54 protein-coding genes (2 of these 54 cut by a window edge) are annotated in these 55916 nt (G+C 65.0%); 29 read left to right on the top strand and 25 right to left on the bottom strand.

Annotation, left to right across the window (positions count from 1 at the left end; genetic code table 11):
* Positions 1-30 carry the beginning of a hypothetical protein gene (locus ACVWYQ_RS09025; protein WP_271545094.1) on the bottom strand. The gene continues 366 nt to the left of window position 1, outside the view, so only the first 30 of its 396 coding nucleotides appear in the window; its start codon is at positions 28-30; the stop codon falls past the left edge of the window.
* Between the two features lie 230 nt (positions 31-260).
* Positions 261-680, bottom strand: coding sequence for a His-rich protein BRANT (locus ACVWYQ_RS09030; RefSeq protein ID WP_404540211.1), 420 nt, complete (start codon positions 678-680; stop codon positions 261-263).
* A 250-nt stretch (positions 681-930) separates the two neighbouring features.
* On the opposite strand from ACVWYQ_RS09030, the gene ACVWYQ_RS09035 reads away from it, so the two are divergent.
* Together ACVWYQ_RS09035 and ACVWYQ_RS09040 are read left to right on the top strand one after the other, a co-directional pair.
* A complete protein-coding gene (locus ACVWYQ_RS09035; protein WP_157280611.1) occupies positions 931-1473 on the top strand; it encodes a tetratricopeptide repeat protein in 543 nt (180 codons plus the stop codon).
* 122 nt (positions 1474-1595) lie between these two features.
* Positions 1596-2984 (top strand): serine hydrolase domain-containing protein, encoded by a 1389-nt coding sequence (locus ACVWYQ_RS09040; RefSeq protein WP_404540207.1) that lies wholly within the window; start codon positions 1596-1598, stop codon positions 2982-2984.
* Here the strand turns inward: ACVWYQ_RS09040 and ACVWYQ_RS09045 are convergent.
* Positions 2971-4536 carry a S10 family peptidase gene (locus tag ACVWYQ_RS09045; protein WP_404540204.1) on the bottom strand — a complete coding sequence of 522 codons (1566 nt, stop codon included), beginning with the start codon at positions 4534-4536 and terminating at the stop codon, positions 2971-2973. The genes ACVWYQ_RS09040 and ACVWYQ_RS09045 overlap by 14 nt on opposite strands.
* Positions 4537-4788: 252 nt before the next feature.
* Between ACVWYQ_RS09045 and ACVWYQ_RS09050 the strand changes: the two genes are divergently transcribed.
* The 3 genes from ACVWYQ_RS09050 (at position 4789) to ACVWYQ_RS09060 (ending at position 6813) form a co-directional block, all read left to right on the top strand.
* Positions 4789-5568 (top strand): NAD kinase, encoded by a 780-nt coding sequence (locus tag ACVWYQ_RS09050; protein WP_036010536.1) that lies wholly within the window; start codon positions 4789-4791, stop codon positions 5566-5568.
* 92 nt (positions 5569-5660) lie between these two features.
* Positions 5661-6206: a response regulator gene (locus ACVWYQ_RS09055; protein ID WP_011088265.1), complete on the top strand. Its 546-nt coding sequence runs from the start codon at positions 5661-5663 to the stop codon at positions 6204-6206.
* 28 nt (positions 6207-6234) lie between these two features.
* Positions 6235-6813 (top strand): Hpt domain-containing protein, encoded by a 579-nt coding sequence (locus ACVWYQ_RS09060; protein WP_271544643.1) that lies wholly within the window; start codon positions 6235-6237, stop codon positions 6811-6813.
* A 138-nt stretch (positions 6814-6951) separates the two neighbouring features.
* Here ACVWYQ_RS09060 and ACVWYQ_RS09065 read toward each other — a convergent pair whose 3' ends face one another.
* The 5 genes from ACVWYQ_RS09065 to folE all read right to left on the bottom strand — a co-directional run bounded on the left by ACVWYQ_RS09065 (position 6952) and on the right by folE (position 10812).
* Entirely contained in the window at positions 6952-8127 is a 1176-nt protein-coding gene (locus tag ACVWYQ_RS09065) for a DUF2336 domain-containing protein (protein ID WP_275511197.1), read from the bottom strand.
* A gap of 11 nt (positions 8128-8138) precedes the next feature.
* Complete coding sequence (locus ACVWYQ_RS09070; protein WP_275511198.1) at positions 8139-8351, bottom strand: hypothetical protein; 213 nt, start codon at positions 8349-8351, stop codon at positions 8139-8141.
* A gap of 62 nt (positions 8352-8413) precedes the next feature.
* Positions 8414-9433, bottom strand: coding sequence for a transglycosylase SLT domain-containing protein (locus ACVWYQ_RS09075; protein ID WP_404540198.1), 1020 nt, complete (start codon positions 9431-9433; stop codon positions 8414-8416).
* Between the two features lie 236 nt (positions 9434-9669).
* Positions 9670-10092, bottom strand: a complete 423-nt coding sequence (gene hisI, locus ACVWYQ_RS09080) for a phosphoribosyl-AMP cyclohydrolase (RefSeq protein WP_271544651.1) — start codon at positions 10090-10092, stop codon at positions 9670-9672.
* 27 nt (positions 10093-10119) lie between these two features.
* Positions 10120-10812 (bottom strand): GTP cyclohydrolase I FolE, encoded by a 693-nt coding sequence (gene folE, locus ACVWYQ_RS09085; protein ID WP_036010520.1) that lies wholly within the window; start codon positions 10810-10812, stop codon positions 10120-10122.
* Between the two features lie 252 nt (positions 10813-11064).
* On the opposite strand from folE, the gene ACVWYQ_RS09090 reads away from it, so the two are divergent.
* Positions 11065-11520, top strand: a complete 456-nt coding sequence (locus ACVWYQ_RS09090; RefSeq protein WP_036044037.1) for an iron-sulfur cluster assembly scaffold protein — start codon at positions 11065-11067, stop codon at positions 11518-11520.
* A gap of 106 nt (positions 11521-11626) precedes the next feature.
* On the opposite strand, the gene ACVWYQ_RS09095 is transcribed toward ACVWYQ_RS09090, so the two are convergent.
* Positions 11627-12523: a COG3904 family protein gene (locus ACVWYQ_RS09095; protein WP_275499012.1), complete on the bottom strand. Its 897-nt coding sequence runs from the start codon at positions 12521-12523 to the stop codon at positions 11627-11629.
* Between the two features lie 253 nt (positions 12524-12776).
* Here ACVWYQ_RS09095 and yidD point away from each other — a divergent pair, with 253 nt between their 5' ends.
* Complete coding sequence (gene yidD / locus ACVWYQ_RS09100; protein WP_271544655.1) at positions 12777-13115, top strand: membrane protein insertion efficiency factor YidD; 339 nt, start codon at positions 12777-12779, stop codon at positions 13113-13115.
* A gap of 89 nt (positions 13116-13204) precedes the next feature.
* Complete coding sequence (locus tag ACVWYQ_RS09105) at positions 13205-13411, top strand: hypothetical protein (RefSeq protein WP_036044035.1); 207 nt, start codon at positions 13205-13207, stop codon at positions 13409-13411.
* Here the strand turns inward: ACVWYQ_RS09105 and ACVWYQ_RS09110 are convergent, their stop codons facing one another.
* Both ACVWYQ_RS09110 and ACVWYQ_RS09115 read right to left on the bottom strand, forming a co-directional pair.
* A complete protein-coding gene (locus tag ACVWYQ_RS09110; RefSeq protein WP_404540190.1) occupies positions 13412-14626 on the bottom strand; it encodes a hypothetical protein in 1215 nt (404 codons plus the stop codon).
* A gap of 2 nt (positions 14627-14628) precedes the next feature.
* The gene (locus ACVWYQ_RS09115; protein ID WP_404540187.1) at positions 14629-15996 is read right to left on the bottom strand and encodes an APC family permease; all 1368 of its coding nucleotides are present in this window, start codon (positions 15994-15996) and stop codon (positions 14629-14631) included.
* Positions 15997-16370: 374 nt separating this feature from the next.
* Between ACVWYQ_RS09115 and ACVWYQ_RS09120 the strand changes: the two genes are divergently transcribed.
* Positions 16371-17693, top strand: a complete 1323-nt coding sequence (locus tag ACVWYQ_RS09120; protein ID WP_456725579.1) for an alpha/beta hydrolase — start codon at positions 16371-16373, stop codon at positions 17691-17693.
* 37 nt (positions 17694-17730) lie between these two features.
* On the opposite strand, the gene ACVWYQ_RS09125 is transcribed toward ACVWYQ_RS09120, so the two are convergent.
* Both ACVWYQ_RS09125 and ACVWYQ_RS09130 read right to left on the bottom strand, forming a co-directional pair.
* Positions 17731-18096, bottom strand: coding sequence for a hypothetical protein (locus ACVWYQ_RS09125; RefSeq protein ID WP_157280621.1), 366 nt, complete (start codon positions 18094-18096; stop codon positions 17731-17733).
* Positions 18097-18185: 89 nt separating this feature from the next.
* Positions 18186-19361 (bottom strand): MFS transporter, encoded by a 1176-nt coding sequence (locus ACVWYQ_RS09130; protein ID WP_456725580.1) that lies wholly within the window; start codon positions 19359-19361, stop codon positions 18186-18188.
* Positions 19362-19548: 187 nt separating this feature from the next.
* Between ACVWYQ_RS09130 and thrS the strand changes: the two genes are divergently transcribed.
* The 3 genes from thrS (at position 19549) to ACVWYQ_RS09145 (ending at position 23578) form a co-directional block, all read left to right on the top strand.
* Positions 19549-21591 (top strand): threonine--tRNA ligase, encoded by a 2043-nt coding sequence (gene thrS, locus ACVWYQ_RS09135; RefSeq protein WP_404651141.1) that lies wholly within the window; start codon positions 19549-19551, stop codon positions 21589-21591.
* A 92-nt stretch (positions 21592-21683) separates the two neighbouring features.
* Entirely contained in the window at positions 21684-22247 is a 564-nt protein-coding gene (locus ACVWYQ_RS09140) for a nitroreductase family protein (protein WP_271544669.1), read from the top strand.
* Positions 22248-22309: 62 nt separating this feature from the next.
* Positions 22310-23578 carry a serine hydrolase domain-containing protein gene (locus ACVWYQ_RS09145; protein ID WP_404651139.1) on the top strand — a complete coding sequence of 423 codons (1269 nt, stop codon included), beginning with the start codon at positions 22310-22312 and terminating at the stop codon, positions 23576-23578.
* On the opposite strand, the gene ACVWYQ_RS09150 is transcribed toward ACVWYQ_RS09145, so the two are convergent.
* The 3 genes from ACVWYQ_RS09150 to ACVWYQ_RS09160 form a co-directional block, all read right to left on the bottom strand.
* A complete protein-coding gene (locus tag ACVWYQ_RS09150; protein ID WP_456725581.1) occupies positions 23564-26026 on the bottom strand; it encodes a putative bifunctional diguanylate cyclase/phosphodiesterase in 2463 nt (820 codons plus the stop codon). The genes ACVWYQ_RS09145 and ACVWYQ_RS09150 overlap by 15 nt on opposite strands.
* Positions 26027-27052: 1026 nt before the next feature.
* Positions 27053-27292, bottom strand: a complete 240-nt coding sequence (locus tag ACVWYQ_RS09155) for a hypothetical protein (RefSeq protein ID WP_244941448.1) — start codon at positions 27290-27292, stop codon at positions 27053-27055.
* A 318-nt stretch (positions 27293-27610) separates the two neighbouring features.
* The gene (locus ACVWYQ_RS09160) at positions 27611-28684 is read right to left on the bottom strand and encodes a hypothetical protein (protein WP_271544676.1); all 1074 of its coding nucleotides are present in this window, start codon (positions 28682-28684) and stop codon (positions 27611-27613) included.
* Between the two features lie 247 nt (positions 28685-28931).
* On the opposite strand from ACVWYQ_RS09160, the gene ACVWYQ_RS09165 reads away from it, so the two are divergent.
* Positions 28932-30005 carry a patatin-like phospholipase family protein gene (locus tag ACVWYQ_RS09165; RefSeq protein ID WP_036015237.1) on the top strand — a complete coding sequence of 358 codons (1074 nt, stop codon included), beginning with the start codon at positions 28932-28934 and terminating at the stop codon, positions 30003-30005.
* Here the strand turns inward: ACVWYQ_RS09165 and ACVWYQ_RS09170 are convergent, their stop codons facing one another.
* A complete protein-coding gene (locus tag ACVWYQ_RS09170; protein WP_225124846.1) occupies positions 30006-30434 on the bottom strand; it encodes a CBS domain-containing protein in 429 nt (142 codons plus the stop codon).
* 188 nt (positions 30435-30622) lie between these two features.
* Positions 30623-31441, bottom strand: a complete 819-nt coding sequence (locus ACVWYQ_RS09175; RefSeq protein WP_157280629.1) for a rhomboid family intramembrane serine protease — start codon at positions 31439-31441, stop codon at positions 30623-30625.
* A 310-nt stretch (positions 31442-31751) separates the two neighbouring features.
* On the opposite strand from ACVWYQ_RS09175, the gene ACVWYQ_RS09180 reads away from it, so the two are divergent.
* From ACVWYQ_RS09180 to ACVWYQ_RS09195, 4 genes are all read left to right on the top strand, one after another.
* On the top strand, positions 31752-32054 hold the full coding sequence (locus tag ACVWYQ_RS09180) for a GIY-YIG nuclease family protein (RefSeq protein ID WP_271544679.1): 303 nt from the start codon (positions 31752-31754) through the stop codon (positions 32052-32054).
* Between the two features lie 599 nt (positions 32055-32653).
* Positions 32654-33208: a PAS domain-containing protein gene (locus tag ACVWYQ_RS09185; protein ID WP_404540165.1), complete on the top strand. Its 555-nt coding sequence runs from the start codon at positions 32654-32656 to the stop codon at positions 33206-33208.
* A 135-nt stretch (positions 33209-33343) separates the two neighbouring features.
* Positions 33344-34477, top strand: a complete 1134-nt coding sequence (locus ACVWYQ_RS09190; protein ID WP_456727132.1) for a DJ-1/PfpI family protein — start codon at positions 33344-33346, stop codon at positions 34475-34477.
* Positions 34478-34552: 75 nt separating this feature from the next.
* Positions 34553-35059, top strand: a complete 507-nt coding sequence (locus ACVWYQ_RS09195; protein WP_271544683.1) for a GNAT family N-acetyltransferase — start codon at positions 34553-34555, stop codon at positions 35057-35059.
* Positions 35060-35445: 386 nt separating this feature from the next.
* Here ACVWYQ_RS09195 and ACVWYQ_RS09200 read toward each other — a convergent pair whose 3' ends face one another.
* Together ACVWYQ_RS09200 and ACVWYQ_RS09205 are read right to left on the bottom strand one after the other, a co-directional pair.
* A complete protein-coding gene (locus ACVWYQ_RS09200) occupies positions 35446-35910 on the bottom strand; it encodes a phasin (RefSeq protein WP_456725582.1) in 465 nt (154 codons plus the stop codon).
* Between the two features lie 334 nt (positions 35911-36244).
* A complete protein-coding gene (locus tag ACVWYQ_RS09205) occupies positions 36245-38173 on the bottom strand; it encodes a DEAD/DEAH box helicase (RefSeq protein ID WP_404540162.1) in 1929 nt (642 codons plus the stop codon).
* 272 nt (positions 38174-38445) lie between these two features.
* Here ACVWYQ_RS09205 and ACVWYQ_RS09210 point away from each other — a divergent pair, with 272 nt between their 5' ends.
* Positions 38446-39186: a metallophosphoesterase family protein gene (locus ACVWYQ_RS09210; protein ID WP_271545097.1), complete on the top strand. Its 741-nt coding sequence runs from the start codon at positions 38446-38448 to the stop codon at positions 39184-39186.
* A 6-nt stretch (positions 39187-39192) separates the two neighbouring features.
* Here the strand turns inward: ACVWYQ_RS09210 and ACVWYQ_RS09215 are convergent, their stop codons facing one another.
* A complete protein-coding gene (locus ACVWYQ_RS09215; protein ID WP_404540159.1) occupies positions 39193-39615 on the bottom strand; it encodes a VOC family protein in 423 nt (140 codons plus the stop codon).
* A 25-nt stretch (positions 39616-39640) separates the two neighbouring features.
* Positions 39641-40792 (bottom strand): zinc-binding dehydrogenase, encoded by a 1152-nt coding sequence (locus ACVWYQ_RS09220; protein WP_456725583.1) that lies wholly within the window; start codon positions 40790-40792, stop codon positions 39641-39643.
* 196 nt (positions 40793-40988) lie between these two features.
* On the opposite strand from ACVWYQ_RS09220, the gene ACVWYQ_RS09225 reads away from it, so the two are divergent.
* The 5 genes from ACVWYQ_RS09225 (at position 40989) to ACVWYQ_RS09245 (ending at position 46314) form a co-directional block, all read left to right on the top strand.
* Complete coding sequence (locus ACVWYQ_RS09225; protein WP_456725584.1) at positions 40989-41927, top strand: acyl-CoA desaturase; 939 nt, start codon at positions 40989-40991, stop codon at positions 41925-41927.
* A gap of 267 nt (positions 41928-42194) precedes the next feature.
* Positions 42195-43436, top strand: coding sequence for an MFS transporter (locus ACVWYQ_RS09230; protein WP_404540151.1), 1242 nt, complete (start codon positions 42195-42197; stop codon positions 43434-43436).
* Positions 43437-43513: 77 nt separating this feature from the next.
* Positions 43514-44680: an MFS transporter gene (locus tag ACVWYQ_RS09235; protein WP_404540148.1), complete on the top strand. Its 1167-nt coding sequence runs from the start codon at positions 43514-43516 to the stop codon at positions 44678-44680.
* A gap of 68 nt (positions 44681-44748) precedes the next feature.
* A complete protein-coding gene (locus tag ACVWYQ_RS09240) occupies positions 44749-45360 on the top strand; it encodes a PilZ domain-containing protein (RefSeq protein WP_026312634.1) in 612 nt (203 codons plus the stop codon).
* A gap of 330 nt (positions 45361-45690) precedes the next feature.
* Positions 45691-46314, top strand: a complete 624-nt coding sequence (locus tag ACVWYQ_RS09245; RefSeq protein ID WP_271544701.1) for a transglutaminase-like cysteine peptidase — start codon at positions 45691-45693, stop codon at positions 46312-46314.
* A 120-nt stretch (positions 46315-46434) separates the two neighbouring features.
* Here the strand turns inward: ACVWYQ_RS09245 and ACVWYQ_RS09250 are convergent, their stop codons facing one another.
* Both ACVWYQ_RS09250 and ACVWYQ_RS09255 read right to left on the bottom strand, forming a co-directional pair.
* A complete protein-coding gene (locus ACVWYQ_RS09250; RefSeq protein WP_404540144.1) occupies positions 46435-48195 on the bottom strand; it encodes a CYTH and CHAD domain-containing protein in 1761 nt (586 codons plus the stop codon).
* Between the two features lie 179 nt (positions 48196-48374).
* Complete coding sequence (locus ACVWYQ_RS09255) at positions 48375-49922, bottom strand: FAD-dependent oxidoreductase (RefSeq protein WP_404540141.1); 1548 nt, start codon at positions 49920-49922, stop codon at positions 48375-48377.
* A gap of 127 nt (positions 49923-50049) precedes the next feature.
* Between ACVWYQ_RS09255 and ACVWYQ_RS09260 the strand changes: the two genes are divergently transcribed.
* The 3 genes from ACVWYQ_RS09260 to ACVWYQ_RS09270 all read left to right on the top strand — a co-directional run bounded on the left by ACVWYQ_RS09260 (position 50050) and on the right by ACVWYQ_RS09270 (position 52280).
* Positions 50050-50277 (top strand): hypothetical protein, encoded by a 228-nt coding sequence (locus ACVWYQ_RS09260; RefSeq protein ID WP_456725585.1) that lies wholly within the window; start codon positions 50050-50052, stop codon positions 50275-50277.
* 105 nt (positions 50278-50382) lie between these two features.
* Positions 50383-51198, top strand: coding sequence for a helix-turn-helix domain-containing protein (locus ACVWYQ_RS09265; RefSeq protein ID WP_157280639.1), 816 nt, complete (start codon positions 50383-50385; stop codon positions 51196-51198).
* A 104-nt stretch (positions 51199-51302) separates the two neighbouring features.
* Complete coding sequence (locus ACVWYQ_RS09270) at positions 51303-52280, top strand: Bug family tripartite tricarboxylate transporter substrate binding protein (protein WP_271544704.1); 978 nt, start codon at positions 51303-51305, stop codon at positions 52278-52280.
* Between the two features lie 40 nt (positions 52281-52320).
* On the opposite strand, the gene ACVWYQ_RS09275 is transcribed toward ACVWYQ_RS09270, so the two are convergent.
* Positions 52321-53028: a GntR family transcriptional regulator gene (locus ACVWYQ_RS09275; RefSeq protein WP_404540137.1), complete on the bottom strand. Its 708-nt coding sequence runs from the start codon at positions 53026-53028 to the stop codon at positions 52321-52323.
* A gap of 257 nt (positions 53029-53285) precedes the next feature.
* Here ACVWYQ_RS09275 and ACVWYQ_RS09280 point away from each other — a divergent pair, with 257 nt between their 5' ends.
* The 3 genes in view from ACVWYQ_RS09280 to ACVWYQ_RS09290 are tightly spaced (at most 41 nt apart) and all read left to right on the top strand, a layout consistent with a single transcriptional unit that may run on beyond the window.
* Positions 53286-54272 (top strand): ABC transporter ATP-binding protein, encoded by a 987-nt coding sequence (locus ACVWYQ_RS09280; protein ID WP_456725586.1) that lies wholly within the window; start codon positions 53286-53288, stop codon positions 54270-54272.
* A 41-nt stretch (positions 54273-54313) separates the two neighbouring features.
* On the top strand, positions 54314-55603 hold the full coding sequence (locus ACVWYQ_RS09285; protein WP_036029687.1) for an ABC transporter substrate-binding protein: 1290 nt from the start codon (positions 54314-54316) through the stop codon (positions 55601-55603).
* Positions 55604-55608: 5 nt separating this feature from the next.
* Positions 55609-55916, top strand: the 5' portion of a protein-coding gene (locus ACVWYQ_RS09290) for an ABC transporter permease (protein ID WP_157280642.1). 646 nt of this gene lie beyond the right edge of the window; only the first 308 of its 954 coding nucleotides appear in the window; its start codon is at positions 55609-55611; the stop codon falls past the right edge of the window.

Genomic DNA, 55916 nt, shown 5'->3' on the forward strand with positions numbered 1-55916 from the left:
CGCCGCAAGCACCAGCGGCAACGCCAGGATCACCGCACATCTCGCCAATCGCCCCACAGGCCCCGCTCTCCGCTCGAACAGATCAGGAGACGTTCTAGCCCCAAGCCTGGATGAAGGGAATTCGCTTGCAGCGCTTAAAACAGCGCACCGGCCAGCCGCCGACATCTCGGGCTTCCGCCCGAGGTGTGGCAACGGGCCAGGCCTGACGTCCGCGCGCGGCGGCGGGCAATGCCAGGGATGCCGCCGCGCGCGATCAGTCGTCAGTTGCGCTTGTCAGACGTCGCGGGCTTGGTCACATCCGGCTGCGCCTTCTGCGACTCCTTGGCCGTGACCTGCTTGTCGTGATGGCGATGCTTGCTCACGCTCTTGTGCTGGTCGGTGGTGACCGCGGCATTGGCGTCCATTGCCTTCGACTTGCCATCCACCTTGGCGTCCGTCTTGACATCGGAAGCCTTCGCGTCCGTCGTCTTCACGTCCGTCTTGGCGTCCGTCTTGGCGTCGGTCTTGGCGTCGGCCTTGACGCCGGCTTCCGGTTTTGCGGCAGTGGTCGCCGCCTTGGTCTGGCTCTGGTCGGCCTTGATCACCGGCGCGGCTGTGGTGGTCTTGCCGGCCTCGGCGGCGAACGCCGGGGCTGCGATCACGGAGGTTGCGAGCAAGGCTGCAGAAATGGTCTTCAACATGGTGGTCTCCTCTTGGAAGATCATCCAGGCGGCGCCCTCTCGCCCGCCCATCGATCGTGGGGAGGAGCCTAGGCGCGGGGCACTGAACCCAGTCTGAAGCCCTCAGCGGGCTTCCGTTCATCTCGATGACACGTTTGTCATCCACGGCCGGGCGAATAGATCGTGCGACGCGGGAATGTTTTTGCCCGAGAGGTGTTCCGGTCTTCGGGCAATCGTGTAGGATCGCCACGTTCCATACCGGAGAACTTAGATGCGCAAACTCTCAATGCTCGTTGTGCCGGGACTCGTCGCCGTGACGCTGGCGGCCGCGCCGGTGCTGTCAAGCGCGTACGCCGCGGGCGGCGACGACCCTTCGTCGCCGCCGAAATCGGACACCTCGACCAAGAAGGGCAAGAAGAAGAGCTCTTCCGTCAGCGACCCCAAGTTCCTCGCGGCCTACCGCACCGCCTATGCCGCGATCTACGACAAGCACGATTACAGGGGCGCGATCGACCAGCTGAAATCGCTCAAGCGCAACGACGTCGCCGACGTCGCCAACCTGATCGGCTACTCCTATCGCAAGCTCGGCGACTACCAGTCGTCGAAGGCCTATTATGAGCTGGCGCTGAAGGACGATCCGAACCACGTCCGCACCTGGCAATATTACGGCCTCTGGCAGCTCGAGCAGGGCAACCGCGAGCAGGCGCAATACCACCTCGACAAGATCGCCTCGCTCGCCGGCACCGGCAGCTCGGAATATCGCTCGCTGGCCGAAGCGCTCGACAAGCCGACCGGCGCGACGCTCGTCTACTGAAGGCACCTACTGAAGGCATCGCATCTTCGAACGACGCGAACGGGCACAACCTTTCAGGTTGTGCCCGTTCTGCTTTCTCGGCTAGCCTTTCGCACCGACCTCCCTCGCAAACCGGTAGCGCAATGGACACGTGGCTGCGATCCGCGATCGACTACATCGGCTCCTGGATCGAATACCAGCTGACGACGATCCAGCAGCCGGGCGTCATCGTGGCTTTCGCTCATCGCGGCGAGGTCGTCGCCGAGCATGCGTTCGGCCTCGCCAATCTCGACACCGGCGAGAAGCTCACCCCGCGCCATCGCTTCCGCATCGCCTCGCACTCCAAGAGCTTCACCTCGGCCGGCATCATGAAGCTGCGCGAGCAGGGCAAGCTCCGGCTCGACGACCATGTCGGCCGATATGTCGGCGGCCTCGATCCGCGCGTCGCCGAGACGACCATCGCGCAAGTGCTGTCGCACAGCGCGGGGCTGACGCGCGACGGCGCCGATTCCGGCCAGTTCATCGACAGCCGCCCCTATCTCGATGCCAAGGAGCTGCTTGAAGAATTGAAGCTGCCGACCGCGATCGACCCCGGCACACGCTTCAAATATTCCAATCACGGCTTTGGCCTGCTCGGCCTCGTGATCGAGGCTGTTGCGAAGGAGCCCTACTCCGTCTGGATCAAGCGCGAGATCATTGCGCCGGCCGGCCTGCGCGAGACCGAGCCGGACGCACCGCTTCCCAAGGGCGCAGCCTTCGCGCGCGGCCACACGCGAAGAGTGCCGTTTGGCGAGCGCTGCGTGATCCCCGGCGACAATCCCGCTCATGCGATGGCATCTGCCGCAGGCTTCGTCGCCACCTCCGCCGACACCGCCCGCTTCTTCGCGCAGCTGGCGCCCAACGCGAAGAAGAGCGTGCTGTCGGTCGCGAGCCGCCGTGAGATGACACGAAATCATTGGCGCATCCCGCAGAGCGTCGAGACCTATTACGGCTTGGGGGTCAATGCCGGCAAGACCGACGGCTGGGACTGGTTCGGCCATGGCGGCGGTTTCCAGGGCTATATCTCGCGGACCTGCTCCATTCCCGCTTGCGAGCTTGCAATCAGCATCCTCAGCAACTCGATCGACGGCGCGGCGCCGTTCTGGATGGACGGCGCGATGCAGATCCTGCGCGTCTTCCAGACCCGCGGCGCCCCCGACCGGCGCGTGCGCGACTGGACCGGGCGCTGGTGGACGATCTGGGGCGCGACCGATCTGGTCCCCGCCGGCAACCGCGTGCTCGTCGCCAACCCGCAGTTCAACAACCCGTTCATGGATGCCGCCGAAATCGAAGTGACCGGCCGCGACACCGGCAAGCTCGCCTGGGCTGCCGGCTATTCCAGCCACGGCGAGCCGGTGCGCCGGATCCGTGACAAGCGCGGCAAGATCAGCGACATCTGGATTGCCGGCGCGAACGTGAAGCCAAAAAAAGTCGTCGCACGCGAGATCGCGCGCCGGTATCCGCCGCGCAAGCGCCGGCCTACTCCCGAATGAGCGCCTCGACCTCGCTTCGGAACGCCTGCCGCGATCCGTCGCGCGAATAGAACATGTGGCCGCCGGGATAGACCACGAACTTCACGCGCTGCGTCACGAAGGCCGGCAGTTGGTCGAGCACCCGCCTCGTTGCGAAATAGGGCGTGGCGAGATCGAACAGGCCGTGCGTGACCAGCACGTTCAGCTTCGCATCGGTGGCGAGGATCTGGCGCAGATCGGAGACCGATTGCGGCGGGTTGATGCCGCGGCCGAAATCCCATTGACCTTCGACGGCACCGTTCAGGACTTCATATGAGCCGCCGGGCCGCCAGTTAAGCTTGCGCGAGAGCACGTCGACCGCGGCGCTCGTCAGCGGTGCCTGGAGCGCATCGCCGGAGGGATCGCCGAAGCGCGAGCTGCTCGAATCCGGATAGGGATCGAAGCCGCGCACCGAGGCATCGTAGCGTCCGGTCACCTTGCCGTTCTTGCGGTCGAATTCGCGGCGGAATTCACCGACGTCGAAGCGGCCGGCGAGGCGGCGGCTCACCGCCTGGTCGATGCCGGTGAGTTCGGCGACCTTGTCGGCCAGACGCGTCGTTGCCTCCTTGTCCGCCTCGCCCCTGACGAGGTCGGTCAGGAATTCGCCGCGCGCGTAAGCCTCGACGTCGGCGAGGTCGGCGCGCTTGACTGAACGTTTGGCTTCGCGCGCCACTGCCACGTAGCTCGGCAGCGTCGCGACATATTGCAGGAGGCTCGTGCCGGTGAACTCGCGGAAATCCAAGAGCGGCGAGACCAGGATCAAGCCCCTGACGCCGACGCCGTGCTGGAGCTGCAACTGGCGCAAGACCTTGGGGCCGCGAATGCCGCCATAGCTTTCGCCGGCGACGTATTTCGGCGACGTCAGCCGCTCGTGCTTTTCGAGCCAGCGGCGGATCACGAGCGCGATCGAGTTGGCGTCACCATCGACGGAGTAGAACGATTTGCGGGCATCCTCGCCGCTCGCCACGAAGCGGCTGTAGCCGGTGCTGACGGGGTCGATGAAGACGAGATCGGTGAAGTCGAGCCAGGTCTCCGCGTTCGGCTTCACCTCGGGCGAGGCCGACGGCGACAGGGCCTCGCCATCGAGCGGCAACCGCCACGGCCCGGCCGCGCCGAACTGAAGCCAGGCGGAGGACGCACCGGGCCCGCCGTTGAACAGGAACGTCACCGGACGCGTGGCGCGCTCGGCACCGTCGAGCTGGTAGGACGTATAGGCGATGTCGGCCAACGGCTCGCCTTTGCCATCGAACACGCGGATCGACCCGGCGGTGGCCGTGAAGTTGAGGGTCCGGCCGGGCAGATCGAGCGTCTGCTTGGTGGTCGAATCCGGCGGCAGACGGTGCGGCTCGGCCGCGGACGACGACGTCTGCGGCGCGCCTTGCGCGCCACCGCCGCGGCCCCCCTTCTGTCCGGCCGGCGCGGCCGCCTCGGAGCGCGGCTGCGGTTCATCCGCATACGCAAAGCCAGCGAACGCGAAAGCCGACACCGCCAACACCAGGCCCGCGCGGCGGAGCGCCGGCAAAGTCGTGACCATGATCGTCCTCCGTGTCCGGCCGTGATCGCCGGGACTCAGAAAGGTAGCGCCAAATTGCGACGGTTTGGGGAATCATTGGCAGTGCGAACCCTGAAGCGGCCGGCCGGGTTCAAATTGCCCGGTTCTGTGCTTAAGTCCGGTTGGACCGTCCCCGTTAGCTTTGGTGGGCGGTCATCCTCGACAATACGGGCCTACCTCGTATAGACGAACCCGGCGGAACCTTCCTCGACCCAGCGGCCCTGCCGAGAAGCCATGACCAAGCCTGCGCGATACGACCGGATCGCCTTCGTCGCCAGCCCGAGCAACGAGGCGCAAGCCGCCTTTGGCCAGCTGACCAGGGACTATGGCAATTGCGATCCCGATGAGGCCGACGTGGTCGTCGCACTCGGCGGCGATGGGCTGATGCTGCAGACGCTGCACCACCATATGCGCACGGGAAAGCCGATCTACGGCATGCACCGCGGCACGGTCGGCTTCCTGATGAACGAGTACTCGACGCATGATCTGCGCCAACGGCTCGAGACGGCGCATGAATCCGAGATCAATCCGCTCCTGATGCGCGCGACCGACGTCAACGACCGCGTTCACCTGCACCACGCCATCAACGAGGTCTACCTGTTCCGCCAGACCTCCCAGGCGGCGCGCTTGCGGATCCTGATCGACGAGCGCGAACGCATGCCGGAGCTGATCGCCGATGGCATTATCGTCGCGACGCCGGCAGGTTCGACGGCCTATAACCTCTCCGCCCAAGGACCCATCCTCCCAATCAACGCCGCCCTGCTGGCATTGACGCCAATCAGCGCCTTCCGGCCGCGGCGCTGGCGCGGCGCCCTCCTGCCCAATACCGCCTATGTCGTCATCGAGGTGCTGGAAGACGACAAGCGCCCCGTCGCCGCGGTCGCCGACCACGAGGAGGTGCGCAGGGTCCGGCGCGTCGAGGTGCTTTCGGACAAGAGCATCTCGATGCGGATGCTGTTCGATCCCGGCCACAGCCTGGAAGAGCGTATCTTGCGGGAGCAGTTCGGCTACTGAGCGTCCTGCCGCCCCACCCCTGGCCGCAACCCTTCGTTAACTCCCGGCACGATATGGTTAACGAAGGTTGACCCGCTTTTGGCCCGGGCGTCATGTTCCGTATCGACTTCAACAAGCTGCGCTTCCTTGTCTGCGACGACAATCCGCACATGCGCCGCATCCTGCGGACGCTGCTGCATTCGTTCGGCGCGCGCGAGGTCTATGAGGCCGAGGACGGCGCCACGGCGCTCGAAATGTACAGCCATTACGTGCCCGACATCGTCATCACCGACTGGGCCATGCCGATCTTCGACGGGCTTGAGCTCGCGCAGATGATCCGGCAGCCGGAATCCAAGGGCAATCCCTACGCACCGATCATCATGCTGACCGGACATTCGGAGAAACGTCGCGTCACGGTCGCGCGCGATGCCGGCGTCACCGAATTTCTGGCCAAGCCGATCTCGGCCAAGGGGCTCTATCAGCGCATCCTCAACGTCGTCGCTAATCCCCGCCCCTTCATCAAGACCAAGACCTATTTCGGCCCCGACCGGCGCCGCAACACCAACTCCGCCTATATGGGCCCGGAGCGACGCGTCGGCGAAAAGCACGAGGTGCTGCAGCAGCCCTCGCTGCTCGACAAGGCCCGCTCCACCATCTAGCGCAACCGCTTCAGACGAGGCAGGCATCATGGCGAAGAACAGCGCAAAGGACATCGAGGTCAAGGCCTTCGCCACGCACCAAGTCATCACGCAGCCCAATCCGCTGCGCAAGGTCCTGCGCCGCGTCGAAGAAAAAGACCTGGACGACCCGGTCGGCCGCGCCGAGCAGGCGCTCGCGCGCCTCTCCGGCGAGTTCAAGGACTGGATGGCGATCGAGGTCCAGCGACTGTCCGCCGCCTGGACTGCCGTGCAGAGGGACGGCTTCACGAAGAAACTGCGCGACGAGCTGTTTCACGCCGCGCATGACATCAAGGGCGATGCGGCGACATTCGGCTTTCCTTCAGCCGCAGGCATCGCCGAAAGCCTGTGCCGCGTCATCGAGCACGCGCCTGACCTGGAAAAGGTGCCGGCCGAGCTGTTCACGCACCACATCAACGCCATTCTCGCCATCGTGCACGAGAACACCAGGCTGGACAGGATCAGCGTCTCGGCCGAGCTCAGCCGCCGCCTGCGCAAGGTCGCCGACGATTATCTTGCCCACGTCAACCGCGACCGCCCCGAGCATCTCGAGGTGATCCTGGCACCGAGCATCGCACCGGCGGAATAAGGCCGAACTCTCTCCTCTCGTCATTGCGAGCGCAGCGAAGCAATCCAGACTGCCCCCGCGGAGGGATTCTGGATTGCTTCGCTGCGCTCGCAATGACGGAGCCTGTCTCTTCCGGCCCGCCTTATCGCGAGCTTCGAACTACGCCGCAATCAGATCGTCATAAACCGGATCGACCACATCATCCGCGACAATCTCGTCGCAGAACAGCCGTGCCTCTTCGCGCGCGGATTCGGTGGCGAAGCGGCGCAGCAGGACCATCAGCGGCTCGGTGGCGCCGCGATCGGACTCGCAATGGGTGAGCACGCGCTCGACCATGCGCCGGCGCAGCCGCACCGCGCCGTCGTCGCTATCGACGAAGCCCTGCTCGTGGCAGGCATCGAGCGCGACCTGGAACGCCGCAAATGTCGCCTCCGGAAGCCCGGCGCGACGGAGCAGCGCGTGCACGCTGTTGCCGCCGCGCTCGTGCAGCAGCGCCGAGACGCGCGCGAGCGGCAGATCGGCGAGCTCGGCGAGTGCCGCATCGAACAAGCCCAGATTGCCGGACAGTAGTGCACGCAGGATCAGGCCCGCGGTCAGCTGGCCGGTGACGCGCAAATGCCGGACCAGGCCCTGCATGTCATCGCCGCGCGAGCGCGCCGCGATGTTCATGGTGGAGCGGTCGCGCGCCTCGATGGTGATGCGGTCGGCGCGGTCGGCGCTCAGCCAGTTCCGCGCCACGACGAATTGCGCCAGCGTCTCGGAGAGCTTTGCCACCAGCGCAGCACGCGTTGCGGCCGGCAGATCCTCCAGCACCAGCATCGCCTCGCGGATCGCGGCGAGATGACCGTGACGCTCGACGATCCGGTCCCAGGAGAACGGGGCGAGCTCGGCATGGGGATTCTCGATCAGCTCCAGCGCGGCAGCTGCGCAGCCGACTTCGGCGATCGCGGCGCACACCGACACCGGCAATGCGATGCGGCGGGCGACTGCGCATTGCACCTCCTCGCCGCCGGTCGCGACGATGTCGACGAGATCGGCGTCGATCAAGAGCGGGGAATGTTCGAGCACCGGCAGCGCGACCGTCGGCTGATCGGCCGACAGCGCCCGCACGATTGCGGCCGGTGCATCGAGGCTGCGGGCAAAAGCTTCGGCCATCGCCTGCCGCACCAGCGGCGAGGCATCGTCGAGCAGCATCAGAAGCGCGCCTTCGGCGGCGATGCGATCGTCTGCAGAAAGGTCGGAGATCAGCCAGGCCCGGGCCAGCGCCCGTGTTGCCTCGGCCCGCTCGCCTGCGGGTGCCGTCCTGATCCAATGAATGAACTGCCGAACAATCATGCTGCTTCGGGCTACACAACAAACGAAAATGATGACGGCTCGTCACCTGCAACACAAAATAAACCACGACGCTTAACAAAGCGTTCACCATAACCGGCTGGTTTCATTGATGATTTGTTAAGGGAACAAAGCCGCTTGGCAGGAGTGCCCCGGACGCAGCGCAACACGCAAGTGATGCGCTGCTGAGCCGGAGCCCAGATGGTCGAGAGCAGTTTTTGTTGCATGGCTCCCGGCTCTGCGCAGCAGCGCTTGCGCGCCGCAGCGCGTCCGGGACACGAGATCTCGGCTAGCTCGAGAACGTGCCGCTGCGATCACTGAAGAGATCGAGCGGTTGCGGCGGCCGCACGTCGGGCGTTGCCGATGCGACCGAGGTGAGCGAGGCACTGTTGCCCCATAGTTTCTGCACCGTGGTCGAGACCGGCTGCGTGGCATCGCCGGGTTGATAGATCGAACGAAACACCGGCGTGCCCGTCGCATTGTCCGCGACATGTGTCGACGAACTCGCGCTGACGGGCGTCACTGTGCGGGCATTCGGGAAGGTCTGGAGATAGGCGGCGTTGTCCACGACAGGCGCAGTGGGCACCACTGCATTGGCACTCGCGACCTGCGTGGTCGAAGGCGTGGCGCCATACATCGCCATCGCGCTGCGGGTTACCTTTGAATTGGCCGCACTGGCATAGCGGCTGTCCAGGACCGAATAGACCTCGGAGACGCTGCGGGCGCGGCCGTCCTTGGCGTAGAAGATCGGGCGGTTGGCCGCCGCCGCGTTGGGAAACAGCCGCGCGCCGACGGCTTGCGGATTGTCCTCGGCATTGGCGATCAATTTCGCCGCGCCGCGGACGCCCATGAAATGGGCCATGTAGAGTTCGCTGTCGCTCGGCCTGCGCCCGAGCAGGCCGGTGAGCTTGAAGCTGTTCGACTGCGTCAGCGCCGCGGCCATGGCGGAAGCGGCTTCGGGATCGTCGCGCAGCTTCATGATCGACCGCTTCTTGACGGGATCGTCGACGGTGTAGGTCCCCGATGACGTCCTGGTGATGGCGTCGGCGTAGCTGCCGTAGCCGAGCTGGGCACCCGCTTCCTTCACCGTGCCGAGCCAGGTCTGGTCGATGAACTGGTAGAGCCCCTGCGCGGACGAGGTGGTGGCGGCGGCCGTCGGATTGAAGTCCGATTCCATCTTGGCCGTGGTCAGCATGTACTGGAAGCTGACGCCGGAGACGTTCGAGGCCTGCTTGATCGCACCGGCGACACGCGCCCGCGACGGATCAAGGCCGGCCGTCTGCGTGGCACTGAAACTGTCGATCGACATGGTGGAGGGCCCGCCCCGCGCGGCGCTGAGCGACGCCGGCAATTCGGCGCCCGTCGTCTCACCGTGGGACAGGTATGGTTAAGGAGGGGTTAATCCCGCCGCCCTGGTCATTCCGGGGCATCGCGAAGCGATGAGCCCGGAATCCATTGAGCTGCCCGTGACGCATTGCGATGGATTCTCAGGTGCGCAATTGCGCACCATAGCTCGCGCTGCGCGCGCCCCGGAATGACAGAGGACTACTTCTTGTAAACGTTGTCGGGATCGAACAGCCGGTCCGCCTCAGTGAAGACCAATCTCGCTCCCCCACCCTCGGCCTCGACCTTGCGGTAGAAGCACGACCGCCGGCCGGTATGGCAGGCCGCGCCGATCTGCTCGACGCGGATCCAGACCGCATCCTGATCGCAATCGGTGCGCATCTCGACCACGCGCTGGGTTTGACCCGACGTCTCACCTTTTCGCCACAAGGCATTGCGCGAGCGGCTGAAGTACCAGGCTTCGCCGGTCGCAATCGTCTTGCGCAACGCCTCTTCGTTCATGTGCGCGACCATGAGCACGTCACCGGTAGCGACGTCGGTGGCGACGACCGTCACGAGGCCAGCGGCATCAAATCTGGGCAGGAAGGCGAGGCCCTCCTCGATCTCATGGGAATGAGCGGACACAGCAACTCTCGCCGGTTTGTCGCGAGGTCAGCGCGTCGTGCCTCGCACCAGGGACAGGAAACGGGCCTGCTCCGCCGGATTGTCGCGGAACATGCCGGTGAAGCGGCTGGTGAAAGTAGAGGCGCCATGCTTGGCGACGCCGCGCACCGACATGCAGGTATGCTCGGCCTCGATCAGCACGGCAACACCGCGAGGCTTGAGGACCTCGTCGATCGCGGCGGCGATCTGCGCGGTCAGGTGCTCCTGGGTCTGGAGCCGGCGGGCGAAAATGTCGGTCAGGCGGGCCAGCTTGGACAGGCCGACGACGCGCTCCACCGGCGTATAGGCGATGTGCGCCTTGCCGTAGAACGGCATCATGTGATGCTCGCATTGCGAGGTGAACTCGATGTCGCGCACCAGGACGAAGTCGTCATAGCCCGCCGTCTCGCCGAAGGTGCGATCGAGCACCTCGGCCGGGCACTGGTGGTAGCCCTGATAGAGCTCGTCGAAAGCCTCGACGACGCGGCGCGGCGTATCGAGCAGGCCCTCGCGCTCGGTGTTCTCGCCGATATAGGCGAGCAGCGTCTTCACTGCCGCTTCCGCCTCGGCGCGCGCGGGGCGCGGCTGGTCGGCGCGGACGGCGGCCGCGAGGAATTCGGCAGGATCAAGCTCGGCCGGGCGGCTCTCGGGCTGCCGGTCGGAGGGCTTGCCCGGGCGGATGGATTTGATTGCAGCGTCCATATCTTCTCCGTTCGACGGCCTAACGGCCGGAGTGTCACCGGCAGACGGGGCGGCAAGCCGCCGGACGCCTGAACAGAACAAGTTTCGGTGCAAAAGTCCCGAGGTCACAACGCCGGCAGCCTAGATCTGGATCACCGCCACCGCATCCCTGGACTGTTTTTCCACCAGTTCCGCCCCTATATAGGACCGTGGGCGGCGCCCGCCAAGGCCGATCCGGCTGGAAGCGGGTGTGGACGCGTTGGACTCCATCACATGCTGAACGACATTTACAACAAGCGGATCATCGAGCTGGCCGGGAATATTCCGCGGCTCGGACGGTTGGCGGACCCCGATGCCTCCGCCACCGCCCATTCCAAGCTGTGCGGCTCGACCGTGAAGGTCGATCTCAAGATGAACGGGGACACCGTCACCGACTTCGCCCATGACGTGAAGGCCTGCGCCTTGGGCCAGGCCTCTTCATCCATCATGGCAAGTCACGTGGTCGGCTCGACTGCGAGCGAACTCCGTGAGTTACGCGAAACCGTTCGCAAGATGCTGAAGGAGAATGGTGCGCCTCCTCAAGGCAAATGGGAGGAGATCAAGTTCCTCGAGCCGGTCCGCGACTACAAGGCGCGCCATGCCTCGACGCTTCTCACCTTCGATGCCGTGGTTGATGCCATCGGCCAGATCGAGGCCAGAACCAAGCAGCCCGCCGCAGCGCAAGGCTGACCCCCTCTTCGTCATTCCGGGCGAACCTGCGTACCTCAGGTACGCACTTGCTTACCAAGGTTCGCGCTGACGCGCGCCCCGGGGATGACTGCCGATATTTAAGAGCTTACTTCGGCGCCGTCGCAGCAGCCGGCGTGGCAACACTACCGGTCGGCACCACGGCTTCCGCCGTCTTGGTCGACTTGGAAGCCTGCTCCGGTTCCGCGCCGAACCTCGCCTGCGTCTTCGGTGCAAGCTCCGCCATTGCCGGCGCCGAGATATCCACGTGCGGGAGCACGTCAGCCACGAGATCGGTCGTAACCAGATTGGTGAGCTTGAGCTCGCCGGCATCGAGCTCGTGCAGGTCCTCCCAGGGCGGGACGCTGAGCGCAAGCGACAGCAGATCCCCGGCGCCACCCATATCGAAGGTGTATTTGGCTAGGCGACCGATGTCGCGCTCCACGATCATCAGGTCCTGTGCGCTATAACTCGCCGCCTTGGCATCGTCGGCGCGGTCGCCCATCCAGATCTGGTGAACCCGGACATGAGCGGCTTCCGGCACGTACCGCTTCTTGCCGGCCAGCAGCAGGAACGCGCACATGGACTCGCAATACGCTTCCGGCGCGACGGCCGGCCGTGTCGACGGCCCGCCGCGGAGGCTCACGCCGACCGTGGTCAAAAGCCCGAGATTGCGGAAGCGCCGGCCGAGCGTGATCGCGTCATTGACGGAGCCGCCGCTGGAATCGAGCACTACGGTGGCGCCGCCGAGCTGGCGGCCCCGCGAAAACTCTTCGAATTCTTTGGGCGTATCGGCGGTGATGATGCCGACCGCACTGATCCAGCCGCGGCAGTTCGGCTCGCAGGCGACCCAGCTGAACTTCATCGGCAGCTTGCGCTCTTCGAGAACAGCGCCTGCGCGGGCCGACGATCCGAATGTCGCGACGGCACCTGCCAGCGCGACCCCACAAACGGCGGTTCCCACCAGCAACCAGCCGCGAAGATTAAGGGAGTTCAGAAGTCTCAATCTGGTTCCTTCCCCAAGCCCCAAGCCCCAAGCCACCAAACATTCCCCGGTAGCGCTATCTGAGTCCATCATACAGGCGTATGTTTCTACACACGGCCGTCATAAAAATGGTATCCGGGCGAATACAGATCGTCCACAGATACTTGCTGCAGTGCTCCCAAAAAACACGCAAAATATGGCGCGGAAACAATAGCTTACGGTTCCCTGCCCCGGAACTATGCAACATCGCGCCTAAGGTCGCAGCAAAGCGCCCATGAAGCATTCAGCCTGCCAGCGCTGTTCCAGTTCGGTCGATGGTGTGCTCCGGCTGCCGCGCAGATTCGGCCGTGGGCTGATCTGGGTGTATCGCCATACGCTGTCGCCTCTGGTCGGGTACAACTGCCGGCATCTGCCGACCTGCTCCGCCTATGGCGATGAGGCGATCGAACGGTTCGGGCTGTGGGCCGGCGGCTGGATGACGCTCGCGCGCCTGCTCCGTTGCCATCCCTTCGGCACGTCCGGCATCGACAATGTGCCCCTCACCGCGCCCAAAGGCGCACGCTGGTATCAGCCCTGGCGCTATGGCCGCTGGCGCGGAGTTAACGCGCCCTGACTTGCGGTGCTCTGAACAGCGCCGCCCTGACCGGAACCTTAGACTTTCCGCCCGCGTTGTTTTGATGCTCCCCACGGGAGGAAACAACAATGCGCTGGAAAATCAGCCCGCATTTTCACGTCAAGCCCGGTCCGAATCTCGATCACAGGGCGCACGATCCAAGAACCATCGACCTGCTCGCCATCATCGCTTTGCTTGCGCTCGTCCTCGGCTCAGGCTGGTATCTTGAGAGAAGCCTTGCGACACAGCCGAGCACGACGACGTTCATCGTGCCGAGCCAGAGCGTGCATTGGTAGTCATCGGAACCAGTAGAACCGTCCCTGTGACGGAGGGATCGACTCCGGCGGTCGTAGCCGCTTCGGGCGCGGCGGCTTTGGCGCCGGCTCGGCGGCCGAAGTGGTCTCTGCAGCCGGTGCGGTCTCGCTGCCCGGCACCTTCACCGCCAGCAGCAAATTCGATTCACGCATGCGCCAGCGATAGCCGACGCCGAAATCGATCGGCTGGGCACGCGTGAACAGCTCGGCGTAGCGCTCCTGGTAGCGGCCGGGGAATTCGTCGATGGGGCCGAGATAGCGGCCGAACGGGAAGAACCTCCATTGCCGCGCATTGTAGTTCGCAAGCGGAATGCCGGAATCGTCCTGGATGATGGTGGCGCTGTTGGCGAGCAACCAGTCGCGTGCGACGGTGAAATTGCCGGAGTGCAACAGGTAGGACGCACTCTTGAGCAGGCTGTTGCCGGGCCCGAGCGTCTCGCAGAATTTCAGGAAGCCCGTGGCACGTGCGCCGGAATTTGAGAGGTCGGTCGCGAAATAATACAGCGTACGCGCTTCCCCGTCGCTGCCGGCAAAGCTGATGCGGACGCCGCGCGTCGCGTTCCGTCCGGGATTGTCGCCGCCGACATGTAGCCCGCCCTTGTCGTCGAGCGCGACCATCTCCACGTTGCGGATGTTCTTGCCGGAGCGGGCGAGAAAGACATAGAGGATCGGCAGGGTGCCGTTCACCTGGTTGGCGCTCAGGTCGACCTTCATCTGCTTGGTGATGAAGAACGAGAAGCTCAGGATCGAGCCAAGCGAGCGTTCGACGTTATAGAGCGCAGCGCCGACCGAACCGCGCGGCAGCCGCGTCAAATCGGGCACCGCGCCGACCGGCTCCAGCGCGCCGAGCACGTAGGTGCTGGCCTTGGAATGGAAGGCGTCGGCGTAGAGGAAATCGGGGCCGCTGAACAAATAGAACATGGTCGGTCGGGGCGCGGCCAGATTGAGGTCGGCCCAGCTGCGGATCTTCGAGAGCTGACGCTGCTCGAGCTGAGCGAAGGCGCCGTCGAAGAATTTGGCGTGACGCTGCCAGGCCGGGTCCCTGGTGAGCGGCACCAGCGGCGAGTCCGCCGAAGGCTGCATGCCCGCAAGGAAGCGCGCCGTGTCATCGAAGGTGACGTCTGCGGCACGCGCGGACGAGACGGCCGTAGCCAGGAGGACGAAAGCAACAGCCGCAATTCTCAGGGGGCGGAGCATGTCTATTCGGGATGCGGTGATGCGGCAGCGACGACGGGCCGCCTGCGGAAAACAGCGTAAATCAAAAGGCCGGAGAGCATGACGAGCATTCCCGACAGCGACTGAAGCGGCCGCTCCGTCAGAAGGTAGTACATCATGAACGCGGTCACGAGCAGAAACACGAGCGGCGTGAACGGGTATCCCCAAGCGCGATAGGGCCGCGGCAGATCGGGATCGGTGATACGCAGCTTGATGACGCCAGCGACCGTGAAGAACGAGCAGAACAACAGCGCGAACTGGATGAAATCGAGCACCGCCTCGAAGCTGCGCGTGAACAGCAGAAGATTGGCGATGGCCAGTTGGAACAGGATGGCATAGGCCGGCGCGCCGCTCACCGACCGTTTGGAGAAAACGCGCAAGGCGGGAATGTCCTCCCCCATCGTCATCATCACGCGCGGGCCGATCCACATCATCGCGCTGATCGAAGAGATCAGACCGAAGCAAATCATGGCGCCGACGATCCGACCGCCGAGACTGCCGAAGATGGCGGTGCCGGCGACACTTGCGACGTCGAGCTGGCCGGCGAGCGCGCTGACCGGCGTCGAATGGAGAAAGACCGCGTTCAGCGCGACATACAGCACGAGCACGATCAGCGTGCCCGCGAGCAGCGCGCGCGGCAGGTTCCGTTGCGGCGTCTTCATCTCGCCGATGATGTAGGTGGCGGCATTCCAGCCCGAGAACGAATACATCACGAAGACGAGCCCGATGGCGAACGGCGCGCTGACGATGTGAGCGATATCGCCGGGCTGCGGCGTGAAGCTGATCGGCTGCGGCACGGCGATGACGAAGCCGGCGACCAGGAAGGCGACGATCAGCACGACCTTGAGGACGGTCGAGATCAACTGGAATGTGGATGAGTGCCTGACGCCGGTCAGTTGCACCAGCGAAACCAGCCACACCACGCCGATGGCGAGCGGAATCGCCGGCAGATCGGGTACGACCGACTTGGCATATTCCCCGAACGCCATCGCGGCGAGCGCGACCGGCGCTGCGAATCCGACCGTGGCCGACACCCAGCCGGCGAGGAAGCCGAAGGCCGGGTGGTAGGCGCGGCCGAGGAAATTGTACTCGCCGCTCGAGCGCGGAAACATCGCGCCCAACTCGCTGTACGCGAACACACCGCACAGCGCGACGACGCCGCCAACCGTCCAGAGGAGCAGGATCGAGAAGCCGGACGGGATGTCCTTGACCTGGAAGCCGAGGCTGGTGAAGACGCCGACCCCAATCATGTCGGCCACGACGATGGCGGTGGCGACCGGAACAGAAACCCCGGCCCCCCTCCCGGTCAGCCGGTCCGTCCAGGGCGGGGTACCCGCATCTGATGCCGTCATCAGGGTCCTTGACCTCAGGCGCTTCGCCTCGTGGGGCCCATCGTGCACTTTGGCCCAGTCAATTCAAGCAGGGTTAACAAGGGTTAAATGAGGCAACGGAGGCAGGTACCAGACCACCGCCTAGACTCTTCTTTGGACGATATCTCTGGATGCACCCGGAATTGCCCGTTCCGCTCCCCCACAATCAGGACACGATTGCATGGTCCTTTCGAGCGTTCCGGATGTGGGGAAGTTTCTCCGGACGCTTAACGTCGCCTAAACGCCAGTCCGCTCAATTGTTTCAAGATTGCCGATGGACGTGTGACTTGGACGTGTGACTTGGACGTGTGACCTGGGATGTAAGACTTGGGTCGTGACTTTGGGGTCAAGGGTGGATGGCCGGGGCCGCTCCTAAACTGAGAGCTGATGATCGTGCCGATCGGACACCGTCCGATCGGCATGATCGTGCGCTCCGGGCCGGTCTGATCTCAGTCATGGTGCCGTTGTCGCTGACGCTGGTTCAATGCGGCAAGGCGCCGGATCCGGCGGCGTTGGCGGCGAACTCCCAGGCGAATGTCCAGGTGGTCGCCAAGACCAATTCGCAGACCTCGAACGCGCGCGTGGCAAGCGGCGACACGTTCGAGGATCGCTTCCCTGCCCCGCAGTTTAGGGAGCGCTTTCCCTCGGCGAGTGAAAGCTTCCTGCAACGGCAGATGTCGGACCTTTCGCCCAAGAGCGCGGTCCAGCGACAGATACCGGAGCAGGCGTCCTACAAGGTGGCGTCGCTCGAGCCGCAAGTCCCGTACAAGCGCCCCGCCCGCGAGGATCTGACGACGCTCGTCAGCATGAAGTCGTCGGCCTTCCCCTATTTCGGCAACAACCCCGCTTCCGACGCGCCCTTCCTCAACATTTCCAAAGGCGACCGCCGCGGCCACCGCAGCTATTCCGGCCGCGTCTACTGGCAGGACGAGACCTACAACGACAGCCGCGTGCTGGCGCACGTGCCCGAGCATTTCGACCTGCGCAAGCCGGGCGTGATCGTGGTGTTCTTCCACGGCAATGGCGCAACGCTCGAGCGCGACGTCCGCGACCGGCAGATGGTGCCGAAACAGGTCACCGATTCCGGCGCCAATGCGATCCTGCTTGCGCCGCAGATGGCGGTCGACGCCGCCGATTCCAGCGCCGGAAAATTCTGGCAGCCGGGCGGCTTCAAGCGCTTCATGGCGGAATCGGCCGACCATCTTGCGCGCCTCACCGGCGATCCCAACAGCGCGCGCGCCTTCGCCAACATGCCGATCGTGATCGTCGGCTATAGCGGCGGCTTCCTGCCGACAGCCTGGAGCCTGGAGGTCGGCGGCATCAGCGACCGCGTGCGCGGCGTGGTGCTGCTCGATGCCGTCTATGGCGAGATGGACAAATTCGCGTCCTGGATCGAGAACCACCGTTCCGGCTTCTTCGTCAGCGCCTACACCCGCCACACCGCGCGGCGCGACCGCGAGCTGATGAGCATGCTCCGCCAGAAGGGCATCAGCGTCGCCGAGGACATGGACGGGCCGCTACGACCCGGCAGCGTGGTGTTCGTGGAGACCGGCGAGGGCATCACCCATCGCGACTATGTCACCCGCGCTTGGACGCGCGATCCGCTCAAGGACGTGCTGGTGAAGATGGCGGCGACGCCGTCGCTCGCGCTGACGCGCGTCGCCTCCACAAATCCCTAGCCGGGCCGATATCAGGTCTCGATATCAGTTCCAAATATTAGTTCCTGGGCAGCTTCGGAATGCTCTCGGCAAAGCCGTTGAAGCAGGCCAGCCGCTCGTCCTCTTCCTTGAAGAAGCGGCAGTCGGCATAGCCCTTGGCCTTGGCCGGCTTCGGCTTCGGCGCCGGCGGGATCACCGCGTCGTAGCAGTTGAGGCGATCCTTGGTACCGTCGTCGATCTCGAGGCAGGCCTGGAGGCGGACGGCGATCGATTGCGGCTTGCCCTTTGGAGCGGCGGCAGCCTCCTTGGCGCCTTTCGGCTTGACCTGCACCAGCGGCTTGTCCCCCACCATGGGTGGCTTCTCGGTCTGCGCAAATGCGGAGGCTGAATAGAGCACCGCGGCAACCGCCAGAATCATCCTCATCTCAGTCAACTCTCTTTGATCCCCACGCCGGCCTTCTACCGCTCCCGCGCGAGGTTTGCCAAGCGCCTTGCGCGCACGACCTGCTGCGTTCAGGCGGTGGCGGCAGCCGCCCGCCGGGGCCGGGTCACGACCACCAGGATCAGTGCCAGCACGACGAAACCGACCGCGACGAAGCCGAGCGCGTGCAGGAGCTCGCGGGCGAACAGCAGCCCGCCGACGGCGGAGCCAACCGCCTGGCCGATATAGAGAACGGACGTGTTGAGCGCCACGGTGGCCGATGCGAGCGGCGGCGCAGCCGCGACCAGCCGCACCTGCTGCATCGAATTGGTCGAGGCGAAGCCAAGGCCCCAGATCGCTACCGCGCCCGCCATCATGACGAGCGAGCCGGCGCCGAGGGCCCACCCGCTCATCCCGGCAAGCAGCAGGCAGGTGAACAGCAACGAGGTGCGATAGGGCCCCGCAGTGTCGACGATGCGCGTGGCGACGACGACGCCGAGGAAGCCGCAGATCCCGTACAGCGCGAAGACCGAGCCGATCGCATCGGGACCGGCGCCAGTGAGCTTGTTGAGCAGCGGGCCCATATAGGTGAACACGACGAACTGCCCCGACATTTGCAGCATCGTGATCGCGAGCAGCAGCAGGATCGTCCTGCTTCGGCCGACGGCGGCCCACGTCTTCAGATCAACCGGTGCGCCCTGCAGACCCGCCGGCAGACGCAGCAGCAACAGCAGCAAGCTGACGCAGCCGAGCGCGCCGACCCCGCCATAGGCCGCGCGCCAGCCGTAGCGGCTGGCGATAAAGGTGATCAGCGGCAGGCCGACGGCGGCTGCGAGCGACCAGCCGAGAAAGAGGTACGCAATGGTGCTGCCGCGCCGTTCCGCCGGCACGATCAGCGCAGCCGTGCCGGCGGCCTGCGGCGTATAGAGCGAGCCGACCGCGAGCATCGCGAGCCGAATGATCAGCAGGCTGGTGTAATCGGGCGCAAACGCGGAGGCGAGATTGCCGAGTGCGAGCACGGCCAGCGTCGTGGCGAGCAGGGTCCGCCGTTCGATGCGGCTGGTCAGCCACGCCGTCAGCGGCGAGCCGACGCACAGCGTCACCGCGCCGAAGGTGATCAGGAGCCCGGCCGCGTGGATGCTGATCCCGAGCCCCGCCGACAATTCCGGCAGCATGCCCGCCGGCGCCAAGACCGAGCAGCCGGTCACGAGATTGCCGAGCATCAGGGCGGTTGGCGCGAAACGTCCGGCGGCTGGGGCGCTTTTCATGCAAGCGCATGTAGCGGCGGCCTGCGACCGGTTAAAGGGTACAACGTCAAATAGTTGCGGGCTCCGCCCCGGGTTTTGCGCGCCACTTTCTTGGAAATGCCGGATTGCACAGGCCGAATCGCCTGATATATCGCTCGTTCCCGCTTACCTGCGCTCGTTCGCAGGAGTGAGCCCCAGGAGAAAAGCAATGTCCGACCAGCCCAAGTCCGAGTCCGGCTTCCAGTACAGCCTGTCCAATTTGAAGCCCGTGACCCCCGCGGCCAAGGTCACCCTCACCTTCCCCGACGGCGCCAAGCGTCAGTTCGACAAGGGCATCACCGGCCTCGATATTGCCAAGGGCATCTCGCCGTCGCTGGCCAAGCGCACGGTCGCCATGGCGCTCGACGGCACGCTTGCCGATCTCAACGATCCCATCGAGGCCGACGCTGGAATCGAGTTCGTCAATCGCGACGACCCGCGCGCGCTCGAATTGATCCGGCACGACTGCGCACACGTGCTGGCGGAAGCGGTGCAGACGCTGTGGCCGGGAACCCAGGTCACGATCGGCCCCGTGATCGAGAACGGCTTCTATTACGACTTCTTCCGCAACGAGCCGTTCACGCCGGAAGACTTTGCCGCGATCGAGAAGAAGATGCGCGAGATCATCGCGCGCGACAAGCCTTTCACCAAGGAAGTCTGGGACCGCGAGAAGACCAAGCAGGTGTTCCGCGACAAGGGCGAGGCCTTCAAGGTCGAGCTGGTCGACGCCATTCCCGGCACCGAGCCGATCAAGATCTACTACCAGGGCGACTGGTTCGACCTGTGCCGCGGCCCGCACATGACCTCGACCGGCAAGGTCGGCAATGCCTTCAAGCTGATGAAGGTGGCCGGCGCCTATTGGCGCGGCGACAGCAACAACCCGATGCTGACCCGCATCTATGGTACGGCCTTCGCCAAGCAGGAGGATCTCGACGCCTACCTCAAGCAGATCGAGGAAGCCGAGAAGCGCGACCATCGCAAGCTCGGGCGCGAGCTCGACCTCTTCCACTTCCAGGAGGAAGGTCCGGGCGTCGTGTTCTGGCATCCGAAGGGCTGGACCATCTTCCAGCAGCTGATCGCCTATATGCGCCGTCGCCTGACCGGCGATTACAGCGAAGTCAACGCGCCGCAGATCCTCGACAAGGTGCTGTGGGAGACCTCGGGCCATTGGGGCTGGTATCGCGAGAACATGTTCGCGGCGCAATCGGCCGGCGACGAGGCCGAGGACAAGCGCTGGTTTGCGCTCAAGCCGATGAACTGCCCTGGCCACGTCCAGATCTTCAAGCACGGCCTGAAGAGCTACCGCGACCTGCCCTTGCGCCTCGCTGAGTTCGGCGTGGTGCACCGCTACGAGCCCTCCGGCGCCATGCACGGCCTGATGCGCGTGCGCGGCTTCACCCAGGACGACGCGCACATCTTCTGCACCGAGGATCAGCTCGCCGAGGAGTGCCTGAAGATCAACGATCTCATCCTGTCGACCTATGCCGATTTCGGCTTCACCGGCGACCTCACGGTGAAGCTCTCGACCCGGCCGGAGAAACGCGTCGGCACCGATGCGATGTGGGATCACGCCGAGCGCGTGATGGCGACGGTGCTGCGCGAGATCCAGTCGCAGAACAATCACATCAAGACCGAGATCAACCCGGGCGAAGGCGCGTTCTACGGACCGAAGTTCGAATACGTTCTGCGCGATGCCATCGGTCGCGATTGGCAGTGCGGCACCACGCAGGTCGACTTCAACCTGCCGGAGCGGTTCGGCGCGTTCTACATCGACCATGACGGCGGCAAGAAACCGCCGGTGATGGTGCACCGCGCGATCTGCGGCTCGATGGAGCGCTATATCGGCATCCTGATCGAGCACTATGCCGGCAACTTCCCGCTCTGGCTCTCGCCGGTGCAGGCGGTTGTCACCACCATCACCTCGGAAGGCGACGAATACGCCAAGGTGGTGCTGGAGCAGGCGCGGCGCGCCGGGCTTCGGGCCGAGATCGACCTGCGCAACGAAAAGATCAACTACAAGGTCCGCGAGCACTCGCTGGCCAAGATCCCGGCCCTGCTCGTGGTCGGCAAGAAAGAGGCCGAGACGCATTCGGTCTCGGTCCGCCGGCTCGGCAGCGACGGCCAGAAGGTGATGACCACGGCCGAGGCGATCGCCGCCCTGGTCGACGAGGCGACCCCGCCGGATGTGAAGCGGGCCCGCGGCGCCGTCTGAGCCCTGAATCGATCTAAATTCGCTTCCGGTTGCGGGCGTGCATGCTTATCTCGGCATGGCACGCCCGCCGACCATTTGAAGAGGATATCGCAGTGCCCGACGCCATCGAACTCCTGAAGACCCGCCGCTCGGTCAAGCCGCGCGAGATGACGGGGCCCGGCCCGTCGGCGGCCGAGCTCGAGACCATCCTCACCATCGGGGCGCGCGTGCCGGATCACGGCAAGCTCGCGCCGTGGCGCTTCATCATCTTCGAGGGCGACGCCCGTGCACGGGCCGGCGAGGTGATCGCGCGGGTCTTCGCCAGGAAGAATCCGGGGGCGCCGGCGGCCGACGTCGAGACCGAGCGCAAGCGCCTGATGGACGCGCCGCTGGTGATCGGCATCGTCAGCTTCACCAAGCCGCACCCGAAGGTGCCGGCGTTCGAGCAGGAATTGTCGGCGGGCGCCAGCGCCATGAACATCGTCACCGCCGCCGCCGCGCTCGGCTACGGCGCCTGCTGGCTGACCGGCTGGTTCTCGTTCGACCGCGACGTGCTCGACGGCCTCGGCCTCAAGCCGGATGAGAAGCTCGCCGGCTTCATTCATGTCGGCACGCCGACCAAGCCGAGCGAGGACCGTCCGCGCCCGTCCCTTTCGGACATCGTGACGCGATTTTAATCGATGTTGTGTTGACGCATCGAGCGTCTTGCGGCTTGATCCCGCCGGGGAGGAAGCTGCGGATGAGACGCCGTGAATTTCTGGTCGGGGCAGCCATGCTGGCCGGCACGATGGCGCGAACCCGGGCCGCGGACATCCCCGCCCCCTCGCCCGACGGGCTCGACCGCATCACGGCGTTCTTCGACAACGAGGTGGCAAGCGGCCGGCTGCCGGGCGCCGTTATTTTGGTGCAGCAGCACGGCAAGCCGGTTTATCTGAAGTGCTTCGGCGTGCGCGATACCAGGACCGGCCTTGCGATGACGCCGGACACGATCTTCGCCATCCACTCCATGACCAAGCCGATCACGTGCCTTGGCGCGATGATGCTGATCGACGAGGGCAAGCTTGCGCTGACCGACCCCGTGTCGAAATACATCCCGCTGTTTGCCGAGACCAAGGTCGGCCTCGAGGTGACCCGGCCCGACGGCAAGCTGGAGCTCGACTTCGTCCCACCTGAGCGCCCCGTCAACATCGAGGATCTGCTGCGGCATACTTCGGGCATCAGTTACGATTACATCGGCAGCGAATGGGTCGAGCACGCCTACAAGGCCGCCAATATTTTCGAGGGTCCCTTCAACAACAGGGAGTTCGCCGATCGCATCGCCAAGCTGCCGCTGGCGCGGCAGCCCGGAACGCTGTGGCGCTACGGCCATTCCACCGACGTGCTCGGCAGCGTCATCGAGATCATCTCGGGCCAGACGCTGTACGACTTCCTGAAAGCACGCATCTTCGATCCGCTCGGCATGAACAGCACCAAATTTACGCTCGCGACCGAGGACGAGCTGGCGCGGATGGCGCGGCCGCTGCCGAGCGACTCAATCCTGCTCGCCGGCGAGCGCGACCGCCTGGACCATCCAGAATGGCAATCGGGCGGCGGCGGCCTGCTCTCGACCATCACCGACTATCAGCGCTTCTCGCAGATGCTGCTCAACGGCGGCGAGTTCGAGGGCAGGCGCTATCTCAGCCCCGCCGCGTTCAAGGCCATGACGACCGATCAGATCGGGCCGGGCTCCGGCGTCGGACGCGACTATTTCTATTTTCCGGGCGACGGCTTCGGTTATGGCTACGGCCTTGCGGTGCGCACCGATCCCGGCAATGCAAAACCGCCCCCGCCGGGCTCGCTCGGCGAATTGAAATGGGACTCGGGGAGCGGCACCTATTTCGGCGTCGATCCCAAGCTCGACATGGTCTACGTCATGATGCAGCAGACCCAGAACGAGCGCGGCCGCATTACCCCCGCGTTCAAGGCGCTGGTCTACGATTGCTATCCGCCCGCATTACGCCGCCCGTGAGGTGCGCTGGCCGAAATCGGCGAGGAGCTTTCCGAGCTCGACCGCCGGCCGCGCGGCGCTGAACAGAAATCCCTGCACCTCGTTGCAGCCTTCGGCGCGCAGCCAGTCGAGCTGATCCTCGGTCTCCACGCCCTCCGCGGTCGTGGTGATATTGAGGCTGCGCCCCAAACCCGAGATCGCGCGCACGATCGCACCGCAGTCGGGCCGCTCGGCCAGATCCTTGACGAAGGAGCGGTCGATCTTGATCTTGTCGAACGGAAAGCTGCGGAGATAGCTCAGGCTGGAATAGCCGGTGCCGAAATCGTCCATGGAAATGCCGACGCCGAGCTCGCGTAATTGGTGCAAGGTGGCGACATTGGCGTCGGTCTCGGCCAGGAAAATCGACTCGGTGATCTCGAGCTCGAGCCGCTTCGGCGACAGGCCGGACTGCGCCAGGGCCGAGATCACGACCTGGACCAGGTTGCGGCTGCGGAATTGTGCCGGCGACAGGTTGACGGCGACCTTGACGTCGACGGGCCATTTCACCGCCTCGGTGCAGGCTTCGCGCAGCACCCATTCGCCGAGCTGGGTGATCAGGCCGATGTCTTCGGCGACGGGGATGAACTCCGCGGGCGAGATCATGCCCTTGTCCGGATGACGCCAGCGCAGCAGCGACTCGAAGCCGGAGATGCGGTCGGAGGCGATCGACACCAGCGGCTGATAGTGCAGCTCGAACTCGCCGTTGGCGAATGCCCGGCGCAGATCCAGCTCCATGTCGCGGCGCCTCTGCGCCTGGAGGTCCATCTCACGCTCGAAGAAGTGGTGCACGCCGCCGCCGTCGGCCTTGGCCCGGTACAGCGCCATGTCGGCATTGCGCATCAACTCTTCCGGCGTGGTGCCATCGCCCGGCGACAGCGCGATGCCGACGCTGGCGCCGATCACCATCTCCTGTCCGTCGACGTCGTAAGGCGCCTTCAGCATGTCGATCAGCAGGGACGCGCAGGCGCTGGCCTCGTTCGGCGAGACGTCGGCAGCCAAGATGACGGCGAACTCGTCGCCGCCGAGCCGCGCGGCGAGATTGGTGCCGCGGACCGCAATGGTCAGGCGCTCGGCGACCTGCTTCAACAGGCGATCGCCCACCGGATGACCGAAGGAATCGTTGATGTTCTTGAACAGGTCGAGATCGATGTAGAGCACGCCGACCCGTTTTCCCGCGGCCTGGTCCAGCGCCTGCTTCAGGCGCTCCTGGAAGTGTTCGCGGTTCGGCAGGTCGGTGAGCCCGTCATGATGCGCCATATAGGCGATGCGCGCTTCGGCCTTGCGCCGTTCGGTAATGTCGACCACCGCCACCAGATAGCCGTCGCGCTCGTCGAAGGCGACGCGACGGCCGAAGGTGAGCACCTCGATCTCGCTGCCGTCGGCGCGCAAGTGCCGCCAATTGCGCGAGGAGTGGTAGGCGTCGCCGAGGCGCTCCAGCGCCGCGGCGTGGCTGTCCCACTCGTCCTCCGGCCATATCTCGTGCAGCTTCATGCGCAGGAAGGTCGCGCGGCTGTAGCCGTAGTGCTGGACCGCGGCGTCGTTGACGCTGAGGAACTCCTTGGTCTCTGCGTCGAACACCCACATCGGCATTGGATTGTTGTCGAACAGGAGGCGGAACGAAGCATCGCGCCGCTTCAGGACGGTGACATCGGAGATGGTCAGCGAGACCACGTCGGCAAAGGCCGTGACGCTGAGCCTGAGGTAGCGCCCCTCGCTCTCGAGCTCGAGCTGCTCGCAGCGGCTGCCCGACACGGCCTTGAGCAGGAATTCCATCACCTCGGGCAAGGCCAGCAGCGTGCCGCCTTCGCCGATCCGCCGCCACAACAGGCTTGCGCCTGCAACCTTCAGCAGCTCGCCCGCGCTCTTGTTGTGGTGCACGACCTGAAGGTCGAACGGCTTGCCGGCGGCATCGCGCAGCGTCGCCAGCGAGACCACCGCGTCTTCGGTCGCTGAAAAGATGGCGTCGAGCAGATTGTACTGCGCGCCGCGCTCGTTGACATAGGCGCCGATCAACGTCGCGCCCCAGCGCGAGGACGTCGGCAGCGCCAGCACGTCGTAGGTTCTGACCATTCCGTCGCGCACGCAATGCGCGCTCGCCAGGTGCGGCCGTCCGGCCGCCAGCGCGCTCGCCGCCGCTTCCGACAGCGCCGTGGCGCAATCGGGCGACAGCTCGGCCAGGGGAATGTCCCAGCGCTCCTCGCCGAGCCATTTCTGCACGTAGCGTCCGCTGCGCGACAGCTCGAGCACGCCATCGTTCTTCAAGAGCGCGATGTGGTCTGCAAGCCGCCCGAGACTGCCGAGCATGACGTCCTCGTAGCGCGGCAGCCGCTCGCCCGGCTTCAACGCCGCACGCCATTTGCGCTGAAGCACCGGGATGTCGTCGAACATTTCGGCGGCCGGTTTTCCCGGCATCTTCTTCGCGGCAGTCATTGCAGTCCCCAACGCACTTTCCCGCCGCATCCAATGCAGGCGCGCTTAACGACATGTAAAAAGCGCGCAGGCGCGGGTTCCATTCAGCGATTATGACAGTTTTAAGTCAGGTGTTGGTTAGTGGGCGTTAGAGACTGTGACGGTTGCGCGAAGCTGCTCTCGTGTCCCGGACGCGACGCGTAAGCGGTGCGGCGCAGAGCCGGGACCCAGCAAGGTACAGAACTCGCTGCTACATGGCCCCGGCTCTGCAGCGGCACGAGACGTTCAGGTACACAGCTGCCTCAACACCGTCATTGCGAGCGCAGCGAAGCAATCCAGAATCCCTCCGCGGAAAGACTCTGGATTGCTTCGCTGCGCTCGCAATGACGGAGTGTGTGGTGGGCAGCGCGTTCTTCAATTCGCATTTCGGTCGCGGACACGCCTTCGCATCCTCGCGGCGGACTCGCCCGAGCTTTGCTTCTTGCTCACCCTCATAATTGAAAGAGGGCGCAGGGAAGACCGGGTGCCGGCCGGGCACCCACGGTCCACTGTGCGAAAGGTGGCAACGAAGAATTTGCACAGCGGCATACAGGTGAAGCCAAACATCCGGCCTTCCCTGCGCAGTGGCTTTACGGCTTATGTCGTGCTCTCCCCGGGGAGCGATGCACTATTGCCCCCGTCGCCTTGCGGATGGCTGACGCGTGGGCCCGGTTGGGCCGCTCACATCACCACAAGACTTGGCGCACAGACCCCGGGCGCCAGGACCACACGATTTTGCCGTACGCCGATGACACCGGTCGTATGCGCGAGGTCTTTGCTCACGGCTCTCCGCCCTGCAAACCCTTTCGCGCCAACGCCATCAGCGTCCACCGCCCCCCGACCCGCGTTCGTGACGATCGCGATACGCCCCTCTTCCTTGGGCCGGGTTGCGCGACACATACGCGATTTCCGAATTTCGGTAAAGCGGAATATTTTGGGCCGAGTGCGTTGACCTAGCGCTCGCGTGTTTTGCCCGTCGGGCAACGCAAGGGATGGTGGCCTACCCCGCTAATCCTCGCTGGAGGCCGCCGAGCGGTTGCGCAAATAGGCCTGGGACAGCAGGAAGAACAACGCGCGTTCGCCCTGATATTTGGCGGACGGGCGCGTGCGCTCGAAGCCGTCGGCAAATATCTTGCCGGACTGGTCGCACACCTGCCACCGCCAGCCGAACCGCTTGCGCCTGGTGAGGATCACTTCGAACATGCCGACAAGCCTGGTCCCCTGCTCCATGCCGGTCCTGCAAGGCATGAGCCTGCTCCGGCTTCCCCCGTTGGACGGACGCCAGACATATAGCGCAGCAGGATGGAAAGAGAATAAAATTGATGATCGGAAATACGTACCGTCCACGGTCGTAAGCAAGACGCGCTGCTGCCGGAATAAGCCGATGCCGCCGGTGCTTCTTGGCCCCCTCCACGCAATGATGACGCTACCAGTGTTCACAACAGAACACAGAGAGGGGCCCGAGGTTACCTGGCAGAAACGCGCTGAAGGTGACGGTAACAGAAGATGCACAGCCGTGCGCGCGATGAGAATCGTCGTGCCGGAGCCTCTCGCCGCCGGCTGGCCTTAGCGCGCGATGACCTCGACTTCGCCGTCGACGCCGTTGACGACGTTGAATCCGCGCTCGTAGACCTTGCCCTCGTTCTTGGCGATGGCGCGGTACTCGCCTTCGGACAGCACGACGCGCGGGAACGCGCCGATCGATTCCTTGATGACGTCGCCGCCCGGGGTCAGCACCGACCAGGCGGTGTTGGCGAGCGCCTCGCCGCCCCTGTCGCTGACCAGCTTGAGCGTGATGACGGCGGCGCGGTGGGTGATGGTGACGTCGGTGAGCTTGCCGGCCTGGACCCGGATGTCCGAGCGCACCACCGAATTGGCATCGCCGTAGTTGGAGACGATGTAATAGGTGCCCTCCGGGATCAGCACGACGTCGCCGGCGGCGACGTTCGGCACCAGGGACGCGCGCTCGCCCGATTCGAACTGGCTGCCCTTGTAGATCGCGAAGGAGATCTGGTTCTGCGGAATTCGGCTGGTACCAACGCGGCCCTCGATGCGCAGGCCGCCGGCCGGCAGCACGAAGGATTCGCGATTGGTCTCCGACTTCAGGCTGACGGTGCGCACCGCGCTGACGAGGCCGAAGGCGACGTGGACGACATAATTGCCGGGCGGCAGCACGATGTTCGGCGTCCCGCTGCGGTCCTCGCGGATCAGCTTGAAGGTGCCGTTCTCGTCGGGCCGGTCGGCAAATACGCGCCAGACCAGGCCGCTGGTGATCGGGGCCGAGTCTTTGCCGTACTTCGCCGTCAGCGACAGCACGCCCTGTCCGGGCACGGCCGCATTCAGCGGGGCGGCGGGCGGCACGGTCGAGACCGCGGGCGGTGGCATGCTGGGGGTCGCCGGCTGCATCAGGGTCGGCGGCAGGCTTGAGGGTCCCGCGCCCAGCCCGGAGGGCGGCGCCAGGCTGACAGCGTTGCCTGGGTCGGGCACCGAGGCCGGCGGGACCGGCGGCGGACGATCCGAGAAAAGCTGCGCCTGGGCGGCATTTCGGCCGGAAGTAAAGAGGCATACGGCAAGGATCAGCGCCGGCAGCAGCCTGCCGCTGCGCCGCCATCCGCTGATGCCGTCACCCCCGCGTGTCATACTCCCTGCTTTTCACCGAAAACGCGGCAAATTCAAGCCTCTGAAACCCCAGGAAAGACGGCCCTAGACCTTCGGTGGAACCGGCTTGACGGCTGCGTGATTAGCCCCTTGGCAACTGGCCCTCGCCATATTCCTGCCCCGTGCCCTTTCCAAAGCGGCATAAACCATGCTTCGCGCCTGATATGGCGGAGCGCAAATGCGATGCCTAGTCTGACGATGCGGGCTGGCCCGGCGTAGGAGAGTTTCGGTGCTGGACAGATTGAAAGGCCGGGGCGCGAACGGCTCGAACGGCGAGAAAGTGGGCGAAAAAGTCGGCGAAAAAGTTGGCCTGGGCAGCATCCGCCGGCCGGTGATCGGCCTTGCCCTCGGCGGCGGCGCGGCGCGCGGCTTTGCCCATATCGGAATCCTGAGGACCCTGATTGCCAATGGAATCGTGCCCGATGTCGTGGTCGGCACGTCGATCGGCGCCGTGGTCGGCGGCCTCCACGCGGCCGGCCGGCTCGATACGTTCGAGGAATGGGGGCGCAGCCTGCAAGGGATGCGCAACATTCTCGGCTATCTCGATATCCGTCTCAACGGCTCCGGCCTGCTCGGTGGCGAGAAGCTCGCGACCCGGCTCGAGGAGGCGATCGGGCAGATCCTGATCGAGGATCTGCCCATCAAGTTCGCGAGCGTCGCGACCGAGGTTCGCACCGGCCACGAGATCTGGCTGACGCGCGGCCGCGTGGTCGATGCCATGCGCGCGTCCTACGCCCTGCCCGGCATCTTCGCGCCCGTGCTGATCGGCGACCGCTGGCTGGTCGACGGCGCGCTGGTGAACCCAGTGCCGGTCTCGGCCGCCCGCGCGCTCGGCGCCGAAATCGTCATCGCCGCAAATCTTTCCAGCGACATCTTCACCCATTCCACCACGATCTATTCGCACGGCGCGGTGCCCGCCCCGGTCGTACCGGTGGCCGAGGAGCCGACGGCGAAGCGGCGCTTCCCGCGCCTGTTCTCGCCCGAGAAGACGATGAAGCGCGAGTTCTTCGGCGGTAACGGCCGGCCCGGCATCTCCTCGGTGATGGTGGACGCCTTCAACATCATGCAGGACCGCATCACCCGCGCCCGTCTCGCCGGCGATCCGCCCGACATGCTGATTACGCCGCGGGTCGGCCAGTTCGGCTGGTTCGACTTCCACCGCTCCGAAGACCTGATCGCACATGGCACGCGCGCTGCGGAGCGTGCGCTGGAGTCCATCCAGGAGGCGATCCACGTGTTGGCGCCGGCGCCCGCGGGCATCGCGCCGAAAGCGGACGAGCCGAAAGCGGGAGACTTGGCCTGATCAGGCAGTCTTGATGTAGTCGCGCAGGGCTTCCTGCTCGCTCTCGTATTCCTGGACGCGGCGCTTGACGATGTCGCCGATCGAGATCAGGCCGACCACCTTGCCGTTGTCGATCACGGGCAGATGACGGAACTTGCCGGTCGTCATCATCTCCATGAGCTCGGCGACGGTGTCGGTCTCCTTGCAGGTCACGACCTTTCGGGTCATCACCTCCGAGACTGGCGCCTCCAGCACGCCGGCGCCGCGCTCGCCGAGCACGCGCACAATGTCGCGCTCCGACAGGATGCCCTCGAGCCGGCTCTGGCTCATAACCAGCACCGCGCCGATCTTCTTTTCAGCCAGCAGCTTGATCGCGTCCGCCAGCTTGGCGTCGGGCTCGACGCTCATGATCTGGTGGCCCTTGGTGTTCAGAATGGAACGTACCGTCATCGTCGCCTCCCTGAATCCGAGCCGTCCGCCTTTGGCGGTTCGGACTTGTTCGCGAGTCTTCAACTAACAGTTACAGCGCCGGTTTCACGCTCGTGCACTTTGCGAAGCATCGTCGCTAAGAACGTGTCGCTTCGGAACATTCTTCGCGGGAATGATGGATGAATTCGGGCCGCGTCGCAAGCGCCGCTTCAGATTCGGTCTGAAACGTCCCGTGATGACGCATCCGCAGCATCGCTTCGCACGCGCGGCACGGGATCGAACAGCGCGAACAACAACAGGCCGGCGAAGAAGCCGCCGATATGCGCCTGCCAGGCCACGCTCGTGGTTTCCGCATCGATGCCGATCGCGCCCACGCCGAAGATGATGTTGACGCCGAACCACACGGCGAGGAAGCCGACCACCCGCCCGTCGCGCAGCGCGCGCGACAGCGGCAGCGCCGGAACTTTCGCGGCGGTATCGGCATCCGATCGGCTGAACGACAGGAAGCTGCCGCGGACGAAGGCAAAGCGCATTGCGGCGGCCATCGCGCCCGACACCGAGGCCGAGGCGCCGATCATCGGCGCCACCGCATGCTCATGGGTGATGAGATGGGCGAGCGCGCCGGCCGCCGCCGTCACGGCCAGGAAGACGAAGAACCTGACGGTGCCGAAACGCCGCGCCAACGCGCTGCCGAACGGCAAGAGCCACAGCACGTTGAAGCCGAGATGGGTGAGATTGGCGTGCAGCAGCGAATAGGTGACGAAGGTCCAGACCTTCGCCCCCGCCCCGCCCGGGATCTGCAGATTGAGCAGCGAGGAATCGTAGCGCTTCGGGATGAAGCCGAAGACGTCGATGGTCCAGTTGTCGAGCTCGGGCGGTAGCAGCACGCGCAGATGGATCGCCGCCAGCAGCAGGATATAGGCGGTCAGCGCCGGAGGCAGCGTCAGGATCGGCTCGCGCGGAGCCTCCACGACGGCCGGCGGGCCCGGCTGAGGACCTTGCGGCGACGAATCTTGCGGGGAATCCAAGGCAGCTTCGCTTTCGGGCGACATCGGGGCGACAGGCTTGGAGATAGGCGCCTTTGCCGTCCCTGCGCAAGTGCACAAAAGGAAATCATGCAGGCTGTATCGTTCGCTGGCAGGCAGATTGGGTCCCGGCTCTGCGCAGCAGCGTTAAGGCGCTGCAGCGCGTCCGGGACACGGAGCACTCGCCGGGTCGAGCCTGGTTTCGTGTCCCGGACAAGGCGCGGCACGCAGTGACGCGCCGCAGAGCCGGGACCCAGTTGGCGGCAAGCTCAAGCCATGCAATTTTAGGTAGTTCAACTCCCGAGCTTCCCCAATGCAACCCGCCTTCTTTGTTTACATCCTTGCGAGCAAGCGAAACGGCACGCTGTATGTTGGCGTCACCAACGATCTCGCCCGCCGGATGGTCGCCCATAAGGCAAAGCTCGTGCCTGGGTTCACGAAACAGTACGGGGTCACCCTGCTCGTCTATTTCGAAAGCTACGGATCGATCCTCGAAGCACGGGCACGCGAGCACTCGCTGAAGCGATGGCGGCGCGCCTGGAAGCTGAAGCTGATCGAGGACATCAATCCGGACTGGCGGGATCTGACGGATGAACTGAGCTCTTTGGCTGAGTAACTGGGTCCCGGCTCTGCGCAGCAGCGCTAAGGCGCTGCAGCGCGTCCGGGACACCAGGCCCCCCGATGCGAACCGGTTTCGTGTCCCGGACAAGGCGCGGCACGAAGTGACGCGCCGCAGAGCCGGGACCCAGATTTCTCTGTCGAGTGCAACATGGGCCGGCTCTGCAGCGCATCACTGAAGGAGTGCTGCGCTGCGTCCGGGGCTCACGAACTAGCCGACAAAAGGAAAAGGCAGGGCCCTGGGAAAGCCCTGCCTGTCCGTGTCGGTCTTCCGATGGCCGGAGAGATAAGGCGTATCCCCACCCCTCCCCGCGGCCCGTGACCAAACTGTTTGACGCCCTGTACAGGCCCCGCCGAGAACCTGGAGAAAGCGGCGAGGCTTGCGACCGCGGTCACCATAGCAGGCGCGCGGCCGGCACGAAGCGCATAGTTAATTTAACGTTAACGACGCAAAGGCCGGCCCAAGAAGCCTGAAAACGCGCCGGCGGCATGGACGCTGCAAATCCCCTCCTGCACAACAACAGAAGGGATCGCGGGTGCACTGAAGCGGGACAAGTCTGTCCCTTCGAGGTTGCACCCCGGGGCGAGCGTTCAGTCATGAAACATCAGTCGAGCCGCGCGTTCTTCGCGTATTGGGACAAGCAGCGCGGCACTGCACGGGCTCCTGACCGGGGCGACATCGACCCGGCCGCGGTCCGCGGCCTGCTCGGCGACATCTTCGTGCTGTCCTGCGAGCCGAACCTCGGCTTCCCGTTCCGCGTCGCCGGCACGCGCGTCTGCGCGCTCGCGGGAACCGACCTCAAGGACCGCAGCTTTGCGGCGCTGTTCACAGAGGCCAGCCGCAGCGAGATCGAGGAGATCACGACGATCGTCGCCGACGAGACGCTGGGCGCGATCGCCGGCGTCACCGCCGCGCGCGAGGACGGCAGCAAGGCGCATCTCGAGCTCCTGCTGCTGCCCTTCAACGCCCGCCCGCATACGCCGGTCAGCGTCACCGGCGTGCTCGCGCCGTTCGACGACGAATGTGGCACGTTGTCCGCCTTCACCCTCACTTCCTGGCGCTACCTGCACCAGCCGGAGAAACTCCTGCCGCGCGCCATCCGCAAATTGCAGATCGCGCGCGGGCTGATGGTGTATGAGGGGCTGCGATAGAGCCCCTGCAGACGTGCGGCGATCCTGCGATGGATCGTCGCGCAGCGTGACCGTTTTTGCCGGATTTGCGTCATTCCTGACGTCGATGCGACCGGATAGCTTCCGCGCCGCGTGAGACGAGCGGGTGACATCATGATGAGCTGGCGCAATCTAGCGTGGACTGCCCTCGGCGGCATGACATTGCTGGTAGGGATCGGCGCGACCTGGCTGCTCCTGCTGCCAGCCGCGCCAGCCTCGGGAACCGCGCCTGCGATTTCCAGAGACGAAACCGAATCGACCCTGGCGGCGCTGAAACCGCCGAAACGCAAGCGCCCCTTAATCGCCATCGTCGGCATCAACGACATGAGCGAGACCACCGATTACCTGATGCCCTACGGCATTCTCGCCCGCGCCGACGTCGCCGACGTCCTCACCTTGTCGACGCAGAAAGGGCCCGTCACGCTCTATCCCGCCCTCAAGGTGCAGCCGCATGCGACCATCGCCGAGTTCGATGCCGCGTACCCCGATGGCGCCGACTATGTCATCGTGCCGGCGATGAGCCGCGACGACGACGCAACGGTCTTGCACTGGATCAGGAGCCAAGCCGGCAAGGGCGCGATCGTGATCGGCGTCTGCGTCGGTGCCACGGTTGTTGCCAACACCGGGCTGCTCGACGGCAAGCGGACCACGACGCACTGGTATTCCGTGGGCGACCTGAAGAAGCATGCGACGATCCGCTACGCGGCGGACCGCAGGCTGGTCGTCGACCAGGGCGTCGCGACGACCACCGGCATCACCGCATCCATGCCGATGGCCCTCACCTTGATCGAGGCGATCGCCGGCCGCGCCAAGGCCGAGGCGGTCGCCGGCGACATCGGCCTTGCGCGATGGGATGCTCGCCACCGCAGCGACGCGTTCAGCTTCACACGCCCCTTCGCGCTGACGGCGATCGCAAACACGCTCGCATTCTGGAAGCGCGAGCAACTCGGCATCGCGTTGACGCCTGATGTCGACGAGGTCTCGCTCGCCCTGATCGCCGATGCGTGGTCGCGCACCTACCGCTCGCGCGCCCTCACCTTCGCCGCCACGGCAGAGGCGCGGACCAGCCGCAGCGGTCTTCGCATCCTGCCGGACCGCATTGCCGGGAGTTGGCCGGCGGAGCAGGCCATGCCGGATTCCGGCGCCTCGCCGCCGGCGCGGGCGCTGGACGAAACGCTGCGCGCGATCGAGACGCGCTACGGAGCACGCACGGCCGACTTCGTGGCGATGCAGCTGGAATATCCGCGATAACGACCGCCAGGATCTTTCCCGCTGCGCGCATCGCCGCGGCGGAATAGACTGGGACACCACGAACGACGGATCGACATGAGCAAGCCGCATTGGCGTCTCGCGCGCGCCTCCGACCTTCCTGCGATCAGCACGATTGCGGCACGCATCCATCCGGCGTTGCCCGAACGCGAAGAGGTGCTGGCGGAGAAGATCAGGCTTTGCCCGGAGGGCTGCGGCGTACTCGATACGGACCAAGGCATCGTCGGCTACGGACTGGCGCATCCCTGGATGCGGTACCGGATTCCGCCGCTCGACGGCTTTCTGCAGGAATTGCCTGATGGCGCGGACTGTCTCTACATCCACGATGTCGCCGTACTGCCGGATTTCCGCGGCGGCGTTATGCGCGCTTATGTCGCCGATATCGAGAAGCTGGCGCGTGCATCACGCATCGCAACGCTCGCGCTGGTCTCGGTCCACGGCACGCCGCCGCTATGGGAACGCATGGGCTTTCGGGCTGTGACGGCCGACGCCGAGTTGCACGCAAAGCTCGCATCCTATGGCGACGACGCGACCTACATGCTGCGCGAACTTGCCGCGACGTAATGCCCGTCCCCGGGCAAAATTGATCGGATTGCTTCGCAGGACGCCGTCAGGCTGCTTCACGCCGCCCCCGCGCGGAACGACTGCCTGCCCCCGGACTTCCCGTTTCGTAGACCCAGGCCTCCTTGGCAAACCACTCGTGCGTTGCCGCACACATCTCGCAATACGTGCGAGAGAAGAACACTGCACTGCACCGAAATCGTTCGCGGTCCATCTCGATGCCGGTCGAAATGGCTCGGCCCGTTTCCGGGCACTTGATCATCACCATACCCATCTGATTTCCTCCAGCTCGGCATCCCTTCACGGAAAGGCGTCGCCGTTATCAGCCGGACGGCGTCTCTTCTGGCGAAGACGCTCGTCCGCCGATTCACGCGGCCGATAGCCTCGATTCAAGCTGCCCTGTGCAGAACCCGGTTGAAGCTCTTCTTGATCGGCTCGGCCGTCTCGGTCGCAACCTTCTGGGCAAGGTCCCAAAGCTCCCGGTTATGCCCGGAAGCCATTTCAAAGGTCCTGCGGGTGTGGGTGGTGGAGAGGTTCACGACATCCGCAAACGACCTCGCATCGGCGAGCTGGGACAGGAATTCCAGGGTGGAGCTGGTATTGATTTTCGATATTTCGATGACCTTGGTGCCGTAGTCGGCGGCACGCGTGGCATTGGTCGCACAGGCTTCGCGGAAAGCGTCGGTGATCTCCTCGGAAGCCGCCTTCATCTGCTCGAGATTTGCCTTGGCCCGCGCGGCGCCCTGCTCGGCAAGATCGCCGAAGATCTCCTGGATATTGAAAAACGGCACGTCGAACTTGAGCCTTGCACCACCATTCCCACCCGCGGGAGTGGCATTCGTCTCGGCTTTCACATTGGCATCATGCATCGTCATTCCATCCTTTCACGCGAAACCAGATGTTGGATTGAAGACTCTCAGAAGCTCCCGGGTGCGGGCCGCACCGGGAAACCAGTGCCCCTACTCTCAAAATGGAGGGATGCTGCTGATGAGCTGCTCTCGCCCCCTGCCGATGCCAACTATGACAAACCAGGATCGGACCTTCAGTTCGCTTTCAGACTCTCGACTTGATTAAATTCGATTCAAGCGACGACTCGCCGCAGGCGCCGCTCTTGCCGCTTTGTTGCGCCATAGCGCACCGCGCGAGCCTTCGGCGGCGTTAGTCTGGCCGGGGCCGGAAAGCGGCAGATCAGCCCCGACGCTTCTTCTTCGCATTTTTTCCGGGCGCGCCCTTCGCAGGCCACGGCGTGACCGAAGGCTCTGCATGGCCGGGCCTGTTCTTGTTCTTGTGCTTCTTCTTTCCGAAGGAAGGCGCATCGCCGAATTTCGGCGCGCGCTCGCCCTGAGGCTTGCTGCGCGGCTTGAATCCGGCTGCCTCGCGCGGGCGATCCTCGCGCCGTTCATGATGAGCGCCGGCCTCGCGCTGCGGCGCGCGGGAGCGCTCCTGAGGAGCTTCTTGCCGGTGCGGCGCATCCGTCATCGGCTCGATCCGGATGCTGTCTTCCTTGTCGGGACGCTTGATCTTCGCCGCAAAGGATTCGGCGACCCGATTCGAGATCTCGAACTCGGTGGTGGTGTCCATGATCTTGATGGCGCCGATGTCGCGCTTGTCGATGCCGCCGCGGCGACAGATCATCGGCAGCAGCCAGCGTGCTTCCGCGTTCTTGCGCCGCCCGATGGCGGCGCGGAACCAGACGCTGCCCTCCGCCATGGCGTGCTTCGACGATTTCCCAGCCTTCGATCGCGGCTTGGCGCGGTCATCGCCCTCTCCGGATCTATCACGCCCGCGCTCCGGCTTGCCGCTCCGTTCGCCGGGGTCGATGATGTCCTCGGGCGACGGCAGCCGCGCGCGATATAGCCGCGCCAGCGCGGCGGCGATGTCCTCGGCCGAGCGCTCCGCCAAGAGCGCTTGCGCCAGAGCCAGATCGTCGGGAGTGGTCTCCTCCGTGAACAGCACGTCCTTCATGCGTGCGTGATCGAGCTTGCGGATGTCATCCGCCTGCGGCGCCGTTCCCCACACCGCGTCGATCCCAGAGAGATCGAGCAACAGCTCGGCGCGCCGTCGCCGCGCGGGCGGCACCAACAGGACGCTCGTCCCCTTCCGGCCCGCGCGCCCGGTGCGGCCCGAGCGATGCTGCATGACTTCGGCGTCGTTGGGCAAATCGGCATGGATGACGAGGTCGAGGCTCGGCAGGTCGATGCCGCGGGCGGCAACGTCGGTCGCAACGCAGACGCGGGCGCGGCCGTCGCGCAGCGACTGCAGCGCCAGGGTGCGTTCGTTCTGAGTCAATTCACCCGACAGCGCGACCACCGAAAAGCCGCGCTCCAGGAGCGCGGCTTGCAAATGCCTGACGGCATCGCGCGTGCTGCAGAACACCAGCGCGCTCGGCGCTTCGTAGAAGCGCAGCACGTTGACGACGGCATGCTCGACGTCGGCGGGCGCGATGCGGATCGCGCGGTATTCGATATCGGCGTGGCCGCCCTCGTCGCCGGCGACCTCGATCCGGAAGGCGTCGCGCTGATATTGCCGCGCCAGCGCGACGATGCCGCGCGGAAACGTCGCCGAGAACAGCAAGGTGCGGCGCGTCTGCGGTGTGGTCTCGAGGATGAATTCCATGTCCTCGCGAAAACCGAGATTGAGCATCTCGTCGGCCTCGTCGAGCACGACCGCGGCGAGTTCGGAGATGTCGAGGCGGCCGCGCCGCAGATGATCGCACAGACGCCCGGGCGTACCGACAACGATATGTGCACCAGCGGCCAGCTCGCGCTGCTCGCGCCGCGGATCCATGCCGCCAACGCAAGAGACGACACGCCCACCGGCATGCCCATAGAGCCAGGCCAGTTCGCGCTGGACCTGGAGCGCGAGCTCGCGGGTCGGCGCCACGATCAAGGCGAGCGGCGCGGCGGCTGGTGCGAACTGCTCGGCGTCATCGAGGATGTTGTTCGCGATGGCCAAGCCGTAAGCGACGGTCTTGCCGGAACCGGTCTGGGCCGAGACCAGGAGGTCGCGGCCGGTGGCTTCATGGGCGAGCACCGCGAGCTGGACGGGCGTCAGTGAATCATAGTTCCGCTCGGCCAAAGCGCGGGCGAGCGGCGGGGTCAGGGCCGGAGGAGACACGAGATGGGAAACCTTGTTTGATTCAGGCGCGCGAACGGTTGAACCGGCGCCCCGAGCTGCGTGCGCGGCAAACGGCCCGACCGCACGCTGATTTGATCTGGGCGCTCTTTACGCCAAGCGCCGGGAAATCACCATAGCCGTGATGCATGGCTTGACGGCGAGCCGCGCCCGAAGCTTGCGGCGGATTTTTGCGGTCAGCTCGATTAACCTTGATGCAGCGGGATCGGCCTATAGCCGAGCCACGCTCACGTCTGACGATATGGGGAATAAAGATGCGATTGGCGGTCATTTCCGACATCCACGGCAATCTTGCCGCCCTGGAGGCGGTGCTGGCGGATATCAAGACGCGGGGCGTCGATCGGATAGTCAACCTCGGCGACTGCGTCACCAGCCCGTTGTGGCCGAGGGAAACGTTCGAATTCCTTCAATCGCTGTCGTTGCCGACCGTGCGCGGAAATCATGATCGCTGGATCGAGGAGTTTCCGGACGACAAGCTCTCGCCGGCAGGCCTGTTTGCGCGAAACGCACTGACTGCGGAGCAGCGTCGTGCACTTCACAACCTGCCCTCCCAGCTGCGGCTGGACGACGGCATCCTGGCTTGCCATGGCACGCCCGAGAACGATACGGCGTGCCTGCTGGAGGAGGCACTCGACGACGGCCGCTTTGTGCCGGCACGCCGCGACGTGCTGGAAGCACGCCTTGCGAGCGAGCCGGCGGCGCGCGTGGTGCTGTGTGGCCATAGCCACCGCCCGGCCGTCGTTCACGGGCCGCGCGAATGTCTGGTCCTCAATCCCGGCAGCGTCGGATGCCCGGTCTTCGCCGACATTCCCTTTGCCGCGAAACTGGAACACCGCTCGCCTCACGCCCGCTACGCGATCCTCACCAAGGGCAAAAAGGGCTGGCAGGTCGAGCTGCTGGCCCTCGAATACGACTGGGAGGCCGCCTCGGCGCGCGCGCTCGCCAACAACCGTCCGGACTGGGCGCACGCCATGTTGTCGGGATACGTCAAATAGAATTTCTCAGATCTCGGCGTACACCTCCAGCAGATTGCCGTCGGGATCGCGGAAGAACAGCGTGCGATGGCCGAACGGCTGGTTCGTCGGCGGCGACAGCAGCGCCACGCCTTGCCGCACGAGTTCATCGGCACACGCGTCGACCTCGGCGACGGAGACCTTGAAGGCCAGTTGCAGCGAGGCGCTGCCCGGCGGCGTCGGTGCATCACCGGCGGTGCGGCTCGGCCTTGCCAGCGCCAGCGTGTTGCTGCCGAGGCTGTACTCGATCCAGTTCGGCGACAGCTCGCGCGAGAGGGGGAAGGCGAGGACGTCTTCATAGAAGCGGCGCATCGCCGCCATGTCGCGCACGAAGACGACGGTGTAGTCGATCGCGCGGATGGCGTGGAAGGGGGAGCTCCGGTTTGGGTCGGCCGTCTCTTCGTTTGTCATTTCGTCGCTCATCTCGGCTACGTCCTTATTCCACCAGCTCCGGCCACGGCACGATGGTCGACTTCACCGTCTTCATCGCCATCGCGTCCTTCACCGCCTGCGCGACGCCCCCTTCCGTGAACGGGTAGATCGTCTGCATTTTCAGCCACGGGTATTTGTCACGCGTGCGGTAGAGCATGTCGACGCCGAGCGGGAGATCATTGCCGGTGAAGCCCCAGGATCCCAGCACGTTGAGGTCCTTGGTGCAGATGCGGTGCCAGGAGGTGTCGATCGAGCCGGCGTCGGTGAACTGGCCCATCTCGACATAGGTGCCGCCGTCGCGCAGCATCTCGATGCCCTCGAGGCCGGCGGTCGGATGCCCCGAGCAGTCCATCACGAGATCAGCGCCGAAGCCGCCGACGATCTTTCGCACGCGATCGATGCGATCCTGCGGTGACTTCAGCTCGTCGATGTTCACAGTCGCCTCCGCGCCGAACTCGCGCGCCAGCTTGAGCCGCGGCTCCTCCGGCGCGCCGACGCAGATCACGCGCCCCGCGCCCATCTCCCTGGCGGCCGCGACTGCCAAGATACCGATCGGACCGGAGCCCTGGATCACCACGGTGTCGCCCCAGCTGAATCCGCCGGCGCGCGTCGCGCGATTGAAGGCACGGATGCAGGAGGTCAGGGGTTCCGACAGCGCACCCAGACGCAACGACATGTCGTCCGGCAGCTTGTAGATCTTGGTGCCCGGCAGCATGTCGAGATCGACATAGACATATTCGGCCCAGCCGCCCCACAGATGCGGCGCCTTGTCGAAGCCGAGATAGCGGCCGTAATAGACCGGCGTCAGGCACTTGTTCGCGGTTTGCGGATAATGGATGCAGTAATAGCAGCGGCCGCAGGGCATTAGCGGCGGGATCATTACTTTCGAACCGACGCTGAGCGGCTTGCTCATGAAATCTTCGGTGAACTCGTCGCCGCATTCGACGATGACGCCGCCGAGTTCGTGTCCCAGCGTGAACGGCCAGGGCAGCGGCTTCGGCCAATGACCTTTCAAAATATGCAGATCGGTGCCGCAGACCCCGCAGGCGCCGACCTTGATCAGTGCGGCCTTGCGGCCGACCTTCGGCCACGGCACCGTGCGGATGACGGGCTCCGAGCCGGGCCCTGCGTGGGTGCAGACGCGGATCAGTTGCATGGCTGTTTCCTCGCTGCCCGCTTGTTGTGTTTTGATCGTGCGGGCCTGCGATCAACCTATGACAGCCCTGCGACATTGGAAATACCAACGCGGCGCGTTGACACGCCGCAGTTGTGTGAGCAGGCTGCGTGTGCCAAAGCGATGCCTGCTTCGGACCTGCGCGGCTCCTCGCGCCGCTGTCAGCCGGGATCAATCGATGGATTTGCGACCGGGTTCGGAACGAATTTTTGTCGCCTCTGACACCGATCCGTTGGACGGATATGTGCAATGGGCGCCGCAGAAGTCGCTGTGGCTGGCGGGCATGACGGCGGCCGGCATCGCGCTCGGACCAATCTGTTGCTCCTGGTCGGCATTGGCGCTGTTCCTCGCGACCAGCGCCGTCACGCTCTGCGCGGGGCACTCCGTCGGCATGCATCGCAAGCTGATCCATGCGAGTTTCGATTGTCCGCTCTGGCTCGAACATCTCTTCGTCTATCTCGGCACGCTCGTCGGCATGGCCGGGCCGTTCGGCATGATCCGCCTGCACGATTTCCGCGACTGGGCGCAGCGGCAGGGCGCGTGCCATGAGTATTCCCGCCACGGCGCCGGCTTCTGGCGCGATGCCTGGTGGCAATTGCATTGCCGGCTGGTGCTGCGCCATCCGCCGGATTTTCGGCTCGAACCGCGGCTTGCCGGTGACCGGTTCTATGCCTTCATCGAACGCACATGGATGTTGCAGCAATTGCCATGGGCCCTCCTCTTCTTTGCAATCGGCGGGCTGGACTGGCTGGTCTGGGGCATTTGCGTGCGCGTCAGCGTCTGCGTCACCGGCCACTGGCTGGTCGGCCACTTCTCCCACACAAGCGGCGATCAGATCTGGACCGTCGATGGCGTCGCGGCCCAAGGCTACAATGTCCGCCTCGCCGCGCTGATCAGCATGGGCGAGAACTGGCACAACAACCATCACGCCTATCCGGGCTCGGCGAAGCTTGGACTTTTGCCGGGACAGGTCGATCCCGGCTGGTGGCTGATCCGATCACTCGAAGCGATCTGGTTGGTCTGGAATGTCAGGACGCCGCACAACCTGCCGGAACGGCCCGGCTTGCGGCGATTGACCGAGGCGAAGCTGCGCGATGGGGTCGCCGATGCTGCGTGATGATCGCAATGACGGGGCCGATGCGGTACGGGCGCCGTCATTGCGAGGAGCTCTTGCGACGAAGCAATCCAGACCCCTCCGCAGGTGCAGCCTGGATTGCGTCGCTGCCCCGGCTCGACGAGAGCGGGCCGGAGCTCGCAAGGCTTGCACCTGAGATCACGGGGCCTCGTGGCAAGCATGCATGGCTGCTGTTCCACCACACCCAATTGTCTTGAGCGCCGGCCGCCGAGCGTGTAACTCGCCACGAGTCTCACCTCAGGTCATCCCGTGAATCCCCTTCCCCAAAATCCCGTGGCCGCGTCCGGATCGTTCGCGGCGATGAGGTCCGTGCCCTACCGTCTCCAGTTCGTCTCTTACGTGCTGGCGATGATGGCGGACAATATCGAGCATGTGATCAGCTATTGGGTGGTGTTCCAGAAATTTCATTCGCCGACGCTGGGCGGGTTTGCCGTGCTGTCGCACTGGCTGCCGTTCCTGCTGTTCTCCGTCGCGGTCGGCGGCCTCGCCGACCGGTTCGATCCGCGCCGCATCATCCAGTGCGGCATGCTGCTGTTCATCGTCGCCTCCGCCGGTTGGGGCTACTTCTTCCTTACCGATAAGATCCAGATGTGGCACGCGATGCTGCTTCTGGTGATCCATGGCTGCGCCGGCGTGCTCTGGCAGACCCCGAACCAGCTCTTGCTCTATGACCTGGTCGGCCCGGCCGATCTGCCGAGCGCGGTGCGGCTGAACGCGATGGCGCGCTATCTCGGCATCCTGGTCGGACCTGCGGTCGGCGGCATCATCATGCTGACGCTCGGTCCCTCGCACGGCATCATCTTCAACACGCTGTTTTATCTGCCGATGCTGCTCTGGCTGTTCTGGGCCCCGATCAGGGACAAGAGCGTGGCGGCGCATCGCTTCGCGGTGCGAGGCCTTGCCGACATCGTGCTCACCATCCGCGCGATCGGCACCCAGCCGGTGCTGTTGGCGATGACGTGGCTCGCCGGCCTCACCTCCTTCATGATCGGCAACGCCTATCACGCCCAGATGCCGGGCTATGCCGGCGATCTCGGCCATGGCGATCCCGGCGTCTCCTATAGCGTGCTGCTCGCCGCGGACGCGGCCGGCGCATTGCTGGCCGGCATCGCGCTGGAATCCTGGGGACGGCTGAAGGGCACCCCGCGCACCGCGATCACGCTGGCGATGCTGTGGAGCGTGGCGCTGCTCGGCTTCGCGCTCGTGCCGGTCTATCCGGTCGCGATCGCGCTATTGTTCTTCGCGGGCTTCTTCGAGCTCTCGTTCAACACCATGGCGCAGGCGCTGGTGCAGCTCAACGCGCCGCACGACATCCGCGGCCGCGTCGTCGGCCTCTACAACATGGCCGGGCTCGGCATGCGGGCCTTCAGCGGCATCACGATCGGGGTAGCCGGTGCGGCGATCGGCATCCACTGGTCGCTCGGGCTCTCGGCCGCGGTGCTGCTGGCGCTGCTGTGCCTGCTGTATCAGCGCGCGGCGAAGCGGGCGTGAGGGCGCAGCGCTACGACACTGCCGATTGACTCCGGCGTCTCCCCACCGCACGCTCGAGACTTGTGGGAGATGAGGCATTGCGCAATCGCTGGGGCATTCTTGCGATCCTGTTCGTCGTGCGCCTCACCATCGCGTTCCAGTTTCAGAGTGTTGCGGCGGTCGCGCCGCTGCTGCAACAGACCTTTGGCGTCGGCCTTGCCGATATCGGCATCCTGATCGGGCTGTATTTCACGCCGGGAGTCGTGCTGGCGCTGCCCGGCGGCGCAATCGGCCGCGCGCTCGGCGACAAGCCGACGACCATCGCCGCGCTGCTGCTGATGACGGCAGGCAGCCTCGTCATGGCCACCGCCGACGTCTGGGGCTGGCAGATGGCGGGCCGGCTCGCCTCCGGCGCCGGCGGAGTGCTGCTGACGGTGCAGCTCACCAAGATGGCCGCGGACTGGTTCGCAGGCAAGGAGATCGCCACCGCGATGGCGATCTTCGTCAATTCCTGGCCGGCCGGCGTTGCGATTTCGCTGCTGGTCCTTCCAGCAATCGGCACCGCCCATGGCGCAGGCGCCGTCTTCCTGTCCGTGGGCGCATTGACCGCGATCGGCATTCTGCTGGTCGCGTTCTACCAGCCGCCATCCGGAGCTGCCGTCAGCGCCGCCGGCTCGAGCCGGCTCGATCCGCTCGCCCTGCTCGCGGTGGTCGTCGCCGGCGTGATCTGGGGCCTCTATAATGTCGGCTTCGCCATGATCTTCTCGTTCGGCCCGACGTTCTTGGCCGAGCGCGGTTGGAGCATCGCCGCGGCAGGCTCGGCGATCAGCATCGTGATGTGGTTGTCGGTCATTTCTGTTCCGGCAGGCGGCTTTCTCGCCGATCGCTTCAAGCGACCTTTTATGCTGGCGATCGCGGCCAGCCTACTTGTGGCCGTGCTGCTGGCCTGGCTGCCGCGATCGGACTGGGTGATCACAATTCTGGTCCTGATCGGCCTCATCGGGGGCCATCCCGCCGGCCCAATCATGAGCCTCGCCGCCCGCGTGCTTGTCCCGGAGACCAGGGCGATCGGAATGGGCGTGTTCTACACGCTATTCTATGCCGCAATGATGCTCGGTCCCGCCCTGGCCGGGCGGCTCGCCAAATCGGCCGGGAGCGCGGCGGTCGCGCTCGACCTCGGCGCACTGACGGTGCTTGCGTGCCCGCCCCTGGTGTGGCTTTTCGAGCGCATCGTGTCTGTCCGCAACCGGCGCGCCCGATCCTAACGCGGCATTAACCCTGTGCACCTTAGGGTCGCAAGGACTCCGCCCGGGCGGGGGGTCGGGTGTTGGAAATGGCGTTGGCGAACAAAAAATTTCTTCCGGCCGCCGAGGAGCGCAGGCGCTTCCAGCGGGTGAAGGTGCACCTGCTCGGCCGCTACATGTTGCCGGACCGCCGGGAATTCCCCTGCCAGGTGATCAACATGTCGCCGGGCGGCCTCGCCTTGCTCGCCCCCGGCATCGGCAATGTCGGCGACCGCGTGGTCGCCTATCTCGACCATATCGGCCGCGTCGAGGGCAAGATCACCCGGATCATCGACAACGGCTTCGCCATGACCATCGGTGCGACGCCGCGCAAGCGCGACAAGCTCGCCGCGCAGCTGACCTGGCTCGCCAACCGCGACATCCTCAATCTGCCGGAGGACCGCCGCCACGACCGTATCGTGCCGCGCAACCCGATCGCGGTGCTGACGCTCGAGGACGGCACCAAGATGACCTGCCGCATCATCGACCTCTCGCTGTCGGGCGCGGCGATCGCTGCCGAGAACCGGCCGCCGCTGAAATCGACGGTTCTGCTCGGCCGGGTCCAGGGCCGCGTGGTCCGAAACCTCGAGGACGGCTTCGCGCTGGAGTTCATGCACGAGCAGCCGGCAGAGACACTCGAAGAGAGCGTTACCGCGCGGTAAAGCGCAAGGACGCGAAAACCTCCATATTTCCAGGCTCGAAGGCGGCTTCCGCGATGCGGACGCCGCCTTTTTCATGTCCAGCGGCGAATGGCCAGCGGTTAACGGAGGGGCTGCAGATAAGCGCAAACAACGCTCCTCCCAGCGCTTCCGCGTTAATAGATAAAATTTGAATCAATTGCAGTCATATCCAATTTTACGCGAATTCTATTCAAGTATAGATCGAATTCGCCGCGCCTTTTACTTGCATTCGTCTCGACTTGACTTGGTCGACTTAGCGGCAACTCAAAAGCTCCGTGCGAAATGTGGTCCCAACAAGAAACGGGGGCCGCAATGTTTGACTTCAGGGGACGGGGGAAGGGACTGGCGCTGGCCGCCATGCTCTTCGGGATCAGCGCGGCAGCGCAGGCCGGCGAAGGCCGTCTGCTCTACGCGAGCCTCGGCGACACCACGCGTGCGCCGATAGGCTGGGTCGAGTTCTGCGCGGACAATGCTGCCCAGTGCCAGGGCGCACCGCTGCAGCCGCGCGACATCGTGATGTCGCAGGCCGCATGGCGCGACCTCATCAAGGTCAATCGCTGGGTCAACGAGACCGTCAAGCCTCTGACCGACCAGGAGCACTGGGGCGTGATCGAGAAGTGGTCGCTGCCGTCAGACGGTTACGGCGACTGTGAAGACTACGTGCTGTTGAAGCGCAAGATGCTGATGGATGCCGGCTGGCCGCGCCAGGCCCTGCTCATCACCGTGGTGCGCGACAAGAAGGGCGAAGGCCACGCGGTGCTGACGGTGAAGACCGACAAGGGCGAGTTCATTCTCGACAATCAGAACGAGAACGTCCTCGCCTGGACGGAGACCGGCTACCGCTTCGTCAAGCGCCAGTCGCAGAGCGATCCCAACGTCTGGGTCTCGCTGGGCGATACCAAGCCGGCGGTCTCCACCGCCAGCGCCAAAGATTAGTAGGAACGAGACAACAGGTTACGCGACCCGGTCACATCCCCACCCCTCCCCGTCCCAGACCGGTTCGCGCGCGCCCAGCCATCCCCCAATGGCTGGGCGCAACTTTTTGGGAAAGCGCGATCAGCTCTGCTCGCCTTGGCGCGACCAGGGCACGCGTGCGGCGGCAAAATCCCGCCAGCTATCCTGCAAGCCCTGCTGCATGCCGATCGATGCCCGCGCCTGCCAGCCGGCGATCGCGGCCGCCGCAATGGCGCTGTCACGATCGTCAGTGCCGAGCCCGTCGAGCAACGAGGCCGTCACCGCCATGTCGTTGAAGACGCCGAGCTCCTCCTGCAAGCCGGCGACCCGGCGCGCGAATTTTCGTGCGGACTTGCGATCCTCGTACAGCGGCAGCAGGAACTCGCTGAGATAGCGCAGCCGCTTGGTGGCGAGCCGCACGCGGTGCAGCTCGTCGACCGTCAGCGACTTGAAGCGGCGACCGCGCTTGAGTGCCTTCGCATACTGCTCCGACAAGACGCGCTCGGCGAAATTGACGGCGGGCTCCGCGAGCCGGCCGAGATCTTGCGCCGCAACGCCGTTACGCCAGCCACGCGTCTCGATCCAACCGCCAAGACTGATCAGGAAGAGCGCGCAGCGGCGATCATCGAGCGCGTGGCGGGCGCTGCGATAAGCTTCCGCCTGACGCTGAGCCGCGGCCCGCCCAAGCGCATCGAAACCCGCGACCGACGGACAAGCTTTTGCGATCGCCGGCAAGGTGGCGAGCTGGAACACGTCCCAGTCGCGCGCGGCAGACAGGCCTTGCGCCAGCCATTTGGCCTCCGAGCGCAGCGCCTCGAGGTTGCTGAGCGCGCCGACCGATCGCATCAAGTCGAGCGCGGATCGCAGCCGGCGCAGCGAGACGCGCAGCTGATGCACGCCTTCCGGATTGCGGCCGTCCTCGGCCGCCGGCAGCGATTGCAGCAGGTGAAGGAAGCAGGCGCGCAGGATGGTCGCGAAGGCTTCGTCGAGCGTCACGGAGGGATCGAGACGAAGCTTGCGCGGCCGGCGAGCCGACGGCGGCAGGTCCGCGGCAAGATCGAATCCGCGCGCGGACTTGCTGCGGATGGACGGCTTCACCGTTCCGTGCTCCGCAAGGCGCAGCGCGATCTCGTAGATCGCGCTGGCGCTGCCGCTCTTCAGCTCCAGCTCGATCTCGCTGACAGGAACCGACCGGTCGCCGGCCATCAGCTCACCCTGGTCGAAGGCGACCTCGACCGTGCCGGACGGCAGGTCGACGATGCGCGTGTGCCGATGCACATCGGCCGTGAACACCGCTTCAAGCGGCTGCGCGTCGAGCTGGCCGCGAAGCTTCTCCGGAATGAACGGCATCGCCAAGGCGAGATCGGGCGCAAGCGACGGCACGCTTGCTTCCCATTCGCCGCGACGCAACGGATCGTCCGCAACCTCGGTCTTCACGGTCTGCACGAAACGCGTGCCGCTCTGGCGGACGCGCAAGCTCAGGCCGGCACGACGAAGCGCCCGCTCGGGCGTGTCGTAGTAGACGGATTTGAGACGTTTGCGCGTGCCCTTGTTGCGTGCGTTCGCCGCGATCACGGGCGCCGCGCCGAAATGCGCCATGCGATCGGCACCGACGAGCAGCTTGAGCTCGATTTCGGCGGCGGGAGATGCGGGCTGGGTCGGGCTCGGCGCGGGCGTCACGTCCTGCGATGGCGTCTGCTCAAGGGGAGCGCGCTCCTCGACCGTCGCGGGTTCCACGCTGACCTCCTCGCGTTGCCCCGGGAAGCCGGTGAGGAGCTGCGTTCTCTTGGTGTTCCCAACAGCAGTATTGGCTTCCGGCGCGCCCGGAGTCTTGCGAGCCGGCGCAGCATCTGACTTTAGCATTTGCGGTAACATGACAGTTCGATGACAAGGCGACAGGATATAGCCGGTACAGCCTGCGAGGACTAGTCACATCAGATCGCCGTGCGATCATGATTCACACGTAACGCGTCACACAAAAGGTGCCAGCCGTCAGCGCAAACCCCTTCAACGCCTGACCACGACGCGCCGAGGGATGCCGCTCATTCTGCCGCTTCAAGATTGGCCGGCTTTTCAGCCCCGCCGAGCGGGGAAACCGCCGGGCCGTTGAGCGCGGTGCCATCGGGTGCAAACTGCGATCCGTGACACGGGCAGTCCCAGCACTGTTCGAGTGAGTTCCAGTGCACGACGCAGCCCAAATGGGTGCAGCTCGCCGAATGCAAATGCAAATGTCCGCTTCGGTCCCGGCACGCCGCGATCTTCTTCAGGCCACTTCGGAAGAGGCGCCCCTCGCCGGGCCGCAGTTGTTCAGCGCTCGCGATTTCACTTGCGGTGAGATACTCCGCGAAATTCTTGATAGGGGTGATGTTCTCGCTGATGAACTCGCCGATGTTCCTTTGAATCTTCCGTGACGGAGCGTAGACGTCCTCCCAGGGACTGGCGCCGCTGGTGATGAGATCCGCGATCAGCATGCCCGCCACGAGCCCGTTCGTGATCCCCTGCCCGGAATCGCCGCTGACAACGAATACATGCTCCTCGTCGGGGCTGCGACCGATGAAGCCGGCGAAATCGACCGGCTCCAGCACCTGACCCGACCACCGATAGGTGACCTCGCGCAAATCCGGCAATCGCTCGCGCGCCCAGCGCTCAAGAGCGTCAAGGCGTTGTGCACCATCATTTGCCTCACCCGACTTGTGATCTTCGCCGCCGATGATCACGATGTCCTCGTCGGCAGACAACGGTTGGAGGCGGACATAATGATAAGGATCGAGCGTATCCCAATAGAGCGCATCCTCCACGGCGCCCGCGGCAATCTTCGCGGCGAGCGCATAAGTGCGGTAAGGCGCCTGCTTGGCGTGGATCGCCACCTGAACATTGACGGGCGAGTTGGTCGCAACCACCACGTCGGCGGCGTGAACCTCGTAGCCTGAGGCGGTGGTGACGACCATGCTACCCTGGCGTTGCTGGATGCTCTCGACGCAGGTGTCGGCATAGAGCTGGGCGCCCCGGCGCTGCAGTGCGCTCGCCAGACCGGCGAGATATTTAGTCGGATGCAGGCGCGCCTGGCGCGGAAAGCGCAGCGAACGCGTCTGCCTCCCGTCATGGAACGGTGTCGGCTCAATGCGATTTTCGACGGGGATCTGCAGCTTGCGACAGCAGCCCAATTCACTATCCAGTTCGGATGCGGACGTTTCGGGTGCCTGTACCCAGTAGCCATCGACGCGTTTAAAATCGCAATCGATGTGCTCGGCGCCCTGGATGGCCTCGACGCAATCGATCGCGGTAGCGACGCTCTGATAGTAACGCCGCGCACAGTCAGGGCCGCGGACTCGCACGAACGCATCGTAACCATCATCGAGCGCGGTCGCCAGATGCGCCGTGGTGCGCGCCGTCATCCCGCTGCCGATGCGGCCGCGATCGATCACTGCGACCGAACGTCCATGGCAAGCAAGCTCATATGCGACCGAAAGCCCGGCTATTCCGGAGCCGACCACGGCAACGTCCACGCCGACCGTACGCGACAGCACCGGAGCTTCGGCGACAGATACGTCCATCCAGAGGGACCGAGTGTGCTCATCCAATACGTTCATGGCGCTACTCCTCGGAAGAAGAAAACCATGCAGCAGAATGACGGTTCCTATGTGCGCTGCCGAACGAAACGTCGATGAGATGGCCGCATTCATTAGGAACCTTCATCGTGCTCGCGCTTGAACCGGCATGAAAAATCCATCACCGGGGATGCGCAGGGCGCTGCGCCAGGCGCGATTGTACGGGCACCTGCTCGTCCGCAACGACAGGCTGTATCACCCGGGCGGCAATCATCCGATCTGCTCGATACAGCTTGCACGAGAGATGGTCAGGTCAGGATGGATGACCAAGCACGACGGCGAATACGAGATCACGGCAGAGGGGCAGCTTGCCGCCGAAAGCGAACTCGGTCGCTGAGGAGCCGATGCGGCACCGTCCAATTCCCGGCCGGGGAGTCGGGCCTGTTGACTGTTCCGGCGATTGCATCATTGACTAGCGGCACGGTCCTCACAAAGAGCTGCCATGCCTTCGTTCCGTCCCGTTATCGCGTTGTCGAGAGGCCTCGAGGTCCTGCGCGTCATCAACCAGGAACGGCAATCGACCGTAGGCTCGCTGCACAAGGCGACGGGCCTCAACAAGGCAACAATCGTCCGCATGCTCGAAACGCTGGAGCATGAAGGATATGTGGTGCGGCGCGCCGAGCCGCCCAGCTATGCCCCAACCGGACGGGCGCTCCTGCTCAGCGCAGGCTACGACGAACCCAATTGGATCGGCGGTATCGCCGAACCGATGCTCAACAAGTTTCGCCAGCAGATTCAGTGGCCCTCGGACGTGGCCGTGCTCGACCAGGAATCCATGGTGATCGCGCACACGACCCGGATCGGCGGCTCGCTGCTGTTCCACCGTCCCCCGGGTTTTCGTTTTCCAGTGCTGGGCACCTCGATGGGGCGCGCCTATTTGGCGTTTTGCGAGCCGGCCGAGCAGGAGCGCATCGCGGCGCGCCTTGCCCTCAGCCCGGAGCCCTGGAACGACCTCGCCCGCAATCCCGCCAAACTCACGAAGGTGCTGCGCGCGATCCGGAAAGCCGGATTCGCAGTGATGGACGAGAGCTACAGCCGCCGCATCTTCGGCGGCGCCGTCTGGGCGATCGGCGTTCCCGTCGCTGTTCCGAACCGCCTGTTCGCAAGCATGAACGTGATGATGCTGCGCGAGGCCGTCAGCACCGAGGAAGGTCTCCGGCGCTTCGTGCCTCAGATGAAGAAAGTCGCCTCCGCACTGGCCGAGACGCTCAGCGCCAGGCTTGCTGCGGCAGGCCCGTCCGCGGCCGCCAAGAGGTAGCCATTTCACACAATGAAATGTTGTTTCTATTTGACTCTGCTCGTGTGACATCTCTGCCCGGCGTCCCAAGGGCGCCCAAAGACGCAACAAAACGGGAGGGGCAAGTGAAGACAATCGTCGCAATGCTGGGCGCTGCAATTGCAGGCCTGGTGCTGGCCACGGCTGACGGGGCTGCGGCCGAAGCCTGGCCGACCAAAGCAATCAAGATCGTCGTCTCGACGCCCGCCGGCGGCATCACCGATGCGTTCGCCCGCGCCTATGGCGATTATATCTCTCAGAAGCTCGGACAGCCGGTCGTCATCGAAAACAAGACGGGAGCGAGCGGCGCGCTGGCAGCCCAATCGGTCAAGGATTCGCCGGCGGACGGCCATACGCTGATGTACACGATCTCGTCCACGCTGCTCGGAAACCGGCTGCTGCTGAAGTCGCTCGCCTACGATCCGGACAAGGATTTCACGATCGTCGCGATGACGCCATCGGGTCATCTGCCGCTGGTCGTCCATTCCGCCACCGGTGCAAAGTCCATCGAAGATTTCGTCGCCTATGCGCGCCGCAACAAGGTCACGGCCGGCTCGTATGGGATCGGTTCGTTCGCGCACATCGCGATCGCCGAACTCAACCGCCAATATGGCCTCGACATCTCCATCGTGCATTACCGCGGCGAAGCGCCGATGTGGCAGGACCTGGCGGCCGGCGTCATCCAGGCCGCGACCGGCAGCTACCAAGCCGCGCTTCCGGTCCTTGATACCGGCGTCGGCCGCGCGATCGCTGTTCCGTCACTGGTTCGCATGAAGAAGCTGCCGGACACCAAGACGTTCACCGAGCAGGGGGTCACCGGCAAGGTCTTCCAGCTGACCAGCTTCACGACCCTGGTGGCGCCCGCTGCGACGCCGACCGATCGGATCGAGCTGCTGGCCAAGCTGATGGTCGAAGGCGGCAAGACCGAGCGTGTCCAGAAGCTGCTGGAGGCCTTCGGGGTCGATGCGCCGGCAATGGACCGCGCATCCTCGGTCGCCCTCTACGAAAAAGAAGGGCCGGTCTGGCTGGAGTCGATCAAGAATCTCGGATTGGAGCCACAATAGCGTCCGGACCCGCCGATCCCGTGCGCTGGCGACGCCCTTCTCACGTCCCCAGCACGTCCGCCAGCCGCAGTTCGTCGGCGGCGGGATCCTTCAGGAACAGCTCCGCCTCGATCTCGTTCAGGTGCGACAGCATCAAGGCGCCTGCGCGCGCCTTGTCGCGCTTGCGGATCGCGGCGGCGATCCCGGCGTGATGATCGGTGCCGCAGGCGGGCGTGTCGTGACGGCGGTAGAGCAGGATGATGAGCGAGGAGCGCGCGATCAGCTCCTTCAGGAAGCCGAGATAGATGCTGTGGCCGCTCATCTCGGCGACGAGACGATGAAACTCGCCGGAGAGCCGCACCGAGGCGCGGGCATCGCCGCGCAACTCGGCCTCGCGTTCTTCCGTGAGATGGTGCTGCAGGCGATCGAGCCAGGCCGGCGAGACCGCGTCAATGGCGCGGTCCACGATGTTGGGCTCGATCAGGCGCCGCGCCTCGAACACCTCGCGGGCATCAGCCGGCGTCGGGCGCGCAACGAAAGCGCCGCGATTCTTCTCGATGTTGACGATGCCCTCATACGCAAGCTGCTGCAGCGCTGAGCGCACCAGCGTCCGGCTCGCGCCGTAGATGTCGCCGATCTCGTCCTCCCCGAGCTTGGTGCCGGGCAGCAGACGATGCTCGAGGATCGCGGCGGTCACACCCTCCCGGATACGGCTGACGCGATCGCTCGCGTCTGGCGCATCGGGTTTCTGGCGGGTCTTGGCGGCCATGATTGTGAGGCTCGATCGACGAACGTTCGGCCTGCAATGTTAGTCGACGAGCTGTATCCAATCACAGGCGAAACTTTATACAATCTTCGCCCGTTTTGTGTGCAGTTGGCTGCACAGGTGACGGCCGGACAAATTGGGCCGGAATCGATCTAACGAACTGACTCCGCTGCACAGTTTTTGAAATTCGCACCGTCGCGGGCTGTTGGCACGGACCTTGCGGAGAGAGGCGGGACGCAACGCCCCTCCTCGGACACGCCATGGCCATTCCCGCCGCTCTCGAACTGGTCGCCGTCACCAAGCGCTACGACGCCACGCTGGCCGTCGACAACGTCAACCTGAAGATCCCGGCCGGCACCTATTGCTGCCTGCTCGGTCCCTCCGGCTGCGGCAAGACCTCGACGCTGCGCATGATCGCAGGTCACGAGGCGGTCAGCGAAGGCGACATCATCCTCGGTGCGCAGAACGTCACCGACCTCGAGCCCGCCAAGCGCGGCACCGCGATGATGTTCCAGTCCTACGCGCTGTTTCCGCACCTCTCCGTGCTCGACAACGTCGCCTTCGCCCTGAAGATGCGCGGCATCGACAAGCCGACGCGGCACAAGCGCGCCGGCGAATTGCTCGAGCTGGTCGCGATGAGCCAATATGCAGGCCGTCTTTCGGCGCAGCTCTCCGGCGGCCAGCAGCAGCGCGTCGCGCTCGCGCGCGCGCTGATCACCGAGCCGCAGATCCTCCTGCTCGACGAGCCGCTCTCGGCGCTCGATCCGTTCCTGCGCGTCAAGATGCGCGGCGAGCTGAAGCGGCTGCAGCGCGAGCTCGGCATCAGCTTCATCCAGGTCACCCACGGCCAGGAAGAGGCGATGGCCCTCGCCGACCACATCGTGGTGATGAACCACGGCAAGATCGAGCAGCAGGGCACGGCGCGCGACATCTTCCATCGTCCCCGCACCGAATTCGTGGCCCGATTCATCGGCGGCCATACCGTGCTCAGCGACGCCGGCAATCTCATCGCCGTTCGCGCCGATCAGCTCGGCATCGTGCCGTTCGTCGACGGCGCCTTCGGCGCGCCGGCGCTGCTGACCCAGACCGAGTATCAGGGCTCCTACATCGCCGTCTCGCTCACGCTCGACGACGGCACCGCCCTGTTCTCCCACGTTCCCGAGTCCACCTTCGACGTGCATCCGTTCCGTCCGGGCGATCGCGTGCTGGCGACCTGGGATCCCGCCAAGGCGCAACGCCTGCAATAGCACCCTTCACCACGGAAATGCGCAACAGAGGAGTGAGCGAAATGACCGAGACGACCAGGAAGACCGGCGTCAGCCGCCGCACGCTATTGAAGGGCACCGCGGGTCTCGCCGGCCTCGCCGCCGGCTCCGGCGCGATCACCGGCTTTCCTTACGTGAAGTCGGCCGATGCGAAGGTGCTGCGCTATCTCGGCACGGCCGTGAACGAGGGCGACGACATCGCCAAGCAGTGCCTGAAGGACACCGGCATCAAGATCGAATACATCACCGCAACCACCGACGACGTCACCAAGCGCGTGATGACCCAGCCGAATTCCTTCGACGTGCTGGATACCGAATATTTCTCGCTGAAGAAGCTTGTGCCGTCGGGCAACATCCTTGCGCTCGACGCCAAGAAGATCAAGGAGTTCGGCAACATCACGCCTGTCTTCACCAAGGGCGAGACGCCCGGCGGCAAGAAGATCGGCGGCCAGGGCACCGCGCCCTGGAAGGTGCTCTATCTGGAAGGCAAGGACTCCAAGAAGTTCGCGACGTCGGCGACCGAATTCGTCACGCTGATCCCGACCGTCTACAACGCCGACACGCTCGGCATCCGCCCCGACCTGATCAAGCGTCCGATCACTACCTGGGCCGAGCTGCTCAACCCCGAGTTCAAGGGCAAGGCTTCGATCCTCAACATCCCCTCGATCGGCATCATGGATGCCGCGATGGTCGTGGAAGCCTCCGGCAAGTACAAATATGCCGACAAGGGCAACATGACCAAGGAAGAGATCGATCTCACCATGAAGGTGATGACCGAGGCCAAGAAGGCCGGCCAGTTCCGCGCCTTCTGGAAGGACTTCAACGAGAGCGTCAACCTGATGGCCTCGGGCGAGACCGTGATTCAGTCGATGTGGTCGCCGGCGGTGACCAAGGTGCGCTCGATGGGCATCCCCTGCACCTTCCAGCCGCTGAAGGAAGGCTACCGGTCCTGGGCTTCCGGCTTCTGCGTGTCCAAGGGCGTCTCGGGTGCCAAGCTCGAATGGGCCTATGAATTCGTGAACTGGTTCCTGTCGGGTTTTGCCGGCGCCTATCTCAACCGCCAGGGCTATTACTCCGCCGTGCTCTCCACCGCGAAGGCGCACATGGAGCCCTACGAATGGGCCTACTGGATGGAAGGCAAGCCGGCCGAGAAGGACATCAAGGCGCCCGACGGCTCGCTGCTGGAAAAGGCCGGCGCGGTGCGTGACGGCGGCTCCTACGAGGATCGCATGGGCGGGGTCGCGTGCTGGAACGCCGTGATGGATGAGAACGACTACATGGTCCGCAAGTGGAACGAGTTCATCGCGGCGTAACGGACATGTCGGAAGAAGTCCTGCAACAGGCAGCCCCGGGCTTGATCCCGGGGTCGGGCACAGCGCGCGCCGCAAAGCCGACGCGCCTGTCGCCGTCCTTCATCTCCTGGCTCCAGGCCGGGCCGATGATGCTGGTGTTTCTCGCGTTCTTCCTCATTCCGCTCGTCTTCGTCGTCATCGTCTCGTTCTGGGACTACAACGAATACCAGCTGCTGCCGGCTTTCTCCGGCCGCGGCTACACCGACACGTTCGAGGGCTGCATCGCGCAGCTCCCTGAGCTCTGCACCATCGCCAAGACCTATCTGAAGACGCT

It is taken from the genome of Bradyrhizobium sp. USDA 3397 (assembly GCF_054060965.1).

Excerpts from the sequence above, each read along its gene's own strand:
- ACVWYQ_RS09040 (WP_404540207.1), top strand. The coding sequence starts at position 1,596 with ATGGACACGTGGCTGCGATCCGCGATCGACTACATCGGCTCCTGGATC.
- ACVWYQ_RS09225 (WP_456725584.1), top strand. The coding sequence starts at position 40,989 with ATGGATTTGCGACCGGGTTCGGAACGAATTTTTGTCGCCTCTGACACC.
- ACVWYQ_RS09220 (WP_456725583.1), bottom strand. The coding sequence starts at position 40,792 with ATGCAACTGATCCGCGTCTGCACCCACGCAGGGCCCGGCTCGGAGCCC.
- ACVWYQ_RS09145 (WP_404651139.1), top strand. The coding sequence starts at position 22,310 with ATGAGACGCCGTGAATTTCTGGTCGGGGCAGCCATGCTGGCCGGCACG.
- ACVWYQ_RS09265 (WP_157280639.1), top strand. The coding sequence starts at position 50,383 with ATGCCTTCGTTCCGTCCCGTTATCGCGTTGTCGAGAGGCCTCGAGGTC.
- ACVWYQ_RS09115 (WP_404540187.1), bottom strand. The coding sequence starts at position 15,996 with ATGACGGCATCAGATGCGGGTACCCCGCCCTGGACGGACCGGCTGACC.
- ACVWYQ_RS09130 (WP_456725580.1), bottom strand. The coding sequence starts at position 19,361 with ATGAAAAGCGCCCCAGCCGCCGGACGTTTCGCGCCAACCGCCCTGATG.
- ACVWYQ_RS09055 (WP_011088265.1), top strand. The coding sequence starts at position 5,661 with ATGTTCCGTATCGACTTCAACAAGCTGCGCTTCCTTGTCTGCGACGAC.
- ACVWYQ_RS09250 (WP_404540144.1), bottom strand. The coding sequence starts at position 48,195 with ATGCTAAAGTCAGATGCTGCGCCGGCTCGCAAGACTCCGGGCGCGCCG.
- ACVWYQ_RS09030 (WP_404540211.1), bottom strand. The coding sequence starts at position 680 with ATGTTGAAGACCATTTCTGCAGCCTTGCTCGCAACCTCCGTGATCGCA.
- ACVWYQ_RS09120 (WP_456725579.1), top strand. The coding sequence starts at position 16,371 with ATGGCCGGGGCCGCTCCTAAACTGAGAGCTGATGATCGTGCCGATCGG.
- ACVWYQ_RS09280 (WP_456725586.1), top strand. The coding sequence starts at position 53,286 with ATGGCCATTCCCGCCGCTCTCGAACTGGTCGCCGTCACCAAGCGCTAC.
- ACVWYQ_RS09035 (WP_157280611.1), top strand. The coding sequence starts at position 931 with ATGCGCAAACTCTCAATGCTCGTTGTGCCGGGACTCGTCGCCGTGACG.
- ACVWYQ_RS09190 (WP_456727132.1), top strand. The coding sequence starts at position 33,344 with ATGAGCTGGCGCAATCTAGCGTGGACTGCCCTCGGCGGCATGACATTG.
- ACVWYQ_RS09075 (WP_404540198.1), bottom strand. The coding sequence starts at position 9,433 with ATGTCGATCGACAGTTTCAGTGCCACGCAGACGGCCGGCCTTGATCCG.
- ACVWYQ_RS09240 (WP_026312634.1), top strand. The coding sequence starts at position 44,749 with ATGGCGTTGGCGAACAAAAAATTTCTTCCGGCCGCCGAGGAGCGCAGG.
- ACVWYQ_RS09125 (WP_157280621.1), bottom strand. The coding sequence starts at position 18,096 with ATGAGGATGATTCTGGCGGTTGCCGCGGTGCTCTATTCAGCCTCCGCA.
- ACVWYQ_RS09275 (WP_404540137.1), bottom strand. The coding sequence starts at position 53,028 with ATGGCCGCCAAGACCCGCCAGAAACCCGATGCGCCAGACGCGAGCGAT.
- ACVWYQ_RS09260 (WP_456725585.1), top strand. The coding sequence starts at position 50,050 with ATGAAAAATCCATCACCGGGGATGCGCAGGGCGCTGCGCCAGGCGCGA.
- ACVWYQ_RS09185 (WP_404540165.1), top strand. The coding sequence starts at position 32,654 with ATGAAACATCAGTCGAGCCGCGCGTTCTTCGCGTATTGGGACAAGCAG.
- ACVWYQ_RS09210 (WP_271545097.1), top strand. The coding sequence starts at position 38,446 with ATGCGATTGGCGGTCATTTCCGACATCCACGGCAATCTTGCCGCCCTG.
- ACVWYQ_RS09255 (WP_404540141.1), bottom strand. The coding sequence starts at position 49,922 with ATGAACGTATTGGATGAGCACACTCGGTCCCTCTGGATGGACGTATCT.
- folE (WP_036010520.1), bottom strand. The coding sequence starts at position 10,812 with ATGGACGCTGCAATCAAATCCATCCGCCCGGGCAAGCCCTCCGACCGG.
- ACVWYQ_RS09110 (WP_404540190.1), bottom strand. The coding sequence starts at position 14,626 with ATGCTCCGCCCCCTGAGAATTGCGGCTGTTGCTTTCGTCCTCCTGGCT.
- ACVWYQ_RS09090 (WP_036044037.1), top strand. The coding sequence starts at position 11,065 with ATGCTGAACGACATTTACAACAAGCGGATCATCGAGCTGGCCGGGAAT.
- ACVWYQ_RS09195 (WP_271544683.1), top strand. The coding sequence starts at position 34,553 with ATGAGCAAGCCGCATTGGCGTCTCGCGCGCGCCTCCGACCTTCCTGCG.
- ACVWYQ_RS09105 (WP_036044035.1), top strand. The coding sequence starts at position 13,205 with ATGCGCTGGAAAATCAGCCCGCATTTTCACGTCAAGCCCGGTCCGAAT.
- ACVWYQ_RS09070 (WP_275511198.1), bottom strand. The coding sequence starts at position 8,351 with ATGCAACAAAAACTGCTCTCGACCATCTGGGCTCCGGCTCAGCAGCGC.
- ACVWYQ_RS09170 (WP_225124846.1), bottom strand. The coding sequence starts at position 30,434 with ATGACGGTACGTTCCATTCTGAACACCAAGGGCCACCAGATCATGAGC.
- thrS (WP_404651141.1), top strand. The coding sequence starts at position 19,549 with ATGTCCGACCAGCCCAAGTCCGAGTCCGGCTTCCAGTACAGCCTGTCC.
- ACVWYQ_RS09060 (WP_271544643.1), top strand. The coding sequence starts at position 6,235 with ATGGCGAAGAACAGCGCAAAGGACATCGAGGTCAAGGCCTTCGCCACG.
- ACVWYQ_RS09065 (WP_275511197.1), bottom strand. The coding sequence starts at position 8,127 with ATGATTGTTCGGCAGTTCATTCATTGGATCAGGACGGCACCCGCAGGC.
- ACVWYQ_RS09155 (WP_244941448.1), bottom strand. The coding sequence starts at position 27,292 with ATGCCTTGCAGGACCGGCATGGAGCAGGGGACCAGGCTTGTCGGCATG.
- ACVWYQ_RS09215 (WP_404540159.1), bottom strand. The coding sequence starts at position 39,615 with ATGACAAACGAAGAGACGGCCGACCCAAACCGGAGCTCCCCCTTCCAC.
- ACVWYQ_RS09045 (WP_404540204.1), bottom strand. The coding sequence starts at position 4,536 with ATGGTCACGACTTTGCCGGCGCTCCGCCGCGCGGGCCTGGTGTTGGCG.
- ACVWYQ_RS09050 (WP_036010536.1), top strand. The coding sequence starts at position 4,789 with ATGACCAAGCCTGCGCGATACGACCGGATCGCCTTCGTCGCCAGCCCG.
- ACVWYQ_RS09150 (WP_456725581.1), bottom strand. The coding sequence starts at position 26,026 with ATGACTGCCGCGAAGAAGATGCCGGGAAAACCGGCCGCCGAAATGTTC.
- ACVWYQ_RS09180 (WP_271544679.1), top strand. The coding sequence starts at position 31,752 with ATGCAACCCGCCTTCTTTGTTTACATCCTTGCGAGCAAGCGAAACGGC.
- yidD (WP_271544655.1), top strand. The coding sequence starts at position 12,777 with ATGAAGCATTCAGCCTGCCAGCGCTGTTCCAGTTCGGTCGATGGTGTG.
- ACVWYQ_RS09285 (WP_036029687.1), top strand. The coding sequence starts at position 54,314 with ATGACCGAGACGACCAGGAAGACCGGCGTCAGCCGCCGCACGCTATTG.
- ACVWYQ_RS09245 (WP_271544701.1), top strand. The coding sequence starts at position 45,691 with ATGTTTGACTTCAGGGGACGGGGGAAGGGACTGGCGCTGGCCGCCATG.
- ACVWYQ_RS09160 (WP_271544676.1), bottom strand. The coding sequence starts at position 28,684 with ATGACACGCGGGGGTGACGGCATCAGCGGATGGCGGCGCAGCGGCAGG.